The following is a 57,671-nucleotide window of genomic DNA, read 5'->3' as shown; positions in this document are numbered from 1 at the left end:
AGTTCGTGCTATTTTTGAAAAAAATAATGCACTCTATTTTGCTTCACAGCGTGGCGATATAGTGCGTTATGAAAATAATAAATTTAGCAGAATAATAGATTTTGAACAGACTAGAGGTATTTTGTTTGGAAAAACCATCAATACAACTACTTGGGTAGGAACAGATAATGGTATCAAAATACTACAAGGAGATTCCCTAATCAGTTCTTCTTATCCAGAAATGAATGTTATAAAAGATGCTTTTGATATTTTGGAAGACCAAAATGGTTTTTTTTGGATTGCCTCTGAAAATGGTCTGTATCGGTATAATAAAAAAACAAAAAAACTTGAAAACTACAATGAAACTCAAGGTTTAGCAAATAATATTCTTCAAAAATTATTAGTTGATAGAGAAGGAAATATTTGGATAGGAATGTTTAGAGGTGGACTTGCACAAATATTAGACGGAAAGTTTGTCAATATTAGTATGAGTGAAGGACTTTGCTCAAATGTAATCTACTCTACTCTTCAATTTACACCTGAAAAATATCTTATTGCAGGAGAAAGTGATTCTATTTCTATTGTTTATGGAAATACTGTTCGCAATGCTCGTCTTCCTTTACAGCTTCCTAGTCAGCGCATTCGACATATGCTTTTTGATGCCGATTCTAGCCTTTGGATAAGTACATATAGTGGACTTGTCAAGATTACAAGAGAAAATAAACACAAAATTTATGAACCAAAAGATGGACTTTTAGATGACCATGTTCGGCTTACTTTCCAAACGAAAGATTCTATTTTATGGGCAGGAACACGAAGAGCAGGTCTTTTTTATCTTACCAAAGAAGATTCTTTTACATCTGTAAATGATAATTTAGCCTCCGAAACTATTATGAGTATGGCTGAAGATAAAAAAGGAAATTTGATTGTAGGAACAAAACGAGGAATTTCTTTTATAGAAAACAAAGAAGTCATAAAACAACTTTGGACACAAAATGGACTAGCAAGTAATGTTGTTTTTTCCATTTTTGTAGATGAGAGTAATGTCATTTGGCTAGGTACAGATGCAGGACTAACACGCATAGAAGGCGATAAAATTACAAATTTTGATGCCAGTTCAGGACTTTGTGAAGGGACTGTTTTTGATATTTTGGAAGATAAAGAGGGGTATTTTTGGCTGCCTTGTAATAATGGAATTATGAGAATAGCTACGTCGCAACTTAATGATTTTGCAAATGGAAAAAGAGCATTTGTTGATTGTCGTTTCTTCAACCGAACAGATGGAATGAAAAGTGACCAAATGGTCGGTACAGGAAGAGGATTAGTAGATTTGAAAGGAAATATTTGGTTTCCAACTTATAAAGGAATTACCTATATCAATCCTAAAATAATTACACAAAGAAAGAATGATTCGAAGGCAATTTTTGAAAAACTAGAAACTGATAAAAAAAATATTTATAATTTTGATGAAGAAATTTATTTAGCAGCAGGAACACAGTATTTGTCTATTTTCTTTACAGCTTTTGACTATCAAAACTCATTTTCATTAGATTTCAAATACCGTCTTATTCCTTTTGATAAAGACTGGATAGATTCTCAAAATCAACGAAATGCCACTTATACAAACCTTCCACCCAATGAATATCGTTTTGAAGTAATTACAAGAAAAGGAGATGGAAGCTGGAATGAAGAAAATCCTTCTGTTCTTAATTTTAAAGTACAACCTCATTGGTATCAGCGTTTAATTTTTCAAGTAGGAGCAGTTTTGGGAGTTATTTTACTTTTTTTACTTATTTATTATCTCAGAAACCTTCAATACAAACGCAATCAGATTTATTTAGAAAAAGAGGTTTCTAACCGTACAGAAGAAATCGTAAAACAAAAATCACAACTTCAAGTACAAAAAGAAGAGTTACAAGACACTGTTCAAAGGTTAAATCAAACACAAACTCATTTGGTTCAGTCTGAAAAAATGGCAAGTTTGGGACAGCTAACAGCAGGAATTGCACACGAGATAAATAACCCAATAAATTTTGTGTACGCTGGTGTGGATGCGCTTCAAACTACTTTAGATGAGCTAATGGAACTAATGACTTTGTATGAAGAATATGAAGAGTTAGAAAATAATCAGAATTTGAATGAAGGCGAGGTACAAGAAAAGGAAGAAAAGAAAAAAGCTAAATTCAATGAAATTTTGGAGCTAAAAAACCAAATTGAGTTTAAAGAACTGAAGGAAGATTTGTATCAGCTTGTAAAAGATATTCGTTATGGAGCGCACCGAACAAGTGAAATTGTGAAAGGACTGCGTACTTTTTCTAGGTTGGATGAGGTGGAACTTCGTTGGGCAGACTTACATGAAAACCTCGTCGCTACACTTGTTATTTTACGTCCACAATACAAAGACCATATAGAAGTAATTCGAAATTTTGATTCTCAAATTTCTCAAATAGAATGCTTCCCTGGTAAACTAAATCAAGTTTTTACAAATATTATTGCAAATGCTATTCAAGCAATAGACGAAAAGAGAGAAAAACGAGAGAAAGAAGGAATAAAACGAATAGAAAAAGATGAAATCATTATTTCTACTCAAAAACTCTCAAAATCAGAATCGCCATTAGACACCGAAACAGCAAAAATTTCTATTCAAGATTCTGGAAAAGGAATGAGTGAAGATACAAGACAAAAGATTTTTGAACCGTTTTTTACAACAAAAGGAGTAGGAAAAGGAACAGGTTTAGGACTCTCAATTAGTTTTGGATTGATAGAAAAACATCAAGGAAAAATGGAAGTGGAAAGCACAATCGGATATGGAACTACATTTTTGATTTATTTGCCTATTGATAGAAATGAAATTTTGAAGACATAATACCAAAACAAAAATTACTTTTCCCTTTTAGTGGCGCAAGATTCTATTTTGTGTCTGTCTATTCTGTCAGTATATGTTGATAAAAAAGAGTGTCCAAGCAAAATGCTTGAACGAGCAATATGTAGGGAAAAGTAACTTTTATTTCGGTATTATTCTTTAAATCTTAAAAATATTCTTTCATAAAAAAAGACTTCGTTCTGAAGAGAATAAAGTCTTTTCTAAATATTTTTTTACTAATAGAAGTTACTAACTTACTTGATTTGGTCTAAACCACGAGTATCTATTGAACTGATTTCTTCTTCTTTGGTCATATTACCATCTTTATCAAAACGAATAGCTTTTGTATCACTAACAAAAGCGAGAAAAGTAGTCCCATCTTCGTTTTCTATTCTTCTGATGTGTCCATTTTTACCTTCATGCTTATCAGCCAAATATTCTGTAATTTTTGCTGGAGCAGTACCAGGATTTAGAGAAACGATAGTATCAATCCATTTTCCATTCGCATCAAAACGAGCTGATTTTACTTCATTTTCTTGTTGAAAAATAATATTGTGTTCTCCATTAATTTCGTGGCAACTAATAACTTTAGCACCTGCAAATTTTTGTTCGAAAGTAGGTTTTACATTAGCAGGAATACTTTGAGCATAAGCAAAGGCATTAAGATTTCCAAGAGCAAAAACAAGAACAAATGAGAGTGAAGCGATAAATTTTAACATAGGTATTATTAGGATAAAAGATATTAGGATTGTGGATAGTATTTTTTATTTTCCTTAGATATGAATTATGACGTACAAAATTATTTTTCAAACCAAATTCATTGATATTCATTTCTATGAAACTAGGAATTATATCGATGAACTAAAACAATTATCGTGCAAACAAATTTAATTTTTTTAAGAACTACATATTCCAAGAAAAGTAAAGGTGTAACAAAAAAGAAAAATAACAACTCATTTTGAGTTTTAACTACCTGTTATTAATCAATGGAGCTTAAAAAATAAATGATACTATTTATTTTCATTTTAGCCCTTTTGAATAAATTTTTGATTAAGGTTAGTATAAAAAATATATATTGAACTATCTATTGATAAATTACAATTCAAATTTAATTCAATAATTTACATAAATCTTTTTAGTATTGCAATTTATTCTATTAAAAATTTAGTGTAAGACTTCATCAAAATCTTTACTGATTTTTAACCAAAATAGTTTTTTGTATTATTTTTACTAGATTACCTTATTACAAAAATAGTATAATTTATTGATTATCAAATAGTTATTTCTCAAAGGTATTAAAAAATCAACAATTATTCAACACTTTAAAGACTTTTTATTTATAGACATAGATTGTATTTTTATAAACAAGCTGCTAAGGAAATAATTTTAGTTTACGTATTTTTGCAGAATAGAACATAAAATTTTCATATTGAAAATAGTAGCAAATAATTAGAATGAAAAAAGAACTCTCCTTTGTCCTTCCTCCAGAAATAGCCTTTGAAAAAGATGCCTTTGAAAAATTTATTCGTGAAAAATTAGATATTTCTTCAACGACAGAAGACGTAACCATTAGGCAAACTCGTCGTTCTTTAGATGCTCGTCAGCGAGATTTGAAGGTCAATGTGTGGGCAGAAGTTTTTATAAACGAAAAAGCAACTCCGACTATTTCTTACACAAGAGAATATCCAAATGTCAAGAATGCACCACAGGCAATTATTGTAGGAGCAGGACCAGCAGGAATGTTTGCAGCTCTTCGTTTGGTAGAGTTGGGAATCAAGCCAATTTTGATAGAACGAGGAAAAGATGTAAAAAAACGAGTTTCGGATATTGCAGCTATTAGTCGTCGTCATATTGTCAATCCAGATTCTAATTATTGTTTTGGAGAAGGAGGAGCAGGAACATATTCAGATGGAAAACTCTACACAAGAGCCAAAAAACGAGGCGATTGGCGAAGGATTTTAGAAATTTTTGTAGCTCATGGAGCAAGTGAAGATATTTTAATTGATAATCACCCTCATATTGGAACAAATAAATTGCCTAGAATTGTAGCTGAAATGCGTCAAAGTATTTTAGATGCTGGAGGAGAAGTTTTGTTCGAAACCAAAGTAACTGATTTCATTGTTACAAAAGGAAAAGAAGAAGAACTAAAAGGTGTAGTTTTAGAAAATGGCGATAAAATAGAAGGAATAGGAGTTATTTTGGCAACAGGACACTCAGCAAGAGATATTTTTGAGCTTTTAGATAGAAAAAAAATCTTGATTGAAGCCAAGCCTTTTGCAATCGGTGTGCGTGTAGAGCATCAACAAAAACTCATTGACAAAATTCAATATAAAAGAGAAGAGCGAGATAAATACTTACCTGCTGCTTCTTACTCGCTTGTTCAACAAGTGCCGTTTGATAATTTAGAAAAAGGGGTTTTCTCGTTTTGTATGTGTCCAGGAGGATTTATTGTTCCTGCTGCAACGCTGCAAGGAGAAGTAGTGGTAAATGGAATGTCGCCTTCAAAACGAAATTCAAAATATGCTAATTCTGGAATTGTGGTTGCAATAGATGAGCGAGAATGGAATAAAAAATATGCAAAAAAAGGAGCTTTAGCAGGATTATATTATCAAGAAGAAATTGAAAAAAATGCCTGTCAAGTGGCAGGAAATACACAAGCTGCACCAGCACAACGATTATTAGATTTTACACAGAAAAAAGTTTCTTCATCACTTTTAGATACTTCTTATCAACCTGGACTAATTTCGGTAGAAATGGGAAAAGTGTTGCCTCCTGAAATTGTAGAACGTTTGAGGATGGGTTTTAAGGCATTTGACAAAAAAATGAAAGGTTTCTTGACCAACGAAGCCCAGATTGTAGGTGTAGAAAGTCGTACTTCTTCGCCTGTGCGTATTCCTAGAGAACGAGAAACAAATGAACATCCAATTTTGAAACGCTTTTTTCCTTGTGGAGAAGGTGCAGGTTATGCTGGAGGAATCGCTTCGGCTGCTATGGATGGAGAACGATGTGCTGAGAGGTTGGCAGAATTATATGGAAAGTAATTGTAACATGAACTCGGTGTTATACTTGTTGATTATCAATGAATTATGTCGTTTTTTTAGTCGTCAGTTATCCTTTCAAACTGATATTGATTAAATGTTAGAGCAGACCGAAAGTAGCATAGGATATAGAGAAGTATGTTAGACTATTTTTAATCTTGAGTTTATATTAGATTTAAGAAGTTAGAAATAACGAAAGAGAATTTCTTGTAGGGAAAAGGCACACCTTTTACAACAACAACAAACCCTAAAATTCATTCATAAAGAGTTTTAGGGTTTGTTGTTTCTAGTTGTAGAAAAGTCTATTTTACGCTTCTTGAGAAGTCTTATTTGTTTTCTTTTTGAAACGATTGGCTACTTTCAAATCTTTCATTCCATTAGACCAGTCATAAAAACCAGTTCCAGATTTTGCGCCTTTGTGTCCTGCATTTACCATATTTACCAAAAGTGGACAAGGAGCATATTTTGGATTTCCAAAACCTTCAAATAATACTTCCAAAATAGAACGGCATACATCAAGACCAATAAAATCAGCCAACTGCAAAGGACCCATTGGATGCGACATTCCTAGTTTCATTACGGTATCAATTTCTTCTACACCTGCAACCCCTTCATAAAGGGCATAAATTGCCTCATTAATCATTGGCATTAAGATACGATTCGAAACAAATCCTGGATAATCACTTACTTCAACAGGAATTTTGCCTAAATTTTTAGACATTTCCATAATTCTGTCTGTAATTTCGTCAGACGTAGAATAGCCACGAATAACCTCAACGAGTTTCATGACAGGAACAGGATTCATAAAGTGCATTCCAATTACTTTTTCTGGACGTTGAGTAGCTCCAGCAATACGAGTAATAGAAATAGAAGATGTGTTTGTTGCTAAAATAGTTTTTTCATCACATACTTTATCCAAATTCTCAAAAATTTTGAGTTTGATTTCCATGTTTTCGGTAGCTGCTTCTACTACCAAATCTACTCCTTTTACACCTTCTTCTACACTTGTAAAAGTTGTAATTCGTTTCAAAGTAGCTATTTTTTCCTCTTCTGTCAAGATTCCTTTATTTACTTGACGATCAAGATTTTTACCGATTGTATTTAAGCCTTTTGTAAGAGCATTTTCAGAAATATCAATAAAAGATACTTGATGGTTATTTTGAGCAAAAACGTGAGCAATTCCGTTACCCATAGTTCCTGCACCAATGACTGCAATGTGATTCATATTTGTAAAGTTTGTTTCAGTTTTGATTTTTACTGGTTGATACTTAGTTTATTATACAGATTAGGTTTCTGTATTACCTTAATTACAAAGATAACTTTTAAAGTCTAAAATTAAGAATTTGTTAAGATAAGTCTAAAAAATGAAGCTAAATTTTATTTTGATAAAAACGCATTTGTGAAAGTCTTGATTATATAATCTAATCCAACAGTGCAGAATTGAATGTAATTTTAGCAACTCTCATTATATTTGTATATTAGATAAAAGTGTAAACTCAAAGACTTTGAAGTAGATACATTGAATGTTAAGCTATTATCTTGTTTATCTTAATCAACAGATAATCAGCATTTTATTTTGTGTGTTTTTTATAAAGTAGTATTAGAAATCCTATTTTAAGTAGTTAGACAAAATTATTAAATATTTTTTTTATCTTTGTTTTATGAGAGGAAAAAAACGTTTTATTAGTTTGAGTATAGAGGAAGTATCTTCCTTAGAGCAAGGTTGGAAAGAAGGTAAATCATCAACTTTCCGTACTCGTTGTCATTACATTCTTTTAAGCCATCAAGGAAAAAAGGTTAGTGAGATAATGGATTTTTATCAAGTTACTCGCCAATTAGTTATTCGTTGGTTTAATCGGTATGAAAAAGAGGGCATAGCAGGATTAGAGACGAGTAAAGGACAAGGTCGTCGCCCTATTCTTCGTATAGATAATGAAGAAGAAATGAATAAAGTAGAATCTCTAGTTGAAGCCAGTCCTCAAAGTTTGAAAGTAGTTGTTTCTCAATTGGAAGAGGAATTGGGTAAATCTATGTCAGTCAAGACTTTAAAAAGGTTGCTTAAAAAAAAAATGGTGTTGGAAACGCTTCAGAAAAGTAACTGTTAAGAAACCTGACCCTGTTGTATATGAAGAAAAAAAACGTAGTTTAGAATTTCTCATTCTTTTATTTTTAGCAGGCTGTATAGATTTGCGTTTTTGTGATGAGTCTTCCTTCAATTTAGAACCCAATGTTCCTTATGGTTGGTGTAGAATAGGAGAACAAGTAGGCATTAAAAGTAGTAAGGGAGGTAATTTAAATGTATTTGGATTGCTTAACTTGCGTGGAGAACTAAGCAGTTTTGTAAGCACCCAAAACATTAATTCTAAAGTTATCATTGATTGTATAGATCAGTTTGTAGAAACAATTGAAAAAACGACTGTTCTAGTGTTAGATAATGGACCTTGGCATATTTCTAAAGAAATAGAAGAGAAAATAGAGGAATGGGAAGAGAAAGGAGTACTTATTTTCTACTTACCTTCTTACAGTCCACATTTGAATCCCATAGAAACACTATGGAGAAAAATCAAAATAGAGTGGTTAAGACCTCAAGATTTCACGAGTAAAGAAGACTTACATCAAGCTGTAAAAAATATTCTAAAAAAATACAATAGTAAAAAGTATAAAATTGATTTTACTATATATAAAGGAAAATTGTTACGATAATTATGTCTAACTACTTATATAAAAAAATACTGCATTAATTTAGTATTTTGGTGTAGCAACCAAAAATACATTCTTAACAGCCACTTTAACACATAAACAAAATCAAGACTAAAAAATATTAATCGTCATAAAACCTAACTATATGAAAAATTTACTTTATCTAAATAAAAGAGCATTTATTTTCCTATTGTTTGTTGTATTTTTCTTTGAATCTAATGCTGTTGCTCAACAACTAACACAAGGAATTACTTATCAAGGGAAATTAGTGGAAAATGGGCTACCTGTTTCGGGTAACCAGACTATATTTTTCGAACTCATTGACAATACTGGAAATATTACTTGGTCAGAAACACAAACTGTAACTGTACAAGATGGATTATATTCAGTTGTTTTGGGAAGTCAAACACCTTTGCCTTCTAGTGTTTTTTCAGCTACTCCCAATCTAAATTTACGAGTTACTATCAATGGCAATGTCCTTTCACCAAATGTTCCATTGCGTGCTACACCTTATGCTCATACAGCAGGAAGTGTAATCAGAAATAGTATCGGAACACTTCAAATTATTGATGGTTCTATTCTTCCAACAGATATTAGAAGTGGAGGAAATGACAAACTACTCGGAACAACTGTTTCGGGAGAAGTAGTTTGGTTAGATAGGGCTACTACAGTATCAGCTTCGGGTGTAGCAGGGGGAGATTTGACAGGTTCTTATCCAAACCCACAAATTGCAGTAGATTCAGTAGATTCGGATAATATTTTGGATGGAACGATTACAAATATTGATATTAATGCTAATGCAGCTATTTTAGGTACAAAGATAGACCCTGATTTTGGAAATCAAGATATTTCTACAACTGGAGATATTGAAGGCGATGAGCTAAATATAAATGGAGAAGCTAATATTATAGGAGAAGTAAACATTGAAGATGATGTCTTCGTAGATGCTGATTTAGAAATGACTGGAGATATAATAATTGGAGGCAGAGCTACTTCTGCTCAAACGGTTGTTGGAGATGCAGGAAATACACTTACTACCAAAGATTATGTGGATGGACAAATCACAGGAGCTGCTGCTTTGGTAGATAATGTTACTATTGAATATAATGGAATTAGTGAGTTGATAGTAAAAGATGGAGGAATTTCGAATGCCAAATTACAACCCAATTCTGTGAGCAATACGAATCTACAAAATAATTCTGTGACTATAAATACAGGTGCAGGATTAAATGGAGGAAATACTGTTGCTTTAGGTGGAACTATTAATTTGACTGCTACAGATGCAAGTATAACAAATGAATTACAAGATTTAACATTAGCAGGCAATACTCTTTCTATCACAAACGATCCAACTCCTACTAATACGATTGATTTAACTCCTTATCTAAATACAGATAACCAAAATCTGAATCTGACAGCTACCACAGTAGGAACAAGAGATATTACAATTACAGGAGGAAATACACTAGCTTTAAATGTAGAAGATGGCGATTTTGACAATACAAATGAATTGCAAGACTTACAACTTCTTATAGATACATTGACAATTACAGGAAACCCTAGTGCTACAAGTATAGACTTAACTCCTTATAGGCAAAATTTGCTTATGAGTGGTAATCAAATACAAATTAGTGGTGGAGGTAGTGCTAACTTATCTTTCAATCCTCCTATGGTAGATGGAGAAGTTTTAACATGGAGTCAAACCAATAATCGTTGGGAAGCAATAACACCTGCTACATTTACCAATACAGATAATCAAACTTTATCTTTAACAGGCACTACTCCAACAACAAGACAAATTACGATAAGTGGAGGCAATTTTTTGAATTTAAATATAAATGATGCTGATTTTGATATTACTAACGAAATTCAAGATATAGCTATTACAGGCAATTCTATTGGAATTACTGGAGGAACAGGTTTTAATCTTACACCTAATGCACCAGCTAATGGACAAGTTTTGACTTGGAATAATCTTGCTACAAGATGGGAAGCTCAAAACACACCTTCTTCTCCTTTCACAATTTCAGGACTAAATATATTTAGAAATGTAGCCAATGAAAAATTCATTTATGGCTCTGACCAAATGAATCATACAGCAGCAGGAGCAAATCGTATGTTTTATGATAAAGCTACTGGTGCTTTTAGAACAGGGGGAACAACAGGAACAGCTTGGGATACTCGTGGAGCTTTTTCTTTTGCAGCAGGAGAAAATAATATAGCTATTGGGACTGGAAACACAGTTTCAGGAGGTAATAATAATCAAGCTCTCAATAACCAAAGTACAGTTGGAGGAGGGGGAAGTAATGTTGCAGGAGGTTTTCGTTCTACCGTAGGTGGAGGCTTTCAAAATACAGCAAATGGAGTAAACTCTACTGTTGCAGGAGGACGTGATAATATAATCGGTGGTGCAGCAGGTTCTGCTAACATTGCAGGAGGGCTAGAAAATAATATATCTGGAGGAAATAGAAATGCTATTGGTGGAGGTTTTCGAAATGCTATATTTACAGGTTTGTATAATACTATTGCAGGAGGAAACACAAACGAATCTACAAATAGTTACACCACTATTGGAGGGGGAAGTTTAAATAAAGCCAATGGAGAATATAGTACCTTAGCAGGTGGAGAAAGTAATGAAGTTAACGGCTTATATGGAACAATAGGAGGAGGTTTTGCAAATGTTGCTGAAGGCATTTCTAGTACCATAGCAGGTGGAACTGATAATCAGGCATTTGGAGAACAGAGCAGTATTTTAGGAGGAACAGGTTTGTTTGCTCGTTCATATGGAGAAGTTGTACTAGGATTCTTTAATACAGATTATACTCCTACAAGTGCTACAAGTGTACAACTTGATGATAGGCTCTTAGTAATCGGAAATGGTCTTAGTGATGCTTCTCGTTCAAATGCAATGGTCTTATATAAAGATGCTACTTTAGAATTAAAAGATTTTGGACTTACTTCTCCATCTAATCCAACAGGACGTTTGTATGTAGAAGCAGGACAGTTACATTTTGATGGATCTCCAGTAGGAGGTACAACCTACACAGCAGGAACAGGAATAAGTATTAGTGCAGGAGTAATTAGTAGTGATGACTTTGACCCTGGAAATGAAATTCAACAAATAAGTTTCAATGCAGGAACAAATATACTTACTCTAGATAATGGTGGAGGAACGGCAGATTTGAGTTCATTAGCTGGTGGGGGTTCTCCTTTCACAGTTTCAACACCAAACGTATTTAGAAATGTAGCTAACGAAAAATTTATTTTTGGTTCTAACCAAATGAACTTTTCAGCAGGAACTGATAACCGTATGTTCTTTGATGATGCTACTGGTGCTTTCAGAGTAGGTGGAACAACAGGAGTACTTTGGGATACTCGTGGAGCTTTTTCTTTTGCAGCAGGACAAAATACGAGTGCAACAGGTTCACATAGTACTGTATCTGGTGGTGTTGGCAATTTAGCTAATTTTGACTTTGCAACTGTTGGTGGAGGTTTGGGAAACCAAGCAAATAATTTATATGCAACAGTAGCAGGAGGACAAAATGCAAGAGCTGATGGACAGTTCAGTTCTATTGGAGGTGGAGATGATAATCAAGCTATTGGAGGGTATAGTACCGTAACAGGAGGAAACACTAATATTGCTAGTGGATTAAATAGTACCGTAACAGGAGGAAATACAAATACTGCGAGTGGAGATTATAGTGTAGTTAGTGGAGGGAGAGTAAATTTAGCTACAGGTCTATACAGTACTGTAGCAGGAGGCGAACAGAGTTCTGCTGAAGGTGATTACTCATTTACTTTTGGAATAGACAACACAAACCAAGGAGATTTCTCTACTGCTATTGGTTCAAAATTAGTAATAGATCCTTTAGCAATAGGAACATTTGCAGTTGGAGATAGAGGTATTGGTTTCACAGGAACAACATTAACAGCCTCAGATCATTTTTATGGTCGTTTTGCAGGTGGTTATACTTTTGGTACTAGTACTAATGGGTTAGGTAATATAGATGACGGAGTTTATATTACAGGAGGAGCAAACCCTAGAATGGGAATAGGAATAAATGCTCCCACAGAATCATTACACGTTATAGGTAATATTCTTGCATCAGGAACGGTTACACCAAGTGATATTCGTTATAAAAAAAATATTCTAACTCTAAATAATTCCATTTCAAATATCCAAAAATTAAGAGGAACGTCTTATGATTGGAAAGATAAAAAAAGAGGAACAAAATTACAATTTGGTGTTATCGCCCAAGAAATAGAAGAGGTATTTCCTAATCTAGTTCATACAGATAATGAAGGGTATAAATCTGTAAATTATACTGGACTTATTCCTGTACTCATAGAAGCGACCAAAGAACAACAAACTATCATAGAAGCACAAGAAGAAAAAATCTCAAAATTAGAAACACAAGTAAAAGAACTCAAAGAACTTGTCTTGCTTTTGAAAGATGAGAATGATTCTAACTCTACACTATCTAAAAAAGTAGATGCTTTAGAAAAACAACTTATCAGCCTTGTCAATCAACTTAGTGAACTGACAGCACAGAAATAAAATAAAGATAAACATAAAGTAGATAATTTTCCATCAAACCATACTATTCTGTAGTATGGTTTTTTTATTTCATGTTTATCGAAATTTTTCAAAACTTATTTCCCTTTTTGCTGTTTAATAAACATACTTAATACCGTATATGAAACAGACATTTTTTAACTCTTTGTTCTATATTTTTCTCGGTATCAGTATTTTCTCTTCTACACTCTCTTTTGCACAACAAAATAGTAAGCAAGAAAAAAATACGCAAGACGTGCCTAATATTCCATATCAGGAGGCAGGGCGACTTTTTGTGGAAAATTATTCTCCGAAGCAGTATAATGCTGCTACTCAAAACTGGGCAATCGAACAAGACAAAAACGGTGTAATATACGTAGGAAATACAACACATTTACTTTCCTTTGATGGCAAAACGTGGGAACGCATCAAAATTGGAGGTACTGGTTTAGTGCGTTCATTGGGATATTCTTCTAGTACAGAAAAAATGTATATTGGTGGTGTTGGAGATGTGGGATATTCTTATATTGATTCTCTAGGAAAGACAAAATATGTATCCCTTCTTAATCAAGTCCACCAAAAATATAGAAATTTTGATGACGTTTGGAAGACAGTCGTTTTAGAAGAAGAAGTGTTTTTTCTTACAAAAGATTTTATCTTAAAATATACCCTAAATGGATTTGAAATTATTGAGCCAAGAGCAAATACATTTTTATCAGCTTTTGTAGTAAATGAAAGGCTGTATGTTCAAGAATCTAAATTAGGAATTTTTGAGTATCAAAATGATTTTCTAAATAGTATAGAAAATACCCATTTTCTCTATCAAAGTCTTATTGTAGGAATGGTAAATTATTCTGCAAATAAAGCATTAATAGCAACACAAAAAGGAGAATTTTATATATACAATACAATCAAAAAGACAATTACTAATTTTGATGTTGAGCAAAAATATTTTTTTCAAAAAAATCAAATTCATCATCTTGTAAATCTTCAAAATGGACAAATTGCCATAGGCACAGCAAAAGAGGGTATTGTATTGATTAATGAAAATGGAAAATGGAAGAATCATATTTCTGAACTCAAAGGCTTACAAGATAATGTCATTTGGAATCTTCATACAGATAAAAATGGCGACTTATGGGCTGCTCTTAGTCAAGGTATTTCTCATATTCAAACTTCGTGGTCTTATACTTATTTTGGAGAACAAAGTAGAATAAACAAAGTACATAAAGTAATTCGTTTTGATGATATTTTATATGCAGCTACCGAACAGGGATTAGCTTATTACAATCCAAAATTACAGATTTGGGAAAAAGAAAATGATATTTTAGGACAAGTTTGGGATTTGAAAATCTATCAATACAAGTCTAAAAACTCAGTTTTACTTATTGCAGGACAAGCAGGTGTTTTTGTATTGAATCCTCTTAAAAGAAAAATAGAAAAAATAAGCGATATAGAATCAAAGCATTTTTTAATTGATGAAAATAATCCTCAAAAAGTCTATATTTCTACTTCAGAGGGACTTAAAATAATTAGAGGAGCGTATAAATTACTAGATACATCCTTAGAAGAACCTTTAATAAGAACTGTACAATTCAAAAAAAGCCAACTTTGGGCAGAAACAGAATATAAAGGAGTTATCAAAATTGATATTCAAACAGACGAAACAGACAATGAAAAAAAATATCAAACTACTTCTTATGATTCTCTTAATGTTATTCCAAGTGCAAAAATAAATCAATTAATAGTAAGTAATGAGCAACTTTTCGCAGCTACTTCAAGAGGAGTTTATTATTTAGATACTCTCAAAGATGAGTTTGTTTCGGCTGTTTTATTGGATAATACACAAAAAAACACCAATTTTTCAGCAAATGATGTTGTTAATGCTGATGTTTCTCTCATTGAAAAATTTGTTCACTATTCATTGGAGAAAGATACTATTGTTAAGGTTTATTGGATAGTAAAAGACAAACATCTTTTATATTATAAAAATGAAGAGTTCATCGAAAATGCAACTCTTAATCTTCCTTCTGCTGAGTTTTATTCTATTTATGAAGATACAAAATATACTTTTGAAGAAAATAATATTGAAAAACCTATTTTTAGTTGGATAGCAACTTCCGAAGGTTTGTATAGATATGACAATACACAAACAAAAAAAATACAACAAGATTCATTACAGATTTTTTTACGTCATATCCGAATTGGGGATTCTTTAGTTTCTTTTTTTGAAAAACATATACTTCCTACTGGTTTTAATAGTTTTTCTGTTCAGATGGCAAGTCCAGCTTTTGGGAAAAATGAAAAGTTAGTGTATAGATATCGTCTGCTTCCATCTGCTACAAGTTGGTCACCTTGGAATTCAAAAGATAAAATAGAATTTGCTATTCTTCCTTCTGGAGAATATACGTTAGAAATTCAAGCCAAAAATGAAGAACAACAACTGAGTAATGCTTTTTTACTAGATTTTGAAGTAGAAACGGCTTGGTATCAACGTTGGTGGGCTTATCTACTTTATGTTGGGCTTGTATTTTTACTGGCTGTGGTTTTTACTTATCTACACGAAAAAAACCTAAAGAATAAAAACAAAGAGCTAAATGCACTTGTAGCAGAACGTACACAAGAAATTAGTCAGAAAACAGAAGAGTTAGAGGCACAACAAACAGAACTATTAAATCAAAGTCAAGAAGTATATAATCAGAAAGAAGAATTAGCTTCTCAAGCCGAATATCTCAAAAAAGCCAATCAAAAAGTAACTAAACAAAAACGAGCCTTAGAAAATTCTAATAAACGCCTAAAAAAACTAAGTGATATTACACAAGAAATTACTTCTATTCTTGATACAGAAGAACTTGTTTCGATTGTATTTCAACGTGTAATTGGTTTAATGCCAGCAGAAGGTTTTGGAATTGGTCTCTTAAATGAAAATAAAAATACGATTGAATTTAATGATTTTATAGAAAAAGGAGTTACACTTGAACCTCATGAAGATGCTCTGAAAGAAACAAACCGTCCCTCTGTTGAATGTTTGACAACAGGAAAAACAATAGTTGTAAATAATATAGCCAAAGTTTGGAAAGAAAAATTTGACGAAGAAAACATAAATATAGAAACTGGAGACTTGCCTTATGCTTTGATTTATGTACCTCTAATTGCAGAAGGAAATAAGTTTGGTGTTATGACAGTTCAGACATTTTATGAAATGAACTATTCAGAACAGGATGTTTTGCTTTTGCAATCTATTGGTTCGGCGACAGCTATTGCACTTTCAAATATTAAGGCATATAATTTAATAGAACAAAAAAATAGAGAAGTAACTGATTCTATCCGTTATGCTCAAACAATTCAAGATTCAATTTTACCTACCGAAACAGAGATAAAACGTTCGATAGGCGACCATTATGTAATCTATCAACCTAAAGATATTGTAAGTGGAGATTTTTACTGGATTGGTTATAATGAAGGTTATCAATATGCTGCTGTCGTAGATTGTACAGGACATGGTGTTCCGGGGGCATTTATGTCAATGGTAGGAAGTTCACTTTTGAGAGAAATTCTGTATGAAAAAGAAATCACATCGCCAGCTAATATGCTAGAATATTTAGATGATAGTATTCGTCTTTCTCTACGACAAACAGGAAAAGATGGAAGTAATACAGATGGAATGGATATGATTTTGATTCGTTATTTATATAGAGAAGATGGAAAAATAGAACTTGATTTTGCTGGTGCAAAACGCCCACTTATTTATAAAGAAGCAGAAGAAAAAATTATACAACTACGTGGTACTTCTCGTTCCATTGGAGGAGTTCAGCGCAAGAAAAAGCCTTTTAAAGAACATCATCTTACTCTTTCACCTCGTACTATGTTATTTCTTACTTCTGACGGACTAATAGACCAACCTAATCAAGACCGTAAAAAATATGGTACAAAACGATTCTTAGAAAAAATTTCTGAATGGGGACATTTACCAATTTCCATGCAAAAAATGTCTTTGTTGGAAGACTTAGAAAATTTTAGAAATAAAGAAGAGCAACGAGATGATATTACAATAATGGCAATTAATTTATAGAAATAAACAAACACTTATTAAGCTCATATTATTATCCCTTTGCAACATCTTTTAATTGTATTTTCTAATTCTTATTTCATTTACTTCTGACTTCTAAAATCTGACTTATAACTTTGTTATTCTCCCACCATCACAAAAGTACCCCAATAATATGGCTCATTATATTTCTCTTTGAGGTTTAGTTGAGCCATTTTGAAGGCTTCTCGTTTTGATTTTTTTATATGTTATAATGAACAAAATAAAACCTTTGATATGAAAAGGCTGTTGAATAATTGTCTATACTTTGTTAAAAATTAGCTCTTAATATAGTTTGAAATTAGGAACACAAAAATTTACTATCTAATTTTGTATTGTCAAAAGTATTTACGAACTTTGCAACTCACTCATTTACAGATAGATAGGGTTTTGATAAATTAAAACTAAATTTTAGATAATTATGCAAAACAAATTCTATTTACAACTGATTGACAACCAAGAAAATAAATCATAATTTTAAAATAAAACTCGTTAAAACCAAATGGTCGAAACAACAAAAGCCACTCGTTATAAAGTAAAAGACATCACTCTTGCAGAATGGGGTCGTCGTGAAATGCAATTAGCAGAAGCAGAAATGCCAGGTCTTATGGCTCTTCGTGAAGAATATGGAGATTCTCAGCCACTTAAAGGCGCACGCATTGCAGGTTGTCTTCACATGACAATCCAAACTGCTGTCTTGATCGAAACGCTTACTGCGCTTGGTGCAGAGGTTACGTGGTCTTCTTGTAATATTTTCTCTACGCAAGACCAAGCTGCTGCTGCTATTGCTGCAACAGGAGTTCCTGTATTTGCTTGGAAAGGAATGAACGATGAAGAATTTGACTGGTGTATCGAACAAACTCTTTTCTTTGGAGAAGGCGAAGACCGTAAGCCATTAAACATGATTCTTGATGATGGAGGAGACCTTACAAATATGGTTTTAGACCGTTATCCTGAATTAGTAGCTGGTATTGGTGGTATTTCAGAAGAAACTACAACTGGTGTTCACCGTTTATATGAGCGTATGCGTAAAGGAACTTTGCCATTGCCTTGTATTAACGTAAATGATTCAGTTACAAAATCTAAATTTGATAACAAATATGGTTGTCGTGAGTCTTGTGTAGATGCGATTCGTCGTGCTACTGACGTAATGATGGCTGGTAAAGTAGCTGTTGTAGGTGGTTATGGCGATGTAGGAAAAGGCTCTGCTGCTTCTCTTCGTGGTGCTGGTGCAAGAGTTATCGTAACAGAAGTTGATCCAATTTGTGCGCTTCAAGCTGCAATGGATGGTTTTGAAGTGAAGAAAATGATTGATGCTGTTAAAGAAGCTGATATTATTGTTACTGCAACAGGTAATAAAGATATCTTGACAGGCGACCATTTCTTAAACATGAAAGATAAAGCTATCGTTTGTAATATTGGACACTTCGACAACGAAATCGATATGGCATGGTTGAACGGAACTTATGGAAAATCTAAAGTAGAAATCAAACCTCAAGTAGATTTATATACATTAGAAAACAATCAACAAGTTCTTGTTTTGGCAGAAGGACGTTTGGTAAACTTAGGTTGTGCAACAGGACACCCTTCTTTCGTAATGTCTAGTTCTTTCACAAACCAAGTATTGGCTCAATTAGAACTTTATACAAACCGTGATAACTACAAAAACGAAGTTTATACACTTCCTATGCACTTAGACGAAAAAGTTGCTCGTTTGCACCTTTCTAAATTAGGAATTGAATTAGAAGAACTTTCTCAAGAACAAGCTGAATATATCGGCGTAACTCCAGAAGGTCCTTATAAGCCAGTATATTACCGTTATTAAGAAATAATGATTAGTTATTAACTCTTTAATGATTAATCAAATATTTAATATACAAAAACCACTAACATTGATTTGTTAGTGGTTTTTTGTTTGAGTATAATTTTATTTTTTCCTTAATCACAAACAATTAAAGGTTTTATACGTAGATACAGGAGAATACAGGCAAAAGTCTATTTAAAAATTTAAGTAGATTGTACTAAGTTGTATTTTTAAATAATCGTTATTATAATCAAAAAAATAATAAAACACATTCATGAAAGTTCAATTTAACACAGACAACACTATTGACGGAGATGCAAGAACTCAAGATTTTTTTTCTGACTTAATATCAAAAAAACTAGATAGATATGATGAGCATATTACTAGAGTAGAGGTTCATATTTCTGATGAAAATGGAAAAAAAGAAGGTCCTAGTGATATAAAATGTGTCCTAGAAGCAAGATTTGAAGGCAGACAACCAATTACTGTTTCGGCTCAAGAAGTTACAATCGAAAAAGCTGTTTCGGCTGCTATTGATAAAGCAAAAGCTGCTTTAGATAGTTTCTTAGGGAAACTACAAAATCGTTAAGAAGTAAAGTTACCTATAATTGAATATTGAAAGGCTTGGTCTATGACTAAGCCTTTTTAGTTGGCAAATTCCAAACCTTTATATTTCAAATAGTTGTAGATTAAATTTTTTTTTCTAAAACTGTTTGGGTTTCAATCCTTTACTGGCAAGTTCTGCAATTTGAGTAATTCGCTTCTGTCTTGTATCTTGTCTTTTGGCAGATATAACCCAATACAACATTGTTTTCCTAACCGATTTACTTAAACTCATAAAAAAGTCCATTGCATTTTCATTTGATTGTAATGCTGCTTCTAAGTCTTTTGGAATAAGTAGTGCTTCAACACTATCTAAAATTTCCCAACTACCATTTTGTTTTGCAATTTTTATACAGTCCAAACCTGTTTGCATCATCAATCCTTTGGCTATAAGCTGCTCAACTTTTTCCTTATTGACTTTAGACCAAGTGCTTTTTGGTTTTCGTTTAGAAAAATATTGAATATACCTTTCTTCATCCAACGTTTTTTTGACGCTATCAATCCAACCAAAACACAGAGCCTCATCTACAGCATCGCTCCAAGTCAACGTTGGTTTTCCTGTCTTCTTTTTATAAAAAATAAGCCAAACAGCATCTTTTTGAATATGATTTGTAACTAACCATTCTCTCCATTGCTGTTTGCTTTGTGGATAATATGTTTCTATTTCTTTCATTGAATTACGCTATAAAGAAAATACCCCTCAAAAGCCTTTTGATTTGTAGTTGTGTTAAGATAGCAGTTAGTCGTGAAACTCTTTTTGTATCAAGGAACAATTATCCAAAAGTGATGTAAATGAACAGTTGCCCCACTCTTACGACGATGGACAGACTGTAAAATATTTTCTCTTGTAGGATATTTTAGTTTTAGATTTTCAGTAGTATTTTCTATCAAAAAACTTTTATTTACTAAATCTTCAAAATCAATTTTATGATGTATGATTATTTCTTTTGAGGAGTATTTCAAATATAAACTTTCTTTATTCCAATTAGAATCCTTTATCCACCCATTAATTTTTTCTAACCAATGTTTATAATCTCCTTCTTTTATATAGGCTAAAATAGCATTGTGAGCTAATAAATTCTCATTTGTGTCTATTCCATGAAATTCATCTTTAAACCTTTCTATTGCTGCTCCATTTCCTTTATCTCTATATACATATTCATGAATGTCTCTAGGTTGTTTTTTTGTTCCTTCTGGAGTAGGTAAAACTTTTGCTTCTATTGTAAAAAGTAAATCATCTGTATCTAAATCATAAATGCCAATATCAATTTTATGATTACCTTTTTGATAAATTTCTGGCAAAAAGCTAAAATTATGTTCTCCTTTTGCCATAAAAATAGCATAAGCAGTAGAATGTTGTGTTTCACCCTTTTTACTAACAGTAATTTTACTAAGAGTTGAAGAGATTGTAAAATCCTCCAACCTATCTTCTATAAGTTGAATAATTTCTTTTATAGGTTCATAACCTTCTAATTGATTGAAGTCTTCTATCATCAGAATCCAGATTTTTTTAGGTCTTGAAAAGTATAACCTGCATCTTTAATAGCAATCGAAGGCAACCAATAACGAATATTACTAGGCTTAATTAGAAAAACAGAATCATATCCATTTATATGTTCGTATAGTCTTATTGACCTTATAAAAACAGCACCTCTATTTGTTTGAGCATCAGAAATAAGGTTTTTTAATATTTTTTCATCGATATCAGAAATAGGTAAATCTATATTTTCTCCAAATCCTAATTGATAAATAATAAATCCTTGTGGAAAAATATCATCTTCATTAGTAGTTTGATGAAGCCCTTTTATTTGCCAAGATTTTTCATTTTTTGCATATCTATCATTAAGTATTTTACAAAATGTATTTCCAAAATTTCCTAAAATTACTTTATCTTCTTTTTTAGTAATTCTTAGTTTTTTTTCTAATGGTTCATATCCATCATCTCCAATTTTAATAGATTTACCTAAATGGATATAATGATTCAATACATCATCTCTCAATATTTTTTCAATTTCAGACAATTCTAAATATTCTTCTTCCTCAAATGGTGGAAAAGGTAGTTTTTCTAAATCTTTTTTATTTATGGAAGTTTCTTGACTAACTAAAGCTTTAGAACTTATTAAGAGTATATACATTGCATAAGTCAAAGAATTTTTAATTATTCTATTACTAATTTTTTGTAAAGTCATATAATCTTCAGATGGTGCATGTAATCCAACTAAACTTTTACGAAAAACTAAATACTGTTCGGAATAACTTTCTAAAATGGCTGAATTAATACCACTTTTAGTTATTTTCTGCCCAAAAAATAGTAATGGAGTTGTAAATAAAACTTCTTTTTTTCTTAAATAAAAGAAAGTTGCATCTTCTTTTCTTTTTGAGTATATAACCTTTCTATTCTTTATACTTATTACTCTATCTTGATTGGTTATATATTCAGCTTTTTTACCATTTTTCTCATTTCCTACTTCATATCCAACTTCAAATATCCATTCAGGATTCTTTTCTTTTTTTTTATCAATAAAGTCATTCAAAGTTTCAAAAACACTTAATCTCTGCACAAGATGAAATAACCTTCCACCTCCTAAAAGATTACATTTCCAAATAAACGGATAAGTATATGCCCAATTCCATTTTACAATATGTCTATCATATTCGTCTATCTCAAAATGCTTTTTTTTCTCTGTAGAAAAGAGATATTTCACTACAATATGTTCTATATCCTTTTTTTGAGATATTTTATTATTCAAAATAATGGTACAAACATTTGGTTCAGATTTACTATTTGATGTAGCTTTCCCATCTTTATTTTTTATACGTACTTCTTTAGGCTTAGAAAACAGAATTCTACGTAAATGTGTAAAATCAAATATTTTCTCTACATTCGTTTTTTCTAATAATGCTTTACGATATTTTTGAGAAGTACCTTGAGGACTATACAAAAGTAGTGTAGTAGGAATAATTAAACATAATTTACTATCTATATTTAATAAATAACGACTAAACTCTAAAAAATAAAACGCAAAATTATCAGGAACTTGACTTAAATAGTCAAAATCAGTTAGTTGTTCCTTGTATGGATTTATTTCTTTAGATATATAATTTTTAAATTGTTCGTGTTTTGATTTATCGTGATTAAAAGGAGGATTACCAATAATTAAATCAAACTTCTTATCTGTATTAGTAGTCCATTCAAAAAAGTTTTTTTCTGTAATATTTTCTTCTTTTAAATTTTTGAAATGAAACTCATCCCATAGCAATTTTGGGTCTATTTTATCCAAAAAAGCAATTGTAAGACTAAATATTGTAATTTGTATAGCCGTTTTATTTATATCTACACCATAAATATTATCTTCCAATATCTGCTTGAATACTTCTGCAAATTTTTCAGATTTATAATTTTTATTTTGACTTTCTTCAAAATTATTAATCAACCACCATTCTAATAACCTCTTGTAAGCAGCCACAAGAAAAACGCCTGAACCACAACTTGGGTCAAGAATTTTATAATCTATCTTGCCATTTTTTATATAAGACTTTTCATTTTCTAACCAATCCAAATTTAAAGGCATAGCCTCATCAATCATGAAATTGACTAAAAATGGAGGTGTATAAACTACTCCTTTGTCTTTTTCTTTACTCTGTTCTGTGATTTCTGATTGAAGAAAATTTTCATAAATAGCACTAATCGTTTCGACAGGCAAAAAGTCAAAAGAATACATACGCCAAATTGAAAATTGCCCATTTTCTGGAGATACTCTACCTTCCACAAAATTAGCAATAAGGGTTAAATCTGTATTTTCTATAAAATCTATTTCATTAGAATCAAGAATATCAAATATTTTTCCGTTATAAGTAGAAGCTAATTTTTTCAAAAAACGAATACAGAATTTTCCGTTTCTATCTTTTGTTAAAATTTCTTGATAACTTTCTACTTCAAATTCCTCATAAATTTTCTTGAGTGCAAATTGATTATTTTTATCCTTCTTTTCTTCTAAAAACATTATCAAAATACTCAAAAGAAGCAATCTATCTAAAGCCAGTCTATTTTCTGAATTGCTATGAAAATTTTGTAATTCTGTTCTTGTATCTTCAAGATGTTTTAGAAATTGATAAAAAGGTGTTTGTTTTTCGTCTAAATTCCATGTAGCTCCTTCTTGTTCCCAAAATAAACCTTTTGCAAAAATATGAGCAGAAAACTGTTCTTTATTTAGTTTGTCAATACTTTGACTCGCTAATTCTAAAGAAGATAAATCGACTTCATTTCCTTTATTATTTGCAGGAGAACGAGCATTGAATATATGTATCTGATTTTGTTCTATCAATAAATAGATTTCTATCTCATTTGCACTCCAAATTTTGGAATGTAAAACTTGATGTTCTTTACTATTTACAAAATCTCTATTCGTGATGCCAAAAATATAAACAGCAGGTTGAGAATTAGATGGGTTTTCTGAATTAATATCTTCATAAAATCTTCTAAAAAGCACTCCATAAGGTGTGATTCCTTCTTGTTTGTCAATTAATAGTTTCTTAAACTTTTCTTGAATGTGTAGTTTTTCAGCAGGGTGCTGAGAAGTGTTCTCATAGTTAGCTAAGGTTACTAATCCTGTTTCTTCAGAAAAATGTAACTTATTCAAATCTTCTAAAAATGAGATAGTAGCAGACATAATAAATTTTGGAATAGTATTGCTCTAATAATTAGCAATAATATAAAAAAACTTGCAAAGTTACTAATAATTATGACAAATAACTCAAAATAATTTCTTTTTTTCTTATAAGTGGATTTATCGAAAAAAACCTTTCAATTTATTTTGAAAGGCTTTTTGATGGTAATACAATTTCTAAAACTCCAAAATAAACCCAATCGTAGGCAAAACACTTGGTTCACTATCCTCTAAAATAAAAGGAACTGCATTTGAGCCGTCGTTATTTATAGGCTGTCCGTCGGTGGTTTGAAAGCCAGAATTATCATCTGTTCTTGCAAAGGTATAGCGAGGAAACTGTGGCGAACCCTGTAAAAGAGCATTTTGAATATCAATGTATAAATCTAAGGTAATTTTTTTGAAATTAATCTTTTTGTCTAAACGAAAATCTAGCTGACTAAAATTTCCTAAACGTTCAGAATTTAGACGAGAATTATCCAAAACTCCATTTCCAGTTGTCAAGTAATTTCTTTGAGAAGCCAACAAATCAAAAGGCGTATAAGGCGAACCTGCTGCAAAACGATAACGCAAACCCATTTCCCAACCTTTGCCGAATTTTCTACCCAAAATACCTGAAATCAAATGTCCATTATCCCACGCAGAAGAAATAAGTTCGCCGTCTGTTCCTGCAAACTCACTTCTAACAAACGTATAAGAAAAGACTGCAAAGATTTTACTGATTAGTTTTTGTTGGAATAAAAACTCAAATCCGTAGGCTCTTCCTTCTCCTGTGCTTGTTACGGCTTCGTTTCCGATTGCTCCAAAACCTCCTCCTTGATTAGCAAGAGAAATTCCATCACGCACTGAAACAGGGTAGTTCGCATAGTTTTTATAAAAACCTTCTACTGTAAAACGTGTACTTGCTCGTGGCAAAAACTCTGTTCCCAAAACATAGTGCGTAGAAGAAATATATTTGTTTGACTTATTGACAAACTCGCCATTTTCATTCTGAAAGCCCAAAACAGTATAAATTGGAATTTTGAAATAACGACCAACAGAACCATTAATTGACCATTCATCATTGAGATAATAAGAAGCCGAAAGACGTGGCGATAATGTTTCCAAAGGATTATTTCCAGTATCCATAAATGTATTCATATCTGTACGAACACCAAAAGACAAACCTAATTTGTTATTCAAAACCGTTTTTGAAACCTGCCCGAAAGCTCCATATCTAAAGAAATCAATCGCAGAATTATAATTGATTTGAACTTCTGGCTGAATGATATTTCCTGTCGAATCACGTATTTCTTTTCTTAGTCTATTAAAAATATCATTATTAAACTTTACATATTGACCAACAATTCCATAAGCGTATTTCCAACCCTTTTTTGATTTATTTACATCAATACGCAACTTGTTTTCAATTTCCTGTGATTCTAAAAGTAGCGTTCTAAACTCTTCATTTTCTTGTCTGTCTTCAAATTGGTCTAAACAATTATCAAACATATTTCTACTCAAAGCGACATTTACATAACCATCTTTTACTAATCTTTTCAAAGCAAAACCAGTCGTATAATTCCATTGATTAATACTCGGACTAGAACGCAAAATATACTCACTTTCAGGCGTAGATTCTTCAGGAGCTTCAAAACTAAAATCATCAATCGCACCTACTCCAATGGCTGTAAGCGTAGTCTTTTCATTGAATTTGTGAGTTACTTTATATTGAAAATCCCAATAATTCGGACGAATAGGCAAATCAATCAGCGCAAATAAAAACTGTAAATACGAACGACGAGCAGACAAAAGCATCGTCGTTTTTTTACCTAAAGGAGCTTCAAAAGTAGCTGCGAGTTCAGTTCCCGAAAGACGAATATTTCCTTGCAAGCGTTCCGAATTTCCTTCTTTTTGTTTGAATGTAAAAACAGAAGCGAGTGCATTATCATAACGAGCATCAAAAGCAGATGTATTAAGCGTTACATCTTCAATAAAAGAAACATTCAAAATTCCTGTTGGACCTCCTGCGCTTCCCTGCGTTGCAAAGTGATTGATAACTGGAATTTCGATCCCATCTAAATAATACACATTTTCGTTGGGCGCACCACCACGAATAATAATATCATTCCTAAAACCTCCTCCTCCACTTGTACTTCCCACTCCTGGAAGAGCCTGTACAACACGAGAAATATCAAAATTTCCCCCTGGATTACTTTTTATTTCTTCTGTCGTTAATCTTTGTGTAGAAAGTGGACTTTCAACCGTTGTGGGAGATGCAGAAGTTGCTTTTCGTGCTACAATTTCAACTCCTTCCAAATTAGAAGAAGACTCTGCAAGTTCAAAATTCACATTATTTGCATTTCCTGTTCCTACTACGATATTGAATTTTTTGAGTGGTGCAAAACCAACATAAGAAGCCTCCAAATTATAACTCCCAACAGGAATTTCTAGCTTATAATTTCCCTCCAAATCTGTAACTACACCAATAATTGGGTCGCTTTCCAAAACAATCACTGAAACGCCAATGAGTGGTTCTTGAGTGTCTTTATCTCTAACTGTTCCTTGAACAATTCCTTTTTTTGTGTTTTTTGTTTTATCCTTTTTAGTTGGGTCTTCTTCTTCCACTATTTTCTTAGGATTTTCTGTTGGATTGTCTTGTGCAAAAGTGGAAGTTGAGATAAATAAACTAAAACAGAAGGAAAAAAATAAGTGGTAAAACTTTGAAGTAGTCATTTACGATAATATTTGAGGTAAATAATTTAAGTATGTTTTCGTATTAAATAAATTATAGATACTGTTTTTTCTTGTTTAATGTAGCTTTAACAGAAATTATTTGAGAATGTTTTGACTAAATCGTACTTTTTAACTAAATTTATTTAAAAACTATTTTTAATTTAGTACGTTATAGAACTAAATATCTACAAACCACTCAATTACAGTCAAAAAGAAATCTTTTGACCTACAAAATATCTCTCTAGCCGTTGTTGGTGTCCCCACCAACGACATTTATATCAAAAAAATGAATTACGATATTTTACATGAGCTTATACATAAAGCGCAAGAATACGAAACACAAACAGGTCAGAAATTAGAAAAAGACGATTTAGCTATTTTCTCAAAATGGCTCTACGTACAGACACACAGTTGTGTGTCTCAAGTATCTAAAAATGAAGCCTCACAAGACTGTATTTCTAAAGAAGAAATAAAACTAGAGCCAACAGGCGAAACCTTGGATAGTATCATCGGAAAGTTTATTGGTTTTATGTATCGTTTTGCAAAATTTTACACCAAAAAAGCCTTAGAAGATAGCCCTCTGACTACACTAGATGATTTTACCTATTTGGGAAGTATTATGCTTAAAGAAGGCAGCACCAAAACCGAAATCATTGATTATCATATTCATGAAAAAACAACAGGAATAGAAATCTTGAAACGTCTCAAAAAGAATCATTTTATCACAGAAAAAAAATCACTTACAGATGGTCGTAGTAAGTCTTTATTTATTACAGAAGCTGGAAGAGGAATCTTTTTTGCTCACGTAGGCAGCATGCAAAAGATAGGAGAACTTATTGTGGGAGATTTACAGGAAAGCGAAAAACGACAACTTATTTCACTTTTAAATCGTCTGAATGATTTTCATCAGCCTATTTATCATGAAAATAAAAAAGAAAATATTGAGCAACTTTTGAGTTTTCGAAAACAATAATTCACATGCAAAGAACATTAACAGAAGAGGAGGAGAAAAATATAATATCTGCTTACAGTACTCCATTTAGCCCAAGAGTTTGGGCTGCTAGAAATGGACATCGTATTTTATGTGGAGATATGAGAAGATATATATTCAAAGATAAAATATTTGAAAAATGGATTCATGAGGTGTATAAGATTCTACATACAGAAGATTTGAGTGAAGTGCGTAAAGAAATACTAACTCAACCAGAAATTGATATTATTGAAGAAGAAGACTCCTTTTAGTGATGAAAAGACTACCTACTATTTTCCTATTCACAGTTTTCTGTATTGGCTTTGCTGCTAAATGGCTTTTTACAAATCTTGATGTAGAATATTCTGTTTGGCTTTTGAAACCTACAACAATTTGGGTAGAACAAATTACAGGACTTGATTTTGATTTTATACAAAATGAAGGTTATGTCTGTTCTCAAATTTTGCCCATTACAATTATTGATAAAAGCTGTTCGGGTCTTAATTTTTGGCTGATGGCTTTTTTGTTGGGAGCTTTTGCTTTGAGGAAAAAAGTAACTGATTTTTGGCGATTTTTCTATTTTTTTATTATTGCTTTTGGTTTGGCTTGGATTGTTACAATTATTGCAAATACTGGACGGATTGTTATTTCAATTAAATTCTTACCTCTTCTTTCTCCTTATATAGAATATTCTCAAAGTCATCTTTTACTAGGGATTTTTATTTATGTTACGATGCTGATTTTGTATTATTTGGTTCTTAGGAAATGGGACATGGGAATTGGTAAATACAAATAAATTTTTGGAAGCCTTTTTGAGAACTTTGACAGTCCTTTCAGAAGGCTGTCAATAACTATAGTTGAAACATATAAACTAAGTTTTTACTTTCTAAACGATAACTTCTGTTTCAATTTCTTCCAAAAGTTATAATAACCTACAAAAAAAACGGCTCTTCCTTCCAAAAAATAATCATTTCCTTTTTTAGTTATGATTTCGTGGTCGCTAAAAAATTGATTTCTCTTTTCATTTTTAGCTGCATAGGACGGCTTCCAAGAATCAGTAATTGATGTAGGAATATCAAATTTATTTTGACGAATAAGATAATTACTCAATTCTATTTCTTCAGATTTGAGATGATTATCGATAAAATTTCTTACAAAATCATAGATGTTTTTTGAAACAGGTTTGTCTAATTTTGGATAGGTTTCATAAAAAGTAGGTGAAATACGTTCAATCGCCTTTGGATTGTAGGTTTGGAAAATGAATAAAAATTTATCCAAAAACCAAAAATACCCTAGCTTTTTTTCAAAAATAATAAATTTCCTTTTTTTGCAAAATTCTTGATATGCTCATCAGCTTTATCGTTTTTAAAAACGACACTTACAAAAATAACTTCTAATGGTTTCCGATGAAAAGGAGTTGAAATTTTTGTAGCATAAAATGCCTGAACTGCCATTACTTCTCCATCGATTTTGTGCATATAAAAAACTGGGTTGTACCTATTTATATGAAAATGATGAAGATAATCATCAAGAAAAGCTGGGTTTGCTTTTTGTGCTAAATATGTAATTTCTTTAATCTCTTTCTCTGAAAGCTCTGTTCCTTTTTTTGTGATGATTTCTGTCATTTTTATTTTTTTGTAAGTAATTGAATAAAATTATGGGAATACTGAAATTTGTACAGTCAAAGGCAAGCCTTTAACCTACAAATACTATTTTTTTATTTCCAAAAGGAACTTCTTTGCGCCTTTCTGTGGTTTGGTTTGCATATCTGAATTATATCAAAATTAATTCAGTTTTCTTCCACTATAAATTTATAAAAACAATGACATATCGGGATAATCTTTTTTCATTATCTAGGTAAGCCGTCTTGTTTCTATACTTCTCTACTTCAAATCAATATTTTTTTGAGTACAAGTAATTAGAAATGAGCCAACTAGATTGTATTCTACATTACCTTTCTAATTACATTCATCGCTATTGTTTGCAAAAACAGCCGTTTTTGTACCTCCTTCGTATTGTCTTTTTGTTAGTAAAAATTAGTCTAAAAAACTATTTATCATGGCTTTATCAAAACTCAAACTCAAAAAAATTAGAGAAGAACAAATCATTCAAGATTATCAAAAAACACTCAAAGAAAATAAAAATACTCACGTAAAATCACTAAGAAAAGTAGCCAGAAAATATACACAAACTGTTACTTTTCCTGTTTACACCAATGAAAAAGCACAAAAATTAGTTGCTTTGATGAATACAGGTAGTCATAAAAAAGAATTTACTGAAATAATTACGCTCATTGCTCAAAAAGGAAAAACAGAAACACTTTTACAAGAAGATTATGTATTGGAAGCCTTGTCTTGTGTGGCAAAAGAACACTCTTTTTTTGTTCGAACTATTGAAGACTGGAAACCAAAAGGGCGTAGTGCTGAAAAGTTATTTGCTAGTTTGGTACATCATCTTTTTGCAAAATATCCTGTTCCAAATTGTATGACTTCGCTTTGGTTTGATAATGAAAATAAAGTAGCTAGAAATTGGTTTATCGATGTAGCACAAGGAAAAAATGTTTCTAAACTCAACCATTTTCCTGTTCCGATTACCAAAAAAGAAGCGCATTATTTTACAAAAGCACCATCTAAACTGACTTTTATTGAGTCTATTCGTTACGGACAAGCAGTAACAGCAGGTGCAACAATAAGTTTTGTGAAAAATCTTATCAAGACAGATTTAGGAAAATATCTGTATCCAAATGAAGAATTTTGGAAAGAAGTAATTGCTTTTTTGGTTAGAAACAACCCTACTGCTACGTTTTATCAATTAGAAATTGTGGTGGAATATATTTGGAATCAAAAATTTGCTCGTCTTTGGGGACAAAATGACAAAGGGCAAGTAGTTCAGAAAAAACCATTAGAACCCAACTTTAATTTGAAAGGTAAAACATGGGATTCTCTTTGGAAAAGAGCATTCGAATGGTTTCAAATCGTTGGTATTATTCGTAAAAATCCACAAGAATGGGGACATTTGATGATGGAAAACAATCATATCAAAGCCAAAACAGGACAATGTTTTGTTTTTGATCAACTTCTGACCAAACAAGAACTCTTTGAAGAAGGCAAAAAAATGAATCATTGTGTAGGCTCATATTCTGAAGATTGTCAAAAAAGCAAATCAGCTATTTTTTCTATGCAAAATGTTCTTTCAAGAGGAAAATCTTTAGTAACGATAGAAGTAAATCCTAAAAGACGAGAAGTTGTCCAAGCCTATCGTCGTTTCAATGATTGCCCTTCTGATTTTGAAAAAGAGATTATAAGAGAGTGGGCAAAACAAAATGATTTGAAAGCCTAATTCTTATTAAAATATATAAATTTTAATCAATAAAAAAGCATTTCATTCAAAAATAAATGAAATGCTTTTACTTCTTACTTCTAAAATCAGACTTCTTACTTTATTTATTATTCTCCTCTTTTATTAAAAAAACGAAGACGAATAATTTCACGTTCATTCAGAAGTCTCCAGTTTCCACGTCCTAGTGTTTCTTTGGTAAGTCCTGCATAAACAGTTCGGTCAAGTCTAACAACCTCGTAGCCCAAATGAGCAAACATACGTCTTACAATTCTATTTTTTCCGATATGAAGTTCTATTCCAACAGAAAGACCATCAGGGTCTAAAATAGCTGCTCCATCTGCTTTTGCCAATCCGTCTTCAAGTTCCAAACCTGCTTTTAATTGTTCTATTTCTTCTTCCGAAAAAGGCTTGTCTAAAGTAACTCTATATATTTTTTGTACTTCATAAGAAGGATGTGAGAGTTTTTTGGCAACTTCTCCATCGTTTGTAAAAAGTAAAAGTCCTGTTGTATTTCTGTCTAATCTTCCAACTGGATAAATGCGTTCGGTAGTTGCTTTTTTGACCAAGTCCATTACTGTTTTACGTCCTTTTGGGTCGCTTGTCGTGGTAATAAAATCTTTTGGTTTGTTTAAAAGAACATAAACAGGCTTTTCTTTACGAAGAACTTTTCCTTTATACTTTACTTCGTCGGTTGGTCTGACCTTAAAGCCTAATTCTTTTACTACTTTTCCATTTACGCTAATTTCTCCTTTTGCAATCAGATTATCAGCTTCTCTGCGTGAACAAACACCCGAATTAGAAATATAACGATTCAATCGCCACGTTTCATTCGCACTAGAAGAAGACGATTGAGAGTTTGAACTGGTTCTTTCTGAATTTGTATTCTTTGCAGAAACACGAGCAGGACGTTCGAATTTTTTATCAGCTTTTTTGAAAACCGTTTTTCCTCCTCTTCTTTCAAATTTCTCTTCAGAATCTTTATTAAACTCTCTTTTTGGCTGTTCTGTTCTCTCTGGTTTTTCTGTTCTTGTTCTAGAATTTGTTCTTTTGTCAGAGTCAGTCGTTTTATTTTCTTGTTTTTTCTTGTCTTGTCTTTCGCTTTCTTTTTTTAGCTTTTCGTCTAGTTTCTTTTTCTCAAAATGAGGATTGGGTTTGCTTTTAGCTTTCTCAAAACGGTTGCTTTTTAGATTTCCTTTTTCGCTTGATTTGAGTTTGGGTTTGAAAGCTGACTTTTGATTTGGAGTCGACTTTTTATCGTTATTTTTCATTGAATCTATATTCAGTTTGTGAATAAAATTACGAGCGCATCTCGCAATTAATAGTGTTAAGTGATTAGTTTTTAGTGATTAAATTCTAAAATAACTACATCTACAAAATCGTAGTTTTACTAATAGTTAAAAACTAATCATTATCATCTTTTTCTTGATTTTTTTTGTCTTGAATAGCTTGAGTTCCTCGTTGGAATTTGAATAGAGAAAACTCATCACCTTCTTCACCTTCTAAATTTGATTGTAGTCTAGCTTGTTTTTGTGCTGTTTCTACATCTTCGGCTGACAAATCTTCTGGCATTGGCAAATCATCCAAAGAATTAATCCCAAAATAGTGCATAAACTTATCAGATGTTCCGTACAAAATAGGACGACCAGGAGTTTTGTCTTTTCCTTTAATTACTAGAAGTTCTTTTTCTAATAATTTTTGAACTGCATAATCGCAACTTACTCCACGTATGGCTTCTAATTTTGATTTTGTAATAGGTTGTTTGTAGGCAATGAGAGCAAGCGTTTCGATGGCAGATTTGGAAAGTTTGCGTTTTGCTCGTTGTGTGAGTAACAAACTTACACTGCTCTGAAATTCAGATTTAGTTAAAAATTGAAACCCTCCTGCAATAGCTTTTATTTCAATCGCAAAATCAGCTTGTTCGTAGCGTTTTTGTAAGACTTCGATAGCATCTTCTATGTCTTGTTTTGGAACTTCTGTACCAAAAAGTTCCTCCAAAACTCGCTGAATTTCTTTTACAGAAATAGGAGAAGGCGAACAAAAGATAAGTGATTCTATGTGATTGAGTAAATATTGCACGATAAATTTCAAATGTGTTGCTTATGTCCCCATAAGCGATTTATAGACTAATTAAGTAAGCAAAGGTACGACTTTTTAAACAATTTTCTGAAATGTATAGGAATAGAATTTTATTTATTTTATCGAAAACAAGAATTCTTTTGAATATCAAATTGTTTTCCGTTTGTGCGTTGTTTTTGTTTTTTTTATTCTTGAAAAAACACAAAGGTGTTTTACTTTTCATTTGGAACGGTTATTGAAACTAGACAAAATAGTAACACGTAAATAAAATCCTATCTTAGTACTTCGGTACGCTTTTAGCAAACCTTATATTAGGTTTATTAAAATCAAATCAAGTACCCAAAAATCTTAATAATTTATATAATGAGAAAGACTTTTATAATTTTCATTGCTTTATTTTTTGCAACTTTTGCAGCAAATTCTCTTTATGCTCAAGATACACAAGCACGTACACTTTTAGATGCAATGAGCAATAAGTACAAAAAATACAATTCGTTCAGAGCTACTTTTACATCGACTCTAGCAAGTGCTTCTGAAAATATAAATGAATCACTTACAGGTACAATTACTGTAAAAGGAAACAAATATCACCTCAAAACGCAAGGTCAAGAGATTTATAACGACCACAAAACAGTTTGGACATTTTTAGATGATGCTAACGAAGTAACCATTACAAGTTATGATGAAGCTGACGGTCTAAACCCAACTGATATTTTTGATATTTATAAAAAAGACTATAAATATGTAGTTGTGGAAGAAGTAAAAATTGGTGGGAGAGTTCACAAAGTGATTGACTTAGTTCCTGAAGATAAAAACTTACAATTCTTTAAAGTTCGTCTGACGATTGATAAAGAAAATTATAGCCTTGCAAGTTGGAATATTTTTGAAAAAAATGGACGTGTTCATTCTTACAAAATTGCTAATTTCCAGCCGAATGTTTCTGTAACTGATACCGATTTTCAGTTTAATAAAACCAAACATCCAAATGTAGAAGAAGTAGATTTGAGATAATAGTTTATTTCAAATCCAACTAATAAAAATAGATTTTCCCTATTTGCTTTTACTGAAAGTGAATAGGGATTTTTTTTGGTAAATAATATTGAAGAAAAAAACATTTTTTTTCTATCCAACTAAACCTTCATTTTTCCTTTGTATCTAACCTTATGAAAACAAACTAATCAAACATTTTGATTAGTCATTTAATCTTAATTTCACCAATTATAACGTACTCAGAATTATGAAAACTCAAAAAAAACTAATGAGCAAAATTGCTCTCTTATCTTTACTTTTCTTTTTTGTTGGAATGACAACAACATTTGCACAAAAACGAGGAAAACGTGATAACAATGCTACACCAACTGAAAAAGCAGAGAAAAAAGCTCAAAAATGGAAAACAGAGTTTACTTTAAATGATACACAGACTGCACAACTTAAAACTGCTCTTATAACAAGAATCACAGCAACTGATGCTATAAAAAATGAAGGCAAAAGTCCAGAAAAAAGAGCAAAACGCAAAGCAATCATGACAGAATTTGATGCACAAGTGAAAAGTATCTTTACTTCCTCTCAATATGTAGCCTATGAAAAAATGAAAGAAGAGAAAAAATCTAAAATGAAGGAAAATAGAGGAAAAGGCAAGCGAGGACAAGGACAAAGTTCAGATGATGAAGATAATGATTTTTAGTAAAATCATTTAGAAGTCATAAAAAAAGTCAGACAGTATGTTTAATATTGTCTGACTTTTTTTTGTTTTTTTTAAATTAATCCCAAAATTTCTTCCAAATATTTTGAGAAGTTTCTAAGAATTTTTCTGTTGCTTTTAATTGTTCAGTACCACTTTTAGTAATATCAGACAAAAGAGGAACAGAGCGAAGCATTTCACTTCCTTTTACAGTTTCATCAATCGCTTTTGCCCATTGCATCATAGTAGAATCTTCTTCTTTTGTATTAGGAACAAGATTATTCATGTGTTTTGAGGCTTCCTTCTTAACGGATGTTTTTATCTCAACAGTTGTATCTATTTTTGGTTTTTTGTCTTCCTTTTTTGCTGTTTTGTCTTCTTGAGCAAGTATTTCAGTTTCGACAATTTGATGAGGATTCTGATTAACAAACTCTTCTTTTGTATAAGAAGATTCTGCTTTTTTAGTATTATTTTTAGAGGTTTCTTGTTCTTTCAAAAAAGCATCTAAATCTGCAAGGGTGCTATTTTTTGCCATAGTAGTATAAAATAAATAGGTTTTGGATTGTTTTACTAATTGTTGATTTAGTGTAAATGCTTGATTGTGTGTTAGTTATAAAAAAAGGTGTTTCTAATTTCTAACCTTATTTATTGAGTAAAGATACAATATTTTTTGCAATTTCTTGATATTCTTCAATAGGACTTAATGTAGAAAAATCTGCCATTTTATTTTTGGTTACTACAAAAGTTGGAATAATAGTCGCTTCTAGGCTAGAAAGGGCATTTTCGACGGTACTTGGATTTGTTCTGTTATGAATTCTGTTTGGAAGAATAGCTATTTTGAGTTTTTTATTTATTTCCAAAGCTGGTTTCAAATCTTGTAATGTTTGATAGGCTACCAACAAATCATTTTGAGAAAGACTTGTCGGAACAATTACTAAATCAGACTCTAAACATAGTTTTCGAATTCCTTCATCTGTTGTCTTGCCTGCACTATCTATCAAAATATAATCATATTTTTTACCTTTTTTAAATTTTTTGAGTTCGTCGATAATTGTTTCGTCTGTTGAGCCTAATATTGGAAAAGGAGCATCTTTTTCAGCTACTTTCTTTTTGAAAAGTTCCATTTTTCGAAGCGTTGTGAGTGTGTAATTGGTATCTGTTTCGATAAGCAAAACACGTTTCTTTTGACTGGCAAGTGTTGTGGCAAGGTGTGTAATATTGGTGGTTTTGCCTGTTCCACCTTTTCGGCTGATGAAAGAAATTATCATAATCTAAAATAAAGAAGTGAAAATATATTTTTGGAAGAATTAAAAGCAAAAATAACAATTAGTTGATAAATAACTTACTCTGACTTCTTTTTATTGAATTGACTCTCTAGTTTTCATCAAAAATAAGTATATTGTTATTCAAAGATTACACTTCACTTTTATAATAAAAAAGAATGCAGACCATCGATGCAACGTATGATTTAATAGAAACTTTACACATCAAAACAACTGATTTTGAGGCTTCTCACAAACAATTTTTGGTTTTGTGTGGAAAAAAACAGTTTTATTGTGGTCTTTTGATTAAGGAAATTTTGGTAGGATTAAATGAAAACAAATCACTTTCTCAAATTCATTCTCAACTTATTAATCATTCGGCTTATCAAAAGCTAAGTATTGAAGATGTAGAAAAAATTATTGATAAAAAGATACTGCCTTTGGGGGTTTTGAAAAGTTCAAAAAGTGCAGAAAACAATGAAAACCAAACTAAAGAAATAAGTTATGATGCAGATTCTATCAAAACTCAAAAAACCTTATTAAATGAAGCAAAGACACATTTTTTGTCTACTATTTTCAAGCATTTTTACCAAAAAGGAGCAGTTGTTTTCTTTATCTTAATTGGTTTTTTTACTCATGTTTTTTATCTCTCTTCCCACTCTATTTTTGGAGAAAAATCTAAAATATGGGCAGAAGCCTCAGCTTTAGAATACATATTAATTTATTTTTTTATTATTTTTATATTCGTTTTTCACGAAATCGGACATGCATCAGCAGCCTTACATTTTGGTATTCGTACTCCTCGGATTGGGTATGGATTTTATTTAGTTTATCCTGTCTTTTTTACTCAAATTAGTGAAGCGTGGAAACTCCAGCCTAAAAAAAGAATGATAATTAATTTGGGAGGAATTTATTTTCAATGGATTGCAGGAACACTTTTTATTCTTTTAGATTATTTTAATGTCGCTTCTTCACATATTTGGTCAGGAATTGTGGTTATTAACTTTGTTCGTCTTCTTTATTCTTTTATTCCTTTTATGAAAGCTGATGGTTATTGGATTTTTAGTGATGGTTTTGGTCTGACCAATCTACGCAAAAAATCAAATCAATTTTTGGCAGCTATTTTCAAATCTTTTTCATTTCAAAAAGCTCGTCAGATTACAGAAACAAAAATTCAGTTTTATGCACTCGCTTTTTTTTCGTTTGGAACAATTCTTTTTTTTAGCTTTTGGTTTACTGTTCTAGGAATGCTGATTTGGAGTTTTGCGCCTATGTTACCTATGGTTTTGAGTTCTTTTTATGAAAAATGGAAAACAGCAACTCTTATTTCTCAATACCTCAAAGTAACTCTACAATCTATTTTGCTTTTCATAACACTTTTAGGTGTGGCTATATTTATTATAAGGATGATTGGTTTGGTACGTTTTGCTATTTATTTTTTAGTTGCAAAAGAAGATAATAAAAAAATAAATTGAAAGCTTTTCTTTTCAAACCACAGGTTTTTCAGTAGTTGCACAAGGTAATACCAACATAAAATCTATTTTTCCCTTTAGATTTCTCGTTCAAGCATTTTGCGTAATATCATTCATATTTTGTAAAATAATTAGATAAAATAAGTAACTCAGAATCATTCATTCAGAAATTTAACTCTACAAAAAATGTCAGAAAATAAAATCAAACAAACCGAAAATAGTGTTGAGGATTTTCTAAATAGCATAGAAAATGAGCAGCGCAAAAAAGATGCTTGGGAGGCATTGGAAGTAATGAAATCTATAACTGGACTAAATCCCAAAATGTGGGGAGATAGCATGGTTGGTTTTGGTTCGTATCATTACAAATACGAAAGTGGGCGAGAGGGAGATTATTTTATTACAGGTTTTGCACCACGAAAAGCCAATTTATCGATTTATATTATTGATGGATTTACGAAGTATCAAGATTTATTGGACAAGTTGGGCAAACACAAAACAAGTGTTTCTTGTCTTTATATTACCAAATTAGATAAAATTGATAAGGAAGTTTTGAAGGAAATTATTACAAAGTCGTTCAATTATATGTGTGAAAATTATCCTGTAGATAAGAGTTAGGTTAGCCTTTTATTTTACCCTCTCTGATGGAAAAAGTAAAAGTAGTTCCCTCTCCTTCTTTACTTTCTACCCAAATTTTGCCATTTTGTTTTTCTACAAATTCTTTACAAACCATCAATCCTAAGCCTGTTCCTTTTTCGTTGGCAGTTCCTCGTGTAGTTATATGTTGGTCTGTGATAAAAATTTTTCTTGCTATTTCATCACTCATTCCCACACCTGTATCTCTGACCCAAATATGAATCATTCTAACAGTATTTTTTTCTGAACTATTTGGGTTATAAGTAGCTCCTACCGTAACTGTTCCGTCTGTATCTGTAAATTTTATAGCATTACTGATAAGGTTACGCAGGATAAAGTTAAGCAAATTGGGGTCTGCTTCTACCAAAACCTCTTCTTTTATCTCAGAAACTTGAAGATTTATTTGTTTGTTTTTTGCTGTTGGGAGTAATAATTCAATGTTTTTTTGAATATAATCTGTTACTAAAAGAGGTTCTAATTCAGTTTCTAAATGTCCCATTTGGGCTCTAGACCATTGTAGAAGATTTTCTAAAAGGTCTCCCACATTTCCTAAAGATTTATTAATATCTCTTGTAATTTTAGTAATTTCTTCATCTGTAAAGGCATTTCTATAAGAAATAAACATCTTTAAAAAGTTTTGAAGCGTTGCTAAAGGCGCACGTAAATCATGAGAAATAATAGAAAACATACGGTCTTTAATGCTATTTGATTGAGAAAGTTCGTTTTCAGATTCTTTGAGCAATGAGTTTGTTACAGCCAGTTCTTGATTCTGAATTTTTAGTTTTTCTGTTTGTTTCTCAACTTCCAGTTCTAATACTTTGCGTTTCTTTTCTAATGAATTGGTTCGCATGCGTACATATCCGACCAATAACATAAAACCTATAAGTGTAGCAAGTACCAAAAACCATGTTTTTTTCCAAATTGGAGTTGCTATTTTGAAAGAGTAGATAGCAGGTATATTTGCCCAAATTCCGTCATCATTGGTAGCTAAAACTTCAAAAACATAATTTCCATCTTCTAGATGAGAGTAATAAGCAAAGTTTTGAGTCATTACTTCTGACCAGTTTTTATCAAATCCTTTCAAGCGATATTTGAATTTTACTTTTTCAGGATAACGGAATGTAATGGTTTTGAAATCAAAGCGAAGGCTATAATCATCATAAGGCAATACCAAATCTTTTTCAAAAGTGTGTTCTTCTCCAAAAATACGAAAGCCACTCAAAACGACTTTCGGACGAACCAAATTAATATGGTCATTTTGTCCGATATAATGAATCAAACCTCGTGTAGTTCCGAACCACAAATCCCCATTAAAATCTTTTTCGACAGCACTTCTATTTGCTTCTGTACCAATCAGTCCGTCAGATTGATGATAAATTTTGGCTAAATCATCCTTTGGGCGTAGTCTTGTGATTCCTTTTCTTGACCCAATCCAAATATTATAATTTCTATCAGCAGCAATAAAATAAGAATAATTGGATGCCAATCCGTTTGCCGTTGTATATTTTTTGATTCCTTGGTCTGAATAAGCAAAAACTCCTGACCCTTCTGAACCTATCCAAAGTGTGTTTTCAGCATCCTCTGCAAAACAAGTTGCTTTTACTTGACTAAATTCAGAAATAGCATCCAAAACTGTTAGTTTGTCGTCTTTCCAATAGGATAAGGTATAATCAGATGAGGCAATCCAAATTCGATTTTGTTTGTCTTTATAAAGATTTTGAATTCTGTTTAACTGGACTGTTTTGGTTGGTAAAATTTGAGTAAAACGATTTTCAGATTTTATATACTTGAAAAGTCCCCATGAATTGGTCGCTATCCAAATATTTCCATCATCATCAGCCGTTATTTTATTAATCATTTTATCAGGAACATCTTTAATTGATTGTAAAGAGTTGGTAGCTGGATTATACGTAAAAAGTCCTTTTTTTTCTGTTCCTATCCATATTTTACCCAAAGAATCTTGAAAAAGAGTACGAATTATTGTTTGAGAAAGAATGTCCAAATAGGGCTTAAAAATCGTTGAGTCTGCTTGTTTGGTAAGAGAAATAATATTTTGGTCTGTACCTAAAAGAAGTGTATTTTCATCAAGGCGTAGGATAGATAAAATATTTTCACTGGGTAATCCGTGTGTATAGGTATAAATTTCGAACATTTCATTGAGCATTTGCACAAGTCCATTGTTTTCTGTTCCTATCCAAATACTTCCTTCATAATCTTGTAAAATACAAGAAACAGCTAAACTTGGAAGTCCGTTTTTTGTGGTATAGTGTTCTATATTGACTACTTTTTCTTCTTTTTTTATTGATTCTATTCTAAATAATCCATTATTTTTTGTACCTATCCAAAGTTTTCCACGTTTATCTTCCAAAATTGAAGTAACATATTCACTGGCAATTTCTTTTCGGCTTAGGAATGCTTTTTTTACATTATTGGAAGAGAAAAAATTATAAATTCCATTATCTTTTGTACCTATCCAAAAACCAATTTGACCTTGTTTTTTTCGTGCTATAGAATGAACCTCAATTCCCTTTAATTCTTTTATTTGTTCTGTGAAAATAAATTTTTCGTCTTTGATGGCAGCTATAAAAAGTCCACTATCTGTTCCAACTAAGAACTCATTACTAGATAATTTTTCAATAACATTACATCTTTCTGTATGTGTGCTGACAAGTGGAAAGTAAGAAGTTTGATAATTGAATGGTTTGTTTTGTTGATTAGCTTGATTTGTGTTGGTAATCTTTTCGAAACTGACCTTAAACACACCTTCTCTTTCTGTCAATGCCCAAATCTGTTCTTCTTCTACATAAATTTGTTGAATACGACTAAGTAAATTTTGAGTAAGTGAAGTAATTACCCAAATAGAGTCTGTTTGCCTATTGTGATAAGAGAGCATGCCTTGTGGATGTCCGAGCCAAGTTCCATTACGAAGAGAGTCAGTAGCTAATGTAGTGATAAAATTATCAGCTAGTCCGTCATTTTGTGTAAAAGGCTGCATATCGTGTCCATCAAAACGAGCTAATCCATTTCCAGTTGCTACCCACAAAAAACCATTTTTATCTTGTGTCAGTCCATAAATATCTCCTTGAGGCAAACCTTCGTCCACATCATAGTGACGCAAACCAATAGACTGAGCAAAAGAATAGTGTGCAGAAAATAAGAATGGCAGTAAAAAGATATATAGGATAGACTGTTTCATGTATTAGTATTTGGCATAACTATCAAAACTATTCATTTTTTATCAAAATGCAAATACGATTTTAGGGTAAAAAGCACATAATCTGTTTTTGGTGTAATAACCTAATAATCAACTTACTTTGATATACCCTCTTAGTTTTTTGAGATTTTCAATGGAAGCTGCATATTTAAAAATTCCGTGTCGTTGTTGAAAAGGTAATTCTAAAATTTTTGAATAATCTAAATAATCTACTGAAGTAATAATTTGATTAGTGCCATGTTCTGGATCAAAACCTGTTTTTAATATCCCACCAATAGCACGAACAGCAAAAAATAATTCTATGGCATGAATACGATTAGGCAGACTTACATACTCATAGACACACATAAAATAATCAATCTGTATTTTAAGTCCTGTTTCTTCCAAAAATTCTCTTTTTAGTGCATCTGTGGCAGCTTCACCAAATTCTATTCCACCCCCGACAGGTGCAAAAAAAGATTGGTTTTCTTCTAAATCTGATGAAATTCCTTTCATATTCACGACAAGTAAACGTCCTTTATCATCAGCACAAATGCCACAAACTCGGGTTCTTACTTTGTTGCCATATAGTTTTTCTAAAGATTTATCCATAATAAATAAAGTAAGAAGTTAATTTTAGAAGATATAAGAAGTAAATAAATTTCCAATCATTTCTCTACTACAAAAATCATTCTATCAGAAATTGTTTCTTCAAATTCAGATAAGTCATAATCGCCAAATATTCGTGCTACTGTTAGTCCTGCTTTTCTAAAATAACGCAAAAAGTCAGTTGTTGGAATTGCTTTTACTCGTTCTTGAAAATGAAATTCTTTTTCTTGGTCTTCAAAGTGAATGTCTTTTATTATAAAATTATCTTGTACGGATTTTGAAATTTTGAATGTAATTCCATCTATGTTTTTTTCTTCATACTGAACAAGTTTTTTTATTATTTTTGTAGTATTGAAGAAATCTAATACGATTCTACCCTCAAATTGAAGTGATTTTGCCATGGCTTCAATAGCTTGCTGATTTTCTTCATCGGTTTGAAAATAACCAAAGCTAGTAAAAAGATTTAGGATAAAATCAAAATAAACAGGTTTATAGACTTCTCGCATGTCATGCTGACTAAAATGTAAGCGTTCGTTTTCAAACTGTTTGGCATATTGAATGCTCTCTTCTGATAAATCAATTCCTTCTACAAAAAGCCCTTTTTGATTGAGATAAATAGAATGCCTTCCTTTTCCACATGCCAAATCTAATATTTTATCGTTGGGCAAAAAATTGAGGTACAAACTTAAGTTATCTATAAATAAGCGAGCCTCTGTATCATCTCTATCTTTATAAAGAATATGATAATAGTGAGAATCGAACCAAGTTGCAAACCATTCATTTGAAGAGTTTGGAGATGTGTTTTTATATGAATTTTTGTCGTCTGAATTAGGTTTTGACACGTCTGTAAAAAGGGTAAAATAAAAACGTAATAAGTTTTAAATTAGCGAACCAAGTTGAGATAAAATATAAAATAAAACTTCAAAATTGCTTGATTTATTCAATCTTATCTATAAAATAGTTCTGAATTGATTATGAATTGTGTGTTTATGTTTGTTTTTAGACAAAAAACAGTTAGTTTAGATTATATTTTTCTGTGATTTTTTATTTGGGAAAAATAAAGAAAATTAGATAAGGCTAATAGATTAAGTAATAAAATCCTGTTCTTTCATTCTGCAATCACTTTCTAAAGTATTCGCAATTTGTGCAAATTTATATGAAACAAACCTATCCACCAATAGTTTTTTTGACTTCGACTACCGAAACGGCTGCTTTTTTGGCTGCTGATGTAGCACTTACTACGCCTCAACGTACAGGAACGTGTGAATTGATAATGACTTCAGAAAATATTTTTTCAGAAGTATTTAGGCGTTTGGACGAAAAAGAATTTAGTGATAGGCTTTTTATTTTTCATTGGATTGGAGATTCGAATGACTCTACTTTTATAGAACAACTTATTCGTCGTCTTTCTACGATGCCAAATTTAGTCTGTTTGATTTTAGAAGATATACAAATTCCTCCTTCTGCTACGATTGCACACCTTTTACCGATTACGATTGCCGTTTCTAAAAATGAAGATAAAGAAGATGATGCTATTTTTAGTAGTCATTTTTACGAACAACTTGCTCAAAACAATTCTATTAAAGAAGCCTATAATTATGCATCAAGAAAATTGCCCAATACGCCTTCTACCATGTTTGTCAAGCCAACTGCCGAGCATACACTTGACTTTACATTAATAAAAACCAAAAAAACAGAGGAAACTCCCAAAACTCCAGAGCAAGAAAAAATAGAACGATTTAAGAAAATTGTGGGACAAAAAGCTCGTTTTTCGGCTTTTTCCAAACCTGAGCTTTTACTTTCTCAAGAAGAAATCAAAATTTTTGAAGAGTATAAATTTGAGCTTGTGCCTCTTTCAGATATAGAAACTCAACTTTATCATAGAAGTATTAGAAATCTCAATAAAAAAAGAAGACAAAGAAGGTATTTGTATAGAGCTATATTTTTCTTGACATTCTTTTTGGTCTTGGCTGGATTAGGTTTTTGGGCGCAATACCGAGAATATGAAAGGCAGGCAGAATCACACAAAATACAAACTCGCCAACAACAAGCTAATTTTCTAACTTATTTAGGAGATAATCTACAAAAAGAAAATGCAACTAAGGCTATTCGTTTGATTGAAAAGGCTGTGAGAGAATATCCAACACGTTCGGCACAAGGTTCTTTGTACTCTCATTTTTATAATTCTAATTTATATTATTCGGCTCAAATTCCTCTCAAAAATGAAAAAGAAGACCTAAACAATAAAGAAAAAATAAATTATGCCGTTTCTTCTGATGGGCAATGGCTTTCTTATTTTGAGAATAAAAAAGGAAAAAACGCAATATTTATTAGTTCGTTGCAGGGCGATGTTATCAAAAAAATAGAAAAAGAAGTAGGAATCGAAAAGGTTGTTTTTTCTAATAATGTTCCTTATCGTTTGGCTGTTGGTTTTTCGAATGGAAAAGTAGAGGTTTTAGATGTCTATGGAAAGAATTTGTTAGAAATGCAGGCGCATAATGATACTATTTCGGAGCTTTCATTTTCTAAAGATGATACAAAAATCATTTCGACGGCTGATACAATGGCTCTTATTTGGACAACCTTAGGAGAAGTTTTGGATACAATTAATGGAAATCGTAGCAAAATTTTGAAGATGAAATTTTCTCCAAATCAGCAATTACTTTTTACAGAATCTAAAGACAGTGTTGTGGCTATTTGGGAAGGTTCTGATTTGATTTCTACATTTGAAGGAACAAAAGCAAAATGGCTGGATGACTCTTATTTGGTTTTGAAAAACACTAAAAAACAAACTTTAAAAGATAATCAGAAAAATAAAATTAAAGAGATAGAAAATGCTGATTCTTCAAAATGGATAGTTTGGGATATTTCTACAAACAAGATTAAAAAAGAGATTCAAAGCCCAAAGCAAATATTACCTCAAGATTCAGTTTCTTTTTGGGTTATAGATGATAAAAATACGCTTAGAAGACATTATTTCGAAAGCGATTCGGTTACATTATGGCAAAAAGACGTAGCTTATTTTTCAATGTATAAAGAAAATTCTCTAAGTAATACGAATTCAAAATGGGTTATTATTTCTCAAAATGGTCTTTGTACAATGCGTTTTGCTGATGGAAGTGAATCTACCACAAAACTAGAAAATTTGCCTATCAAAGAACCTTATTTTACACAAGATGGTAATTATTTAGTTACCCAAACTATCGATAATATTACTTTTTGGCGTGCAGCGTCTCCTCAAATGCGTTTTTCTGACAAACTACAAGGCGAAAAATGGATAACACAAAATGCTACAAATCAAAATACAGTACAAAAAAGGGATGTGCAATTAATCTATTATTCTGGAAATATTTATCGACTGACAGACCAAAATGAAAATGCAAAAGCCGAATTTGCAGCCGATAAAGTGATGTTACATCCTTTTCAAAATTATGTACTGACCATCAAAAATGCTGTTATTTCTTTAGATGAGTTTGACAAGACTAATTTAGCTGAAAAAGATAAACCATTCAGAATTACAAATCTTTTTACGAAAAAACTTGAGTATGCTAGTGCTAATTTTTCTGAAAAAGGAACTTTTGTTTGGGCAATTACAAAGGCTAATGAACTTCATTTGATAGACTTACAAGGCAAGATTTTTTATAAAGAAAAAGTAAAACCAAATACAGAAGTAATTACATCTTTTGATGATAAATATGTAGCTTTTGCTCAAAATATAGCAGGAGGATTAAAGCCATATCGTATTTTTCATGTAGAGACAAAGCAAAATTATGAGTTAGATACTCGTTTGGAGCGTTCGAATATTTCTTCATTTTTCTTTTCTCCTATCCAAAATCAAGGACAACCTTATTTAGTGTCAGCTTCGGCTGCTTGGACAGACTTTTGGGATATGAAGGGGCGCAGAATGAAAGCTCTAAAAGGTGGAAATCCAATTTATGGAAAGGAAATGATTCTGACTTCGTCATACAGTAATTTTTATATTGCGACTTTAGATGCAAATAGAGTGTATCATCAAAAAATAGAAAATCTTCAAAAAGCAACTTTAAGTCCTGATAAAAATTATATTATTTTACATTTTTCAGAAGCGTTACAGGTTTGGAAAACTTCGCCTTTTGGGATTATTCAATGGCTAGAAGAAAATAAGATTTATCAACTTTCTACCCAAGAACAAAAACAATTATTGCTTAGATAACGTATATAATGATAAGAAGCCAAATAAATAGGCTTCAAACTTTTATCATTTCCCTCATTTTTTAAACTTCATAATATGTTTACGATTCTTTTAAATGCTTTTAGTGTCTTATCAAGTGGTGTTACAGGTATATTTTCACTTATTCATCTTCTTCTAATTGTATATTGTTTTTATAGTGTTTGGACTTCACCTAGTGCAATGAGTACAAAAGTGCTTTGGTCGTTAGCTATTTTCTTTTTACCTATTGTAGGTCCTATTCTATATCTTTTATTTGGTAGATAATCCTTTTAAAAAATAATCAAGGTAAACCCCTAAATCTCGTAAAAGAGGTTTAGGGGTTTTCAGTTTGTATAAATTGTTTTTTTTGTTACATAAAAGCCCTAAATCTTATTTCATGAGATTTAGGGTTTTGCTTTGAAAATGTTATTTTAGTTGTAAAACTTGGCAAATAGCACTTCAGAATGATTTTTTTGGTATTAAACTCTCCTTTAGCATTATTTCTAAAATATTGAACACAGTAGCATAGTATTAAATCATAGAAATTACTTATTTTTCACTAAAGCGATATAGATTTTATCTTATTTATTAAAAATACAATATCAATTCTAAAAGCTATTTTATGATTATAAAAGTCTGAATTATAGTCTGTTAATCAAATAAAAACAAATTATTGATTGAATAATATTTTATTAAATTAATACCACCTAAAAATATACTGTATTAACTAAAAATTTAAACAAAAAATAATCATATTATTTTTTGTGAAATAAAATTAACTTGTAGAATATTCTGTAAATAGTGGTTTCTATAAAATTAAAGTTCAAAAAAATATTGGATTACAAGTTTTTTATCTATATACTTGCAGTAAGTTAATATTTCATACACCAGTTAGAGTGTATTGAACATACTGTTTAATTTAACACAAATTTAAAACAGACTTTAATTAGATATTTTACCCCCTTTACACTATTATTATGCAATTCAGAAAAAAAATAGGTTTAGCAGCCTTATTCGTTGGACTTAGCTTTACAGCTTACGGACAAAATCAACAAGAAAAAGTTAAGATTCTTTCAGAAACGAACGTAGTAAAATTAAAAGAAATTTCTAAAACTCAATCTAAACTTTATCAACAACGCAAAGCTCAAGCAGTTGAGTTTGCTAAAAAGAATAATTTAGATGTATTCAAAGTTTTAAAAGATGGAAGAGTAGCCGAACTGCAATTTATAGATAGATTCGGAAATCCAGTATATTATGTAACTTCTAGCAATTTGAATGCTGCCAAAACTACACGAGCAGACAAACTTTGGACAGGTGGAAGTTTAGGTTTAAATCTAAATGGACAAGGAATGATTGTAGGCGAGTGGGATGGTGGTCCTATACGTTCTACACACCAAGAGTTTGGAAATAGAGTTACTCAAAAAGATGGTGTGCCTTTTACATCTGCCAACGGAAACAACGACCACGCTACACACGTAGCAGGTACAATGATGGCAACAGGTGTAAACAGCAATGTAAAAGGAGCATCACATCAATCTACACTTTGGGCAAATGATTGGAACAATGACGAGGCAGAGGTAACAAGCCAAGCTGCTGAGGGATTAATTCTTTCAAATCACTCTTACGGATACGCTTCGCAATATCTTTCTGCTTATCAGTTCGGATATTACGATGACCAAGCTGCTACATGGGATGACATTACTTACAATGCTCCTTATTTTCTTCCTGTAAAAGCAGCAGGTAATGACAGAGGAAGTTATAATACAGGCAAAGGTGGTTATGATTTGGTAACTGGTTTTGCAACTTCAAAAAATGCACTTGTTGTGGCAGCCGTTTCTGCTGTAACAAATTATACAAGCCCAAATAGTGTTAATATGTCAAGTTTTAGCTCTTGGGGACCAACAGATGACGGACGTATCAAACCAGATATTTCAGGTTGTGGTGTAAGTGTTTATTCTACATCAAGTTCTGGAAACTCATCATACAATACAAAATCAGGTACTTCAATGGCAAGTCCTAATGTAACAGGAACATTATTGCTTGTACAACAACATTACAAAAATCTAAATAGTGGTAACTTTATGCGCTCGGCTACATTGAGAGGTTTAGCCATTCATACGGCTGATGAAGCAGGTAGTGCAGATGGACCAGATTATCGTTTTGGTTGGGGATTATTAAATGCTGAAAAGGCAGTAAATCTTATCACAAATAGAGGCACAAGTTCTGTAATTGATGAAAAAACATTAGCTAATAACGGAACATATTCATTACAAGTAACTGCAACAAGTTCTTCTCCTTTAGAAGTTACTATTTGTTGGACAGACCCTAAAGGAACGCCAGTTTCAGGTAATCAAGTAGATAACGGAGCAATTATGCTCGTCAATGACTTAGATGTACGTGTAACAGGTGGTGGAACAACAAACTTTCCTTGGGTATTGAATCCTGCATCTCCAAACAGCGCAGCTACAAAAGGCGATAACTTCAGAGATAATGTAGAAAAAGTATATATTGCTAATCCAGTTGCTGGACAAACTTATACGATTACAGTTTCGCATAAAGGTTCTTTACAATCTAATGCACAAGCCTATTCATTAATCGTATCTGGAGCAGATTTGGGTGGAACAACCCCTCCAACTTGTGGCGTTCCTAGTGGATTAAACTCTTCAAGCATTGGTAACTCAACAGCTACACTTAGCTGGAGTGCAGTAAGTGGAGCAACAAATTATGACCTTCGTTTCCGTCAAGTAGGAACAAGTACTTGGACTAATGTAAATGGTCTTACTGCTACTTCAAGAAGTCTAACACTTCTTATGACAGATACAAACTACGAATTTCAAGTTCGAACAAATTGTTCAGGTTCTTCAAGTACATATTCTGCGAGTGCTACATTTACTACAACTGGTGGTGTGGTAGTTCCAACATATTGTGCTTCAACAGGAAATAATAGTTCTTATGAATGGATTGCTGGCATACAAATTGGTTCATTTAGTAACACAAGTGGAAATGATGGTGGTTATATAGACAGAACTTCTACAACTGCAACTTTAGCACAAGGAAGTGCAAATGCTCTTACACTTACTCCAGGATTCTCAGGAAGTACGTATAATGAATATTGGAAGATTTGGATTGATTTTAATAAAGATGGTGATTTTGATGATGCAGGTGAGTTAGTATTTGATGCTGGCTCAATGAGTAGTTCTGCTGTATCAGGAACATTAAATATTGCTTCGAATGCAGCTACTGGCACAACACGTATGCGAGTATCTATGAAATATAATGGCGCACAAACTGCTTGTGAAACTTTTACGTATGGTGAAGTTGAAGATTACACTGTAAATATTACAAAAAGTTCAACACCTTCCTGTGGTCTTCCTACTGGTTTATCTACTTCAGCAGTTACGTCTAGTTCATTTACAGCATCTTGGTCAGCAGTTAGTGGAGCAGCTTCTTATGATGTACAAGTGCGTACAGGTGGAGGAAATTGGTCTTCATTCAATAGTACTTCTACCTCTCTTAATATAACAGGTGCAGCAGCTTCTACAACGTATGAAGTTCAAGTACGTGCAAACTGTTCAGGTGCTAGTAGTGCTTATTCTTCAAGTGTATTTGTTACAACATCTGCACCTCCAGTAGTAAACTATTGTGCATCTAAAGGAAATAGTGTTGCTGATGAGTGGATTCAACGTGTACGTTTGGGTTCTATTGATAACAACTCTGGTGTAAATGGTGGTTATGCAGATTTCACAAATCTTTCTACGACACTTACAAAAGGAACTTCTTATACAATTACAATTAATCCAACTTGGTCTGGTACAGTTTATAGTGAAGCCTATAATGTTTGGATTGATTATAATCAAGACGGAGATTTTGATGATTCAGGAGAAGCCGTTTACTCACGAGCTCGTTCAACAAGCACATCAGTAAGTGGTTCGTTTACAGTTTCTTCTTCTGCATTAAGTGGAGCAACTCGTATGCGTGTATCAATGAAATACAATGCAAATGCGACTCCTTGTGAAACATTCTCGTATGGTGAAGTAGAAGATTATACAGTCGTACTTGTTACTGCTAGTGCAGCTAACCTAAGCCCAGTAGCAGATAATCCAATTTATGCTACGTACAATGATGAGCCTTCAAGAGATGCAAATGTAGCTTTTGTTGCTTATCCAAATCCTGCAAGTTCTTCATTAAATATTAAACTCGGTTATTTTGGAATCAATTCTGAATTAGTAGTATATAGTGTTACTGGTACAGAAATGATGCGTACTTCGCTTAACGAACAAAATACTACACTTGATATTTCTAAACTTGCAAGAGGAATGTATATCTTGAGTGTAAATAGTGGACGCAAAGTAGAAACAATCAAATTTATAAAAGAATAAAATCTTAATTCTAAATAAAATGTAATAAAAAAGACGATTCTATATGAATCGTCTTTTTTTGTTGAAGTTGTTTTAAGAATGGGGTTATAACTGTATGTTTGTTGGTGTTACTACACTAAAATGCTAACAAGGACCTTTAGGTTTGTAGTAGATAAAATAGATGTAATTTCTTATCTTGTATTTAAGAATTCATCTAGCAGATAGAGAACCTATATCCACGGCAAGATTTTGAAATCTATATCCTGAATCAGCCTCTATCTGCTTTTATTCAATCTCAAACTCAAATAGTTTTCGGAGTATTTTTATTGACCTAAAAATAAACTCATTAGATAAGGTTTTAAGTCTGATTGAATACGATGAATCACTTTAAATTAGTCACCCTAAATTAACTTTTTTATGCCAACTTACCAAAATTTTATAGGTATTGATGTGAGTAAAAACCATTTAGATATAGCTCTTTTTCAAGAAGGCAAACCCATCAAATACAAACATATTGTGAATAATTTAGAAAGTATAACTTCTTACCTTTCTTCTTTTCAAGACAAGCATGAAATTAAAGAAAGTTTGTTTTGTATGGAACATACAGGTGTTTACATTAACTGGCTTTTGGTTGCTTTTAGTGATTTTAAGTGTTCTATTTGGGTAGAAAATGCTCTTCAAGTAAAGCGTTCTGGAGGAGCTAATAGAGGTAAAAATGATAAAGTTGATGCTGGGCGTATTGCTACTTATGCGTTTCGTTTTCAAGACAAAGCAAATCTATATTGTCCACCCAGTGAACAGCTAGAAGACTTAAAAACACTTCAAAAACTACGTAAAACGCTAGTCAATCATAAACAAGAGTTAGAAACGTATGTCAATGAACAAAGTCAATTTAGTAAATCTTCTACTCAAAAACTGCTTGAAGAAAACTCTAAAGCTACTTTAGAGCATTTGACACAAAGGATAAAAGAGCTTGAAGAAGAAATGAACCAAATTATAAAAAACGACCCACATCTTAAAGAACTCTATCAATTAGCTACTTCCGTGACAGGAGTAGGAAAAGTAACTGCTATTCAGTTATTAGTAGCTACTGATGGATTTACTAAGTTTGATACAGCTAAACAATTAGCTTGTTATTGTGGTGTTGTTCCCTTTGAAAATTCTTCTGGAAAATTCAAAGGAAAAGCTAGAGTTTCAAAAATGGCTAATAAGCAACTTAAAACGGCTCTACATATGTGTGCTTTATCAGCTTTACAAGTGGAAGGAGAATTAAGAGCTTATTATTTAAGAAAAGTAGCAGAAGGTAAGAATAAAATGAGTGTCATTAATGCCTTGCGAAATAAAATTATTCAACGCATTTTCGCTTGTGTAAAAAACAAAGTTTTATACGATAGAAATGGAATAAATTTTAACAATTTTTCTAAAGGTTAGATTTGGTTTTACCATAGTTTTCAGGATGATTTAATATCAAATAAATTATGGTGTTTTTTTAATTTTGATAGTCTTTTCAGAAGGCTGACAATAGTTTAAAAATAAATACAAACTACTGAAATATTAATACACACTGTATCTTTTTTAGACTACTTAGGTGTATCAAAATATGCTATTTAAAGCAAATCCACGTACATATAGCGAAATATACATACGTGGATTATTTTAAAGTAGTAGCTTCGTTAGGAATCGAACCTAAATTTTGAGCGTCGGAAGCTCACGCACTATCCATTGTACTACGAAGCCATTTTTAATATCGATAGGAAAACCCTACCTAATTATAAAGAAGCAAAGGTTTACCAATTTCCTGCTGTATCATTAAAAATATCAAATACAATTCTATCCAAAATAATTTCTACGAATTGTTCTTCTACTTCTGAAAGTGTTTGGTTTTGCTCAAAGTCTTCAAACTGTGTATAAACTTTATCATCAAAAGATTGGTCTTCTTCCACAGCATTGTAATAAGTAACTTCCATTTTGATTTGCAAACGCTGAATCGTTGCCACCTGCGAACCTCCTTGTGGTGCAACAGGAATAACTTCATACCCTATAATTCTTCCTTCAAGCTGCATATCTCCACCTGTTTGTACTAAGCCTAAACGAGTATTTCGAAGGTAAAATTCACGCAGCTTTTCAGTTGCATTAATTGTAATTGTTGGAGGTCCTTGTCCCGCATCATTCAAAATAGGCTGAATAGAAAGCGTTTTGATTTTGGTATAATCAATCGTTCCTCCATTGAGTTTGAAAAGAGAAGCTCCAGTACAGCTTGATAAAATTAGAATCAAGCTAAGAAAAAAGACTTTATTTATATATTTATTTATCATTTCTTGGATTATACATGTCGTTCGTGAGGACACGAGCAACGACAAAGTTAAAATTTTAATTGTTCGTTTGTTCCGTTAAGAACTTCATATTGGTAGTATTTCGTCGTATTTAACAAGAAACACTATCCGTATGAAACTCCTAAAGGAGTAAAAAAACAAAATTTCTAAATAGCTTGACAGACATGGTGGGGACACGAGTGACAGTAAATCTAACTTATCCATTGCTCGTGTCCTCATAAGTGATATAAAACTATAAAACAAAATTATCGTTTTTTTTTCAGCATTGAAATTCAATTAACCATTGATAACTAACCATTAACCATTATTTAGAGAATTATTTATCAAGTTCGTATTGTTTTATTTTTCTATATAGAGTACGTTCTGAAATTCCTAAATCTTGTGCTGCATATTTTCTGCGATTATTATTTTTATCTAAGGCTTTAATAATCATTTCTTTTTCTTTTTTCTCTAAAGAAAGTGTTTCCTCTTCTGGTTCTTTTTCAGGTTCGTTTTCTTCCTCTACTTCTCTTGCATATTCTATGGCAGTATCATCTTGTTGGTCTGCATCAAAATCAGTAACTGTATTTCCTACATTTGCAGGATTGGAAGGATTGAGATACAAAGGCAAATTAGAGTTTTTATCAGAATAAGAATTACCAGCTTTAGGTACATCATCAAAAAGATGTTCGTATTTTTGTAGCATTCCTGCGCTTCCTTGTCCTTCCAAAATATTCAAAACAAGTTGTTTGAGTTCGGTTACGTCTCTACGCATTTCAAACAAAATTTTATATAATAAATCTCGTTCTGAGAAATTATCCTTTGCTTTTTCGTTTCCAGAAATTGCAGGAAGTGTACTTGTTCTAGGCGCATTTTTGGGTAAATAATTTTTTAATATTTCAGCATTAATATGTCGGTTATCGCCTTCCAAAACAGACATTTGTTCTACCAAATTTTTGAGCTGACGAACATTTCCAGGAAAGGGATAAGAAAGCAAAACCTGTTTGCCTTCTTCGTCCAAAATAATTGGTTTGCTACGATAACGCTCCGAAAAGTCGCCTGCAAATTTGCGAAAAAGTAATTCTGCATCTTCTTCTCTATCTCTCAAAGGAGGAACAAAAATAGGGACAGTATTCAGGCGATAATACAAATCTTCTCTAAACTTTCCATCTTCAACATCTTGCACCAAACGAGCATTTGTAGCAGCTACAACACGAACATCGGTTTTTTGAGGTTTTGAAGAACCTACTTTTATAAATTCGCCATTTTCCAAAACTCTCAACAGCATTGCCTGTGTATCAAGAGGCATTTCTCCAATCTCATCTAAAAAAATTGTTCCTCCATCGGATTCTTCAAAATAACCTTTTCGTGTGCCTGCTGCTCCTGTAAAAGAGCCTTTTTCGTGTCCAAAAAGTTCTGAATTGATTGTTCCTTCAGGGATTGCTCCACAATTTATAGCTATAAAAGTATTGTGTTTGCGTGTGCTGAGTTGATGAATAATCTTTGAAAATGATTCCTTTCCTGTTCCACTTTCGCCTGTAATCAAGACACTCATATCTGTACTAGCCACTTGTGCAGCAACTTTTATGGCGTGATTGAGTAAAGGAGAATGTCCAATAATTCCGAAACGTAATTTGATGGGTTGAATGTCTATCATAGTTAAGTTTTACGTGTTTTGGCAGAAAAAGAACTGTTTTTATATAAAAATCTAAATTTATTCAGAACTACAAATATAAGTAAAGAAATGACTTGTTGTGTAAAAAACGTGTCAAAAAGGCAGAGTTAAATAAATTTAGAATGTAGAAGTCAGATTTTAGAAGTAAATACGGATATATTTCTTTCAATTCTAATTTCTAAATTCAGAATTCTAAATTTATTTAGGTGTTGCAATCTTCACTTTTTGAGTTTCCATTTCTATATCTAATTTTCGTACTTCTCCACAAAATTCGCCATCAATTTGAAAGCTAATCGGAGTATCTGTCTGAATACTTGCTTTTTTGGTTTTGATAATTTCGATAGTATTATCTTCTAAAGGTAAATATCCAAAGAGGATTTTGAGAATCAGCAATACATCTAGATTTCTAAAAATGACAATTTCGAAAATATCATCATCTATTTTTCCTGCTGGATTAACGACCACACCTGTTCCATATTTGCTAGAATTGGCTATCAAAATTACTCTTGCATAGGTATCTATTTGTGTGTCGTCGGTAGAAATAAGAGCATGAAAAGGTTCTTGATTTTCTAAAAGAGTAGGAAACATTTGTAAAAAATAACCTAATTTTCCGTGTATTTTACTTTGATGGTATTTTTTGACAAGCTCGGCATTGAGTCCTAAATCACTCAAATGAAAACTTTTCATCCCATTTATCAAAATGCTATCTACTTGTTTAAAATTATCTTGTAAAGCAATTTCCAAACAGCCTTCTAAGTCGTTGGGCAAATCCAAATCCTTGGCTAATCCATTGGCAGAACCCATTGGTAAAACCCCAAAAATAATGTCTTCTTCAAAAAGTGTTTCAATCACAAATTTAACCGTACCATCACCTCCTGCAATCAATATTTTTTGAGGTTGATAGTTTTGATAATATTCTTTAATTTGTTTTTTATCGTGTTCTTGTTCTCCTGTTCCTTCATAACAAGCAAAATTATAATTTTTATTTTCTACATAATTTTTGATGATTTGTAGTTCTGTATTTTTTTCTGTGCCTCCTGCTAAAGGATTTATGATTAATAAAATAGTGTCTTTTGGTGTGTTTTTCATAAACAATTCATTCTTTTTTTTACATTAGTAAACTACATTCTGATTTACTTGTTATCAAAGGAAAGAAAATAATTTTTAAACACGACAAAAGAAACCCTTGAAAGAAAATATGAGTTCAGACTTACATTCCCAAACAAAAGTCAAATTAAAAGCTGATTTGAAAGTATATAGAGGTTATGCAAGTGATAAGCTATTGGTTGTTTTTGGGCATGTATTTAAAAAATCTCCTGTTCCTTTAAGCGAAAAGACAAAATTCAAACATGCCTATTCTGTTCTAAGAACATTCAGAAGAAAGACCATTGCGAACGCTGATATTTATCTTTATTATAACAATAAAAAAATACACACCAAAACACTCAAAGATGGCTATTTTCGTTTTTCTATTCCTCTACAAACTACCTTTCAAGATAATTCTGAAAGTGGATGGAATAAAGTAGAAGTCGAACTAAATCATGAAGGAAAATCAATAAAACGAAGAGCTGAGGTGTTGCGTCCCTACAATGGGAAATTAGCTTTTATTTCTGACATTGATGATACTTTTTTGATTTCTCATACCAATAATTTATTCAAAAAACTATATGTTTTGCTATGGAGAAATGTAAATGATAGAAAGATATTTGAAGATGTAACAGCCCATTATCAACAACTTAGCGAAGCAGGACAAGAAAAAGGAGAAACCAATGCTTTTTTTTATGTCTCTAGTAGCGAATGGAATTTGTATAATTTTATTGAAAAATTTACCAAAATTCATAACCTTCCTAAAGCTGTCATCAAATTAAAGAGTATCAAAACAAGTCTTTCTGATTTTCTTTTTACAGGAAGAGGAAATCACGACCATAAATTTCAAAAAATAAAAGAAATAATTGAGTTTTACCCACATCTGAAATTTGTGCTTTTAGGAGACGATTCGCAAGCTGACCCTACTATTTATGAACAAATTTGTAAGACTTTTCCCCAAAATATAAAAGCTATTTACATTCGGCAGACTCAAAAACAACAAAAAAATAGTACTCAAAAAATCCTGCAAAATTTAGAAAGTCTTGATGTAAGTACATGTTATTTTCAAAAAAGTGAAGAGGCAATGTTACATTCTAAGGAGATTGGGATTGTGTAGCATCTAACTTTGCTCCATCAAAGTAATCACAGTAAAATAAGCAATCATACTAAGTGAAGATAACACATTCAAAAGCATTGTTCTTTGAAAGTTAGCCTGTGAAGAATCTTTCCATGAAATAAATGTCCAATAGACAAAGTAAAGCAAAACAGGAGCTAAAAAGGCTTGAAAAAGCCAAAAGTAAAACTCATATTGATAGGTAGAAAAGTAAAAATAAAATCCTGCTGCTGCCATTCCAAAAAATAAAATAGTAAAAATAAATGTTCCACGAATGCCTAAAAGTAGGCTAATTGTTTTGTCGCCTCGCTTTAAATCTTCTTCGTGTTGATAAATCTGTGTCATGGGATAAGAACCCAAAAGCAAAACTGAAATCAGAGCAGCAGCAAAAAGATGTCTTTCTATATAAAATACTTCAAAACCTTGAAAATTAGTCAAAAAATCTTTTTCAAAAGCAAGCACACACATCAAATACGTACACGCACCTTGAAAAATTCCGACTGTCAGCCAACCACCAATAGCATATTTTTTCAGTCTAATACTTGGATGACTATATGCTTTTGACATCAATCCATAAATAAAAACAAGTAAAGCAAATTGCCAATTCACAAAAAGAAAACTAAAAAACAGTCCGATTATATCAAAAATAAGTGAAGTCGTGAGCAAATCTTGCTTTACTTTGGGTGGGTTTTTC

At 31.8% G+C, this 57,671-nt stretch carries 39 protein-coding genes, 1 tRNA gene and 1 pseudogene (2 of these 41 running past the window's edge); 21 read left to right on the top strand and 20 right to left on the bottom strand.

Translation table 11 applies throughout. From position 1 onward, the window contains the following. Positions 1 to 2,845: the 3' portion of a two-component regulator propeller domain-containing protein gene (locus tag ACE193_RS10540; protein ID WP_375562931.1), read on the top strand. 602 nt of this gene lie to the left of the window's left edge; only the last 2,845 of its 3,447 coding nucleotides appear in the window; its start codon lies off the left edge, out of view; the stop codon is at positions 2,843 to 2,845. 251 nt (positions 2,846 to 3,096) lie between these two features. On the opposite strand, the gene ACE193_RS10535 is transcribed toward ACE193_RS10540, so the two are convergent. Next, the gene (locus tag ACE193_RS10535) at positions 3,097 to 3,561 is read right to left on the bottom strand and encodes a hypothetical protein (RefSeq protein WP_375562930.1); all 465 of its coding nucleotides are present in this window, start codon (positions 3,559 to 3,561) and stop codon (positions 3,097 to 3,099) included. A gap of 735 nt (positions 3,562 to 4,296) precedes the next feature. Here ACE193_RS10535 and ACE193_RS10530 point away from each other — a divergent pair. Then, positions 4,297 to 5,883: an NAD(P)/FAD-dependent oxidoreductase gene (locus ACE193_RS10530; protein WP_375562929.1), complete on the top strand. Its 1,587-nt coding sequence runs from the start codon at positions 4,297 to 4,299 to the stop codon at positions 5,881 to 5,883. Positions 5,884 to 6,187: 304 nt separating this feature from the next. Here ACE193_RS10530 and ACE193_RS10525 read toward each other — a convergent pair whose 3' ends face one another. Beyond that, the gene (locus ACE193_RS10525; protein ID WP_375562928.1) at positions 6,188 to 7,105 is read right to left on the bottom strand and encodes a 3-hydroxybutyryl-CoA dehydrogenase; all 918 of its coding nucleotides are present in this window, start codon (positions 7,103 to 7,105) and stop codon (positions 6,188 to 6,190) included. Between the two features lie 436 nt (positions 7,106 to 7,541). Here ACE193_RS10525 and ACE193_RS10520 point away from each other — a divergent pair, with 436 nt between their 5' ends. From ACE193_RS10520 to ACE193_RS10495, 6 genes and pseudogenes are all read left to right on the top strand, one after another. Next, the gene (locus ACE193_RS10520) at positions 7,542 to 7,985 is read left to right on the top strand and encodes a helix-turn-helix domain-containing protein (protein ID WP_375558679.1); all 444 of its coding nucleotides are present in this window, start codon (positions 7,542 to 7,544) and stop codon (positions 7,983 to 7,985) included. Between the two features lie 31 nt (positions 7,986 to 8,016). After that, a pseudogene (locus ACE193_RS10515) lies at positions 8,017 to 8,583 on the top strand (IS630 family transposase); the annotation flags it as partial. A gap of 142 nt (positions 8,584 to 8,725) precedes the next feature. After that, positions 8,726 to 13,138: a tail fiber domain-containing protein gene (locus tag ACE193_RS10510; protein ID WP_375562927.1), complete on the top strand. Its 4,413-nt coding sequence runs from the start codon at positions 8,726 to 8,728 to the stop codon at positions 13,136 to 13,138. A 139-nt stretch (positions 13,139 to 13,277) separates the two neighbouring features. Further along, entirely contained in the window at positions 13,278 to 17,207 is a 3,930-nt protein-coding gene (locus ACE193_RS10505) for a SpoIIE family protein phosphatase (RefSeq protein ID WP_375562926.1), read from the top strand. 517 nt (positions 17,208 to 17,724) lie between these two features. Continuing rightward, positions 17,725 to 19,047 carry an adenosylhomocysteinase gene (gene ahcY / locus ACE193_RS10500; protein ID WP_375562925.1) on the top strand — a complete coding sequence of 441 codons (1,323 nt, stop codon included), beginning with the start codon at positions 17,725 to 17,727 and terminating at the stop codon, positions 19,045 to 19,047. Positions 19,048 to 19,300: 253 nt separating this feature from the next. Then, positions 19,301 to 19,615, top strand: a complete 315-nt coding sequence (locus ACE193_RS10495) for an HPF/RaiA family ribosome-associated protein (protein ID WP_375562924.1) — start codon at positions 19,301 to 19,303, stop codon at positions 19,613 to 19,615. 114 nt (positions 19,616 to 19,729) lie between these two features. Here ACE193_RS10495 and ACE193_RS10490 read toward each other — a convergent pair whose 3' ends face one another. The 4 genes from ACE193_RS10490 to ACE193_RS10475 form a co-directional block, all read right to left on the bottom strand. Continuing rightward, positions 19,730 to 20,302 (bottom strand): YdeI family protein, encoded by a 573-nt coding sequence (locus ACE193_RS10490; protein WP_375562923.1) that lies wholly within the window; start codon positions 20,300 to 20,302, stop codon positions 19,730 to 19,732. Positions 20,303 to 20,391: 89 nt separating this feature from the next. Then, the gene (locus ACE193_RS10485) at positions 20,392 to 21,123 is read right to left on the bottom strand and encodes a hypothetical protein (protein WP_375562922.1); all 732 of its coding nucleotides are present in this window, start codon (positions 21,121 to 21,123) and stop codon (positions 20,392 to 20,394) included. Beyond that, complete coding sequence (locus ACE193_RS10480; RefSeq protein WP_375562921.1) at positions 21,123 to 24,299, bottom strand: class I SAM-dependent DNA methyltransferase; 3,177 nt, start codon at positions 24,297 to 24,299, stop codon at positions 21,123 to 21,125. Before ACE193_RS10480 ends, ACE193_RS10485 begins: the two co-directional genes overlap by 1 nt. Positions 24,300 to 24,473: 174 nt before the next feature. Beyond that, positions 24,474 to 27,008, bottom strand: coding sequence for a TonB-dependent receptor domain-containing protein (locus ACE193_RS10475; protein WP_375562920.1), 2,535 nt, complete (start codon positions 27,006 to 27,008; stop codon positions 24,474 to 24,476). A 286-nt stretch (positions 27,009 to 27,294) separates the two neighbouring features. On the opposite strand from ACE193_RS10475, the gene ACE193_RS10470 reads away from it, so the two are divergent. Genes ACE193_RS10470 through xrtK form a run of 3 tightly spaced genes read left to right on the top strand, consistent with a single transcriptional unit; the run spans position 27,295 to position 28,774 of the window. Next, entirely contained in the window at positions 27,295 to 27,981 is a 687-nt protein-coding gene (locus ACE193_RS10470) for a MarR family winged helix-turn-helix transcriptional regulator (protein ID WP_375562919.1), read from the top strand. Between the two features lie 5 nt (positions 27,982 to 27,986). Then, entirely contained in the window at positions 27,987 to 28,250 is a 264-nt protein-coding gene (locus ACE193_RS10465) for a hypothetical protein (protein WP_375562918.1), read from the top strand. Between the two features lie 2 nt (positions 28,251 to 28,252). Then, complete coding sequence (gene xrtK, locus ACE193_RS10460) at positions 28,253 to 28,774, top strand: exosortase K (protein WP_375562917.1); 522 nt, start codon at positions 28,253 to 28,255, stop codon at positions 28,772 to 28,774. Between the two features lie 83 nt (positions 28,775 to 28,857). On the opposite strand, the gene ACE193_RS10455 is transcribed toward xrtK, so the two are convergent. Further along, entirely contained in the window at positions 28,858 to 29,256 is a 399-nt protein-coding gene (locus ACE193_RS10455; protein ID WP_375562916.1) for a hypothetical protein, read from the bottom strand. Between the two features lie 14 nt (positions 29,257 to 29,270). Next, entirely contained in the window at positions 29,271 to 29,603 is a 333-nt protein-coding gene (locus tag ACE193_RS10450; protein WP_375562915.1) for a hypothetical protein, read from the bottom strand. A 433-nt stretch (positions 29,604 to 30,036) separates the two neighbouring features. Here ACE193_RS10450 and ACE193_RS10445 point away from each other — a divergent pair, with 433 nt between their 5' ends. Then, positions 30,037 to 31,317 (top strand): PcfJ domain-containing protein, encoded by a 1,281-nt coding sequence (locus ACE193_RS10445; protein WP_375562914.1) that lies wholly within the window; start codon positions 30,037 to 30,039, stop codon positions 31,315 to 31,317. A gap of 107 nt (positions 31,318 to 31,424) precedes the next feature. On the opposite strand, the gene ACE193_RS10440 is transcribed toward ACE193_RS10445, so the two are convergent. Then, on the bottom strand, positions 31,425 to 32,585 hold the full coding sequence (locus ACE193_RS10440; protein ID WP_375562913.1) for a pseudouridine synthase: 1,161 nt from the start codon (positions 32,583 to 32,585) through the stop codon (positions 31,425 to 31,427). A 133-nt stretch (positions 32,586 to 32,718) separates the two neighbouring features. Next, positions 32,719 to 33,393, bottom strand: a complete 675-nt coding sequence (gene scpB, locus ACE193_RS10435; protein WP_375562912.1) for an SMC-Scp complex subunit ScpB — start codon at positions 33,391 to 33,393, stop codon at positions 32,719 to 32,721. A 363-nt stretch (positions 33,394 to 33,756) separates the two neighbouring features. Between scpB and ACE193_RS10430 the strand changes: the two genes are divergently transcribed. Both ACE193_RS10430 and ACE193_RS10425 read left to right on the top strand, forming a co-directional pair. Then, the gene (locus tag ACE193_RS10430; protein WP_375562911.1) at positions 33,757 to 34,404 is read left to right on the top strand and encodes an outer membrane lipoprotein carrier protein LolA; all 648 of its coding nucleotides are present in this window, start codon (positions 33,757 to 33,759) and stop codon (positions 34,402 to 34,404) included. Positions 34,405 to 34,630: 226 nt separating this feature from the next. Continuing rightward, positions 34,631 to 35,077, top strand: a complete 447-nt coding sequence (locus ACE193_RS10425) for a hypothetical protein (RefSeq protein ID WP_375562910.1) — start codon at positions 34,631 to 34,633, stop codon at positions 35,075 to 35,077. A 76-nt stretch (positions 35,078 to 35,153) separates the two neighbouring features. Here the strand turns inward: ACE193_RS10425 and ACE193_RS10420 are convergent, their stop codons facing one another. Both ACE193_RS10420 and ACE193_RS10415 read right to left on the bottom strand, forming a co-directional pair. Next, positions 35,154 to 35,609 (bottom strand): hypothetical protein, encoded by a 456-nt coding sequence (locus ACE193_RS10420; protein WP_375562909.1) that lies wholly within the window; start codon positions 35,607 to 35,609, stop codon positions 35,154 to 35,156. Positions 35,610 to 35,715: 106 nt separating this feature from the next. After that, positions 35,716 to 36,342 carry an AAA family ATPase gene (locus ACE193_RS10415; protein WP_375562908.1) on the bottom strand — a complete coding sequence of 209 codons (627 nt, stop codon included), beginning with the start codon at positions 36,340 to 36,342 and terminating at the stop codon, positions 35,716 to 35,718. Positions 36,343 to 36,515: 173 nt separating this feature from the next. On the opposite strand from ACE193_RS10415, the gene ACE193_RS10410 reads away from it, so the two are divergent. Together ACE193_RS10410 and ACE193_RS10405 are read left to right on the top strand one after the other, a co-directional pair. Beyond that, positions 36,516 to 37,811: a hypothetical protein gene (locus ACE193_RS10410; RefSeq protein ID WP_375562907.1), complete on the top strand. Its 1,296-nt coding sequence runs from the start codon at positions 36,516 to 36,518 to the stop codon at positions 37,809 to 37,811. Positions 37,812 to 37,994: 183 nt separating this feature from the next. Next, entirely contained in the window at positions 37,995 to 38,423 is a 429-nt protein-coding gene (locus ACE193_RS10405; protein ID WP_375562906.1) for a DUF1801 domain-containing protein, read from the top strand. Between the two features lies 1 nt (position 38,424). On the opposite strand, the gene ACE193_RS10400 is transcribed toward ACE193_RS10405, so the two are convergent. The 3 genes from ACE193_RS10400 to ACE193_RS10390 all read right to left on the bottom strand — a co-directional run bounded on the left by ACE193_RS10400 (position 38,425) and on the right by ACE193_RS10390 (position 43,085). Further along, positions 38,425 to 41,637 carry a two-component regulator propeller domain-containing protein gene (locus ACE193_RS10400; protein WP_375562905.1) on the bottom strand — a complete coding sequence of 1,071 codons (3,213 nt, stop codon included), beginning with the start codon at positions 41,635 to 41,637 and terminating at the stop codon, positions 38,425 to 38,427. Positions 41,638 to 41,745: 108 nt separating this feature from the next. Next, positions 41,746 to 42,246 (bottom strand): NUDIX domain-containing protein, encoded by a 501-nt coding sequence (locus ACE193_RS10395; protein WP_375562904.1) that lies wholly within the window; start codon positions 42,244 to 42,246, stop codon positions 41,746 to 41,748. A gap of 56 nt (positions 42,247 to 42,302) precedes the next feature. Continuing rightward, complete coding sequence (locus ACE193_RS10390) at positions 42,303 to 43,085, bottom strand: SAM-dependent methyltransferase (RefSeq protein WP_375562903.1); 783 nt, start codon at positions 43,083 to 43,085, stop codon at positions 42,303 to 42,305. 314 nt (positions 43,086 to 43,399) lie between these two features. On the opposite strand from ACE193_RS10390, the gene ACE193_RS10385 reads away from it, so the two are divergent. The 4 genes from ACE193_RS10385 to ACE193_RS10370 all read left to right on the top strand — a co-directional run bounded on the left by ACE193_RS10385 (position 43,400) and on the right by ACE193_RS10370 (position 52,221). After that, positions 43,400 to 46,435, top strand: coding sequence for a WD40 repeat domain-containing protein (locus ACE193_RS10385; RefSeq protein ID WP_375562902.1), 3,036 nt, complete (start codon positions 43,400 to 43,402; stop codon positions 46,433 to 46,435). 75 nt (positions 46,436 to 46,510) lie between these two features. After that, positions 46,511 to 46,717 (top strand): PLDc N-terminal domain-containing protein, encoded by a 207-nt coding sequence (locus tag ACE193_RS10380; protein WP_375562901.1) that lies wholly within the window; start codon positions 46,511 to 46,513, stop codon positions 46,715 to 46,717. Positions 46,718 to 47,409: 692 nt separating this feature from the next. Beyond that, positions 47,410 to 50,811, top strand: coding sequence for a GEVED domain-containing protein (locus ACE193_RS10375; RefSeq protein ID WP_375562900.1), 3,402 nt, complete (start codon positions 47,410 to 47,412; stop codon positions 50,809 to 50,811). A 396-nt stretch (positions 50,812 to 51,207) separates the two neighbouring features. Continuing rightward, positions 51,208 to 52,221, top strand: coding sequence for an IS110 family transposase (locus tag ACE193_RS10370; protein ID WP_375559131.1), 1,014 nt, complete (start codon positions 51,208 to 51,210; stop codon positions 52,219 to 52,221). A gap of 234 nt (positions 52,222 to 52,455) precedes the next feature. Here ACE193_RS10370 and ACE193_RS10365 read toward each other — a convergent pair. The 4 genes from ACE193_RS10365 to ACE193_RS10350 all read right to left on the bottom strand — a co-directional run bounded on the left by ACE193_RS10365 (position 52,456) and on the right by ACE193_RS10350 (position 55,866). After that, positions 52,456 to 52,527: transfer RNA gene (locus ACE193_RS10365), tRNA-Arg, on the bottom strand. A 50-nt stretch (positions 52,528 to 52,577) separates the two neighbouring features. Next, positions 52,578 to 53,105, bottom strand: coding sequence for an LPS assembly lipoprotein LptE (gene lptE / locus ACE193_RS10360; protein WP_375562899.1), 528 nt, complete (start codon positions 53,103 to 53,105; stop codon positions 52,578 to 52,580). 334 nt (positions 53,106 to 53,439) lie between these two features. After that, positions 53,440 to 54,759 carry a sigma-54 interaction domain-containing protein gene (locus ACE193_RS10355; RefSeq protein ID WP_375562898.1) on the bottom strand — a complete coding sequence of 440 codons (1,320 nt, stop codon included), beginning with the start codon at positions 54,757 to 54,759 and terminating at the stop codon, positions 53,440 to 53,442. 216 nt (positions 54,760 to 54,975) lie between these two features. Next, on the bottom strand, positions 54,976 to 55,866 hold the full coding sequence (locus tag ACE193_RS10350; RefSeq protein WP_375562897.1) for a diacylglycerol/lipid kinase family protein: 891 nt from the start codon (positions 55,864 to 55,866) through the stop codon (positions 54,976 to 54,978). Between the two features lie 109 nt (positions 55,867 to 55,975). On the opposite strand from ACE193_RS10350, the gene ACE193_RS10345 reads away from it, so the two are divergent. Beyond that, complete coding sequence (locus tag ACE193_RS10345) at positions 55,976 to 56,980, top strand: App1 family protein (RefSeq protein WP_375562896.1); 1,005 nt, start codon at positions 55,976 to 55,978, stop codon at positions 56,978 to 56,980. Between the two features lie 3 nt (positions 56,981 to 56,983). Here the strand turns inward: ACE193_RS10345 and ACE193_RS10340 are convergent, their stop codons facing one another. Continuing rightward, positions 56,984 to 57,671, bottom strand: partial view of a UbiA family prenyltransferase gene (locus tag ACE193_RS10340; RefSeq protein WP_375562895.1) — the 3' portion only. 245 nt of this gene lie beyond the right edge of the window; 688 of the gene's 933 nt are visible here — the last part of the coding sequence; its start codon lies off the right edge, out of view — the gene reads right to left on this strand; the stop codon is at positions 56,984 to 56,986.

This window comes from Bernardetia aquimarina (assembly GCF_042180575.1).
Lineage (GTDB): Bacteria > Bacteroidota > Bacteroidia > Cytophagales > Bernardetiaceae > Bernardetia.
The sequence above is the reverse complement of the archived record's forward strand: the minus strand, read 5'-3'. Positions and strand labels throughout refer to the sequence as shown.

Coding starts and splice junctions, on each gene's coding strand:
- ACE193_RS10535 (WP_375562930.1), bottom strand. CDS start 3,561: ATGTTAAAATTTATCGCTTCACTCTCATTTGTTCTTGTTTTTGCTCTT.
- ACE193_RS10530 (WP_375562929.1), top strand. CDS start 4,297: ATGAAAAAAGAACTCTCCTTTGTCCTTCCTCCAGAAATAGCCTTTGAA.
- ACE193_RS10525 (WP_375562928.1), bottom strand. CDS start 7,105: ATGAATCACATTGCAGTCATTGGTGCAGGAACTATGGGTAACGGAATT.
- ACE193_RS10520 (WP_375558679.1), top strand. CDS start 7,542: ATGAGAGGAAAAAAACGTTTTATTAGTTTGAGTATAGAGGAAGTATCT.
- ACE193_RS10510 (WP_375562927.1), top strand. CDS start 8,726: ATGAAAAATTTACTTTATCTAAATAAAAGAGCATTTATTTTCCTATTG.
- ACE193_RS10505 (WP_375562926.1), top strand. CDS start 13,278: ATGAAACAGACATTTTTTAACTCTTTGTTCTATATTTTTCTCGGTATC.
- ahcY (WP_375562925.1), top strand. CDS start 17,725: ATGGTCGAAACAACAAAAGCCACTCGTTATAAAGTAAAAGACATCACT.
- ACE193_RS10495 (WP_375562924.1), top strand. CDS start 19,301: ATGAAAGTTCAATTTAACACAGACAACACTATTGACGGAGATGCAAGA.
- ACE193_RS10490 (WP_375562923.1), bottom strand. CDS start 20,302: ATGAAAGAAATAGAAACATATTATCCACAAAGCAAACAGCAATGGAGA.
- ACE193_RS10485 (WP_375562922.1), bottom strand. CDS start 21,123: ATGATAGAAGACTTCAATCAATTAGAAGGTTATGAACCTATAAAAGAA.
- ACE193_RS10480 (WP_375562921.1), bottom strand. CDS start 24,299: ATGTCTGCTACTATCTCATTTTTAGAAGATTTGAATAAGTTACATTTT.
- ACE193_RS10475 (WP_375562920.1), bottom strand. CDS start 27,008: ATGACTACTTCAAAGTTTTACCACTTATTTTTTTCCTTCTGTTTTAGT.
- ACE193_RS10470 (WP_375562919.1), top strand. CDS start 27,295: ATGAATTACGATATTTTACATGAGCTTATACATAAAGCGCAAGAATAC.
- ACE193_RS10465 (WP_375562918.1), top strand. CDS start 27,987: ATGCAAAGAACATTAACAGAAGAGGAGGAGAAAAATATAATATCTGCT.
- xrtK (WP_375562917.1), top strand. CDS start 28,253: ATGAAAAGACTACCTACTATTTTCCTATTCACAGTTTTCTGTATTGGC.
- ACE193_RS10450 (WP_375562915.1), bottom strand. CDS start 29,603: ATGACAGAAATCATCACAAAAAAAGGAACAGAGCTTTCAGAGAAAGAG.
- ACE193_RS10445 (WP_375562914.1), top strand. CDS start 30,037: ATGGCTTTATCAAAACTCAAACTCAAAAAAATTAGAGAAGAACAAATC.
- ACE193_RS10440 (WP_375562913.1), bottom strand. CDS start 32,585: ATGAAAAATAACGATAAAAAGTCGACTCCAAATCAAAAGTCAGCTTTC.
- ACE193_RS10430 (WP_375562911.1), top strand. CDS start 33,757: ATGAGAAAGACTTTTATAATTTTCATTGCTTTATTTTTTGCAACTTTT.
- ACE193_RS10425 (WP_375562910.1), top strand. CDS start 34,631: ATGAAAACTCAAAAAAAACTAATGAGCAAAATTGCTCTCTTATCTTTA.
- ACE193_RS10420 (WP_375562909.1), bottom strand. CDS start 35,609: ATGGCAAAAAATAGCACCCTTGCAGATTTAGATGCTTTTTTGAAAGAA.
- ACE193_RS10415 (WP_375562908.1), bottom strand. CDS start 36,342: ATGATAATTTCTTTCATCAGCCGAAAAGGTGGAACAGGCAAAACCACC.
- ACE193_RS10410 (WP_375562907.1), top strand. CDS start 36,516: ATGCAGACCATCGATGCAACGTATGATTTAATAGAAACTTTACACATC.
- ACE193_RS10405 (WP_375562906.1), top strand. CDS start 37,995: ATGTCAGAAAATAAAATCAAACAAACCGAAAATAGTGTTGAGGATTTT.
- ACE193_RS10400 (WP_375562905.1), bottom strand. CDS start 41,637: ATGAAACAGTCTATCCTATATATCTTTTTACTGCCATTCTTATTTTCT.
- ACE193_RS10395 (WP_375562904.1), bottom strand. CDS start 42,246: ATGGATAAATCTTTAGAAAAACTATATGGCAACAAAGTAAGAACCCGA.
- ACE193_RS10385 (WP_375562902.1), top strand. CDS start 43,400: ATGAAACAAACCTATCCACCAATAGTTTTTTTGACTTCGACTACCGAA.
- ACE193_RS10380 (WP_375562901.1), top strand. CDS start 46,511: ATGTTTACGATTCTTTTAAATGCTTTTAGTGTCTTATCAAGTGGTGTT.
- ACE193_RS10375 (WP_375562900.1), top strand. CDS start 47,410: ATGCAATTCAGAAAAAAAATAGGTTTAGCAGCCTTATTCGTTGGACTT.
- ACE193_RS10370 (WP_375559131.1), top strand. CDS start 51,208: ATGCCAACTTACCAAAATTTTATAGGTATTGATGTGAGTAAAAACCAT.
- lptE (WP_375562899.1), bottom strand. CDS start 53,105: ATGATAAATAAATATATAAATAAAGTCTTTTTTCTTAGCTTGATTCTA.
- ACE193_RS10355 (WP_375562898.1), bottom strand. CDS start 54,759: ATGATAGACATTCAACCCATCAAATTACGTTTCGGAATTATTGGACAT.
- ACE193_RS10350 (WP_375562897.1), bottom strand. CDS start 55,866: ATGAAAAACACACCAAAAGACACTATTTTATTAATCATAAATCCTTTA.
- ACE193_RS10345 (WP_375562896.1), top strand. CDS start 55,976: ATGAGTTCAGACTTACATTCCCAAACAAAAGTCAAATTAAAAGCTGAT.